This is a genomic window from Burkholderia sp. ABCPW 111 (assembly GCF_000773065.1).
GTDB classification, from domain to species: Bacteria; Pseudomonadota; Gammaproteobacteria; order Burkholderiales; family Burkholderiaceae; genus Burkholderia; species Burkholderia savannae.
In genome coordinates, this window is sequence record NZ_JPWT01000070.1 from 1 (window position 1) to 57,671 (window position 57,671).

Annotated in this window: 40 protein-coding genes (1 of these 40 running past the window's edge); 36 read left to right on the forward strand and 4 right to left on the reverse strand. The window is 67.9% G+C overall.

What is annotated here, in order from left to right:
- Positions 1-721: 721 nt before the first annotated feature.
- The 10 genes from hpnD (at position 722) to X946_RS15560 (ending at position 10,579) form a co-directional block, all read left to right on the forward strand.
- Complete coding sequence (hpnD, locus tag X946_RS15515; RefSeq protein ID WP_038748981.1) at positions 722-1,570, forward strand: presqualene diphosphate synthase HpnD; 849 nt, start codon at positions 722-724, stop codon at positions 1,568-1,570.
- A 4-nt stretch (positions 1,571-1,574) separates the two neighbouring features.
- Entirely contained in the window at positions 1,575-1,907 is a 333-nt protein-coding gene (locus X946_RS36275; RefSeq protein ID WP_052145103.1) for a hypothetical protein, read from the forward strand.
- An 11-nt stretch (positions 1,908-1,918) separates the two neighbouring features.
- A complete protein-coding gene (shc, locus tag X946_RS15525; RefSeq protein ID WP_038748984.1) occupies positions 1,919-3,916 on the forward strand; it encodes a squalene--hopene cyclase in 1,998 nt (665 codons plus the stop codon).
- Positions 3,917-3,922: 6 nt separating this feature from the next.
- The gene (locus X946_RS15530; RefSeq protein ID WP_038748987.1) at positions 3,923-4,630 is read left to right on the forward strand and encodes a phosphorylase; all 708 of its coding nucleotides are present in this window, start codon (positions 3,923-3,925) and stop codon (positions 4,628-4,630) included.
- Between the two features lie 723 nt (positions 4,631-5,353).
- A complete protein-coding gene (gene glnH, locus X946_RS15535; RefSeq protein ID WP_038748990.1) occupies positions 5,354-6,106 on the forward strand; it encodes a glutamine ABC transporter substrate-binding protein GlnH in 753 nt (250 codons plus the stop codon).
- Between the two features lie 64 nt (positions 6,107-6,170).
- Positions 6,171-6,827, forward strand: a complete 657-nt coding sequence (gene glnP / locus X946_RS15540) for a glutamine ABC transporter permease GlnP (RefSeq protein ID WP_038748993.1) — start codon at positions 6,171-6,173, stop codon at positions 6,825-6,827.
- Positions 6,824-7,552, forward strand: a complete 729-nt coding sequence (glnQ, locus tag X946_RS15545; protein WP_038748996.1) for a glutamine ABC transporter ATP-binding protein GlnQ — start codon at positions 6,824-6,826, stop codon at positions 7,550-7,552. Before glnP ends, glnQ begins: the two co-directional genes overlap by 4 nt.
- 12 nt (positions 7,553-7,564) lie before the next feature.
- On the forward strand, positions 7,565-8,635 hold the full coding sequence (locus X946_RS15550) for a C45 family autoproteolytic acyltransferase/hydolase (protein ID WP_038748998.1): 1,071 nt from the start codon (positions 7,565-7,567) through the stop codon (positions 8,633-8,635).
- Entirely contained in the window at positions 8,632-9,975 is a 1,344-nt protein-coding gene (locus X946_RS15555) for an aspartate aminotransferase family protein (protein ID WP_038749000.1), read from the forward strand. Before X946_RS15550 ends, X946_RS15555 begins: the two co-directional genes overlap by 4 nt.
- 40 nt (positions 9,976-10,015) lie before the next feature.
- The gene (locus tag X946_RS15560; protein WP_038749002.1) at positions 10,016-10,579 is read left to right on the forward strand and encodes a carboxymuconolactone decarboxylase family protein; all 564 of its coding nucleotides are present in this window, start codon (positions 10,016-10,018) and stop codon (positions 10,577-10,579) included.
- A 231-nt stretch (positions 10,580-10,810) separates the two neighbouring features.
- Here the strand turns inward: X946_RS15560 and X946_RS15565 are convergent, their stop codons facing one another.
- Positions 10,811-11,785, reverse strand: coding sequence for an MlaA family lipoprotein (locus tag X946_RS15565; protein WP_038749004.1), 975 nt, complete (start codon positions 11,783-11,785; stop codon positions 10,811-10,813).
- Between the two features lies 1 nt (position 11,786).
- Positions 11,787-14,420 carry an MMPL family transporter gene (locus X946_RS15570; protein ID WP_038749006.1) on the reverse strand — a complete coding sequence of 878 codons (2,634 nt, stop codon included), beginning with the start codon at positions 14,418-14,420 and terminating at the stop codon, positions 11,787-11,789.
- 590 nt (positions 14,421-15,010) lie between these two features.
- Here X946_RS15570 and X946_RS15575 point away from each other — a divergent pair.
- From X946_RS15575 to X946_RS15640, 14 genes are all read left to right on the forward strand, one after another.
- The gene (locus X946_RS15575) at positions 15,011-16,648 is read left to right on the forward strand and encodes an acyltransferase domain-containing protein (RefSeq protein ID WP_038749009.1); all 1,638 of its coding nucleotides are present in this window, start codon (positions 15,011-15,013) and stop codon (positions 16,646-16,648) included.
- A gap of 103 nt (positions 16,649-16,751) precedes the next feature.
- Entirely contained in the window at positions 16,752-23,519 is a 6,768-nt protein-coding gene (locus X946_RS15580; protein WP_038749012.1) for an SDR family oxidoreductase, read from the forward strand.
- On the forward strand, positions 23,516-27,643 hold the full coding sequence (locus X946_RS15585; protein WP_038749015.1) for a cytochrome P450: 4,128 nt from the start codon (positions 23,516-23,518) through the stop codon (positions 27,641-27,643). Before X946_RS15580 ends, X946_RS15585 begins: the two co-directional genes overlap by 4 nt.
- A gap of 32 nt (positions 27,644-27,675) precedes the next feature.
- On the forward strand, positions 27,676-29,136 hold the full coding sequence (locus X946_RS15590; protein ID WP_038749017.1) for a flavin-containing monooxygenase: 1,461 nt from the start codon (positions 27,676-27,678) through the stop codon (positions 29,134-29,136).
- The gene (locus tag X946_RS15595; protein WP_038749020.1) at positions 29,136-29,837 is read left to right on the forward strand and encodes an ABC transporter ATP-binding protein; all 702 of its coding nucleotides are present in this window, start codon (positions 29,136-29,138) and stop codon (positions 29,835-29,837) included. The genes X946_RS15590 and X946_RS15595 overlap by 1 nt, the downstream gene beginning before the upstream one ends.
- Positions 29,837-31,303 carry an ABC transporter permease gene (locus tag X946_RS15600; RefSeq protein WP_038749023.1) on the forward strand — a complete coding sequence of 489 codons (1,467 nt, stop codon included), beginning with the start codon at positions 29,837-29,839 and terminating at the stop codon, positions 31,301-31,303. The genes X946_RS15595 and X946_RS15600 overlap by 1 nt, the downstream gene beginning before the upstream one ends.
- Positions 31,304-31,359: 56 nt before the next feature.
- Positions 31,360-32,142, forward strand: a complete 783-nt coding sequence (locus tag X946_RS15605; RefSeq protein ID WP_038749099.1) for an outer membrane lipoprotein-sorting protein — start codon at positions 31,360-31,362, stop codon at positions 32,140-32,142.
- Positions 32,139-33,437, forward strand: a complete 1,299-nt coding sequence (locus X946_RS15610; protein WP_038749025.1) for a hypothetical protein — start codon at positions 32,139-32,141, stop codon at positions 33,435-33,437. The genes X946_RS15605 and X946_RS15610 overlap by 4 nt, the downstream gene beginning before the upstream one ends.
- Positions 33,438-33,481: 44 nt before the next feature.
- Positions 33,482-33,880 (forward strand): DUF4345 domain-containing protein, encoded by a 399-nt coding sequence (locus tag X946_RS15615; protein ID WP_038749028.1) that lies wholly within the window; start codon positions 33,482-33,484, stop codon positions 33,878-33,880.
- Positions 33,881-33,953: 73 nt separating this feature from the next.
- A complete protein-coding gene (locus X946_RS15620) occupies positions 33,954-34,718 on the forward strand; it encodes a 4'-phosphopantetheinyl transferase family protein (RefSeq protein ID WP_038749031.1) in 765 nt (254 codons plus the stop codon).
- Positions 34,719-34,805: 87 nt separating this feature from the next.
- Positions 34,806-35,909 (forward strand): esterase/lipase family protein, encoded by a 1,104-nt coding sequence (locus X946_RS15625; RefSeq protein ID WP_038749034.1) that lies wholly within the window; start codon positions 34,806-34,808, stop codon positions 35,907-35,909.
- 334 nt (positions 35,910-36,243) lie between these two features.
- Positions 36,244-38,667: a putative bifunctional diguanylate cyclase/phosphodiesterase gene (locus X946_RS15630; RefSeq protein ID WP_038749037.1), complete on the forward strand. Its 2,424-nt coding sequence runs from the start codon at positions 36,244-36,246 to the stop codon at positions 38,665-38,667.
- A 33-nt stretch (positions 38,668-38,700) separates the two neighbouring features.
- On the forward strand, positions 38,701-39,441 hold the full coding sequence (locus X946_RS15635) for a TenA family transcriptional regulator (RefSeq protein ID WP_038749040.1): 741 nt from the start codon (positions 38,701-38,703) through the stop codon (positions 39,439-39,441).
- A gap of 299 nt (positions 39,442-39,740) precedes the next feature.
- A complete protein-coding gene (locus X946_RS15640; protein ID WP_038749042.1) occupies positions 39,741-40,337 on the forward strand; it encodes an MlaC/ttg2D family ABC transporter substrate-binding protein in 597 nt (198 codons plus the stop codon).
- A 158-nt stretch (positions 40,338-40,495) separates the two neighbouring features.
- Here the strand turns inward: X946_RS15640 and X946_RS15645 are convergent, their stop codons facing one another.
- Positions 40,496-41,143 (reverse strand): response regulator, encoded by a 648-nt coding sequence (locus X946_RS15645; protein WP_038749045.1) that lies wholly within the window; start codon positions 41,141-41,143, stop codon positions 40,496-40,498.
- On the reverse strand, positions 41,140-42,540 hold the full coding sequence (locus X946_RS15650) for a cache domain-containing protein (RefSeq protein WP_038749102.1): 1,401 nt from the start codon (positions 42,538-42,540) through the stop codon (positions 41,140-41,142). The genes X946_RS15645 and X946_RS15650 overlap by 4 nt, the downstream gene beginning before the upstream one ends.
- A 1,209-nt stretch (positions 42,541-43,749) precedes the next feature.
- On the opposite strand from X946_RS15650, the gene X946_RS15655 reads away from it, so the two are divergent.
- The 12 genes from X946_RS15655 to X946_RS15710 all read left to right on the forward strand — a co-directional run.
- Positions 43,750-44,448 (forward strand): energy transducer TonB, encoded by a 699-nt coding sequence (locus tag X946_RS15655; protein WP_038749048.1) that lies wholly within the window; start codon positions 43,750-43,752, stop codon positions 44,446-44,448.
- Positions 44,449-44,520: 72 nt separating this feature from the next.
- On the forward strand, positions 44,521-45,417 hold the full coding sequence (locus tag X946_RS15660) for a MotA/TolQ/ExbB proton channel family protein (RefSeq protein ID WP_038749051.1): 897 nt from the start codon (positions 44,521-44,523) through the stop codon (positions 45,415-45,417).
- A 13-nt stretch (positions 45,418-45,430) separates the two neighbouring features.
- Entirely contained in the window at positions 45,431-45,853 is a 423-nt protein-coding gene (locus X946_RS15665; protein ID WP_038749054.1) for an ExbD/TolR family protein, read from the forward strand.
- 9 nt (positions 45,854-45,862) lie between these two features.
- Positions 45,863-46,288, forward strand: coding sequence for an ExbD/TolR family protein (locus X946_RS15670; RefSeq protein WP_038749057.1), 426 nt, complete (start codon positions 45,863-45,865; stop codon positions 46,286-46,288).
- Between the two features lie 17 nt (positions 46,289-46,305).
- A complete protein-coding gene (locus tag X946_RS15675) occupies positions 46,306-47,481 on the forward strand; it encodes a tetratricopeptide repeat protein (RefSeq protein WP_038749060.1) in 1,176 nt (391 codons plus the stop codon).
- A gap of 273 nt (positions 47,482-47,754) precedes the next feature.
- Complete coding sequence (locus X946_RS15680) at positions 47,755-48,330, forward strand: helix-turn-helix domain-containing protein (RefSeq protein WP_038749063.1); 576 nt, start codon at positions 47,755-47,757, stop codon at positions 48,328-48,330.
- A 314-nt stretch (positions 48,331-48,644) separates the two neighbouring features.
- Positions 48,645-51,470 carry a TonB-dependent receptor gene (locus X946_RS15685; protein WP_038749066.1) on the forward strand — a complete coding sequence of 942 codons (2,826 nt, stop codon included), beginning with the start codon at positions 48,645-48,647 and terminating at the stop codon, positions 51,468-51,470.
- Positions 51,471-51,687: 217 nt separating this feature from the next.
- Positions 51,688-53,604 carry an extracellular solute-binding protein gene (locus X946_RS15690; RefSeq protein ID WP_394335889.1) on the forward strand — a complete coding sequence of 639 codons (1,917 nt, stop codon included), beginning with the start codon at positions 51,688-51,690 and terminating at the stop codon, positions 53,602-53,604.
- 12 nt (positions 53,605-53,616) lie between these two features.
- On the forward strand, positions 53,617-54,669 hold the full coding sequence (locus X946_RS15695; protein ID WP_038749069.1) for a microcin C ABC transporter permease YejB: 1,053 nt from the start codon (positions 53,617-53,619) through the stop codon (positions 54,667-54,669).
- The gene (locus tag X946_RS15700) at positions 54,623-55,738 is read left to right on the forward strand and encodes an ABC transporter permease (RefSeq protein WP_038749072.1); all 1,116 of its coding nucleotides are present in this window, start codon (positions 54,623-54,625) and stop codon (positions 55,736-55,738) included. The genes X946_RS15695 and X946_RS15700 overlap by 47 nt, the downstream gene beginning before the upstream one ends.
- Complete coding sequence (locus X946_RS15705; protein WP_038749075.1) at positions 55,735-57,369, forward strand: ABC transporter ATP-binding protein; 1,635 nt, start codon at positions 55,735-55,737, stop codon at positions 57,367-57,369. The genes X946_RS15700 and X946_RS15705 overlap by 4 nt, the downstream gene beginning before the upstream one ends.
- On the forward strand, positions 57,362-57,671 hold the 5' portion of the coding sequence (locus tag X946_RS15710; RefSeq protein ID WP_038749078.1) for a TldD/PmbA family protein. It continues 1,124 nt past the right edge of the window; only the first 310 of its 1,434 coding nucleotides appear in the window; it begins with the start codon at positions 57,362-57,364; its stop codon lies beyond the right edge, outside the window. Before X946_RS15705 ends, X946_RS15710 begins: the two co-directional genes overlap by 8 nt.

Genomic DNA, 57,671 nt, shown 5'->3' on the forward strand with positions numbered 1-57,671 from the left:
GCCGAAGCCGAAGCCGAAGCCGAAGCCGAAGCCGAAGCCGAAGCCGAAGCCGAAGCCGAAGCCGAAGCCGAAGCCGAAGCCGAAGCCGAAGCCGACGCCGACGCCGACGCCGACGCCGACGCCGACGCCGAAGCCGACGCCCAAGCCCAAGCCCAAGCCCAAGCCCAAGCCCAAGCCCAAGCCCAAGCCCAAGCCCAAGCCCAAGCCCAAGCCCAAGTCAACGGCAACGGCAACGGCAACGGCGATCGAAATGCAACGGACGGCAGAAAGGCACGGATTCCGCCGAATAATGATGGGGGCGGACCATATCCGCCAAAGAGGGCGTCAACTAAATTCGAACAGCCATTAATCCATATCCAATCCGACGATTCGAGGCCGTCGGAAAACGAAATCCGCCGCCACCGCCCAGCCATCGTCGCGTTTGCGCCCCCTATTCCATCAAGCCATCCAGTTCCGCATCGTCAACGAAAACGAACCACTGGCCGCACTATTGACAAGAACCCGCCACGAACCCGCCGCACGTCGCCGCCCGCCCGTATTCGACAGCCGAACCGCGCGGCAGCGACCCTTAAAGATTGCTATACTCTCGCCCAATTCCGGTTTCCCGCCGGTAATTTGTGCCTGTCTGCGCCGATCGTTCGCGCATCTCGCACGCATTTACCATCCCAGCCGGGCATGGCTTCTTCAATCGCCCCGCAAGGGCGCCATAGCGGAGCTCGTCTTGGCCGTTTCCAATCCCGTCGTGGACGATAACGAAACCGACGCCGCTGCCGCCACATCGGGCAGCTCTTTCTATCTCGCGATGCGCATCCTGCCCGCGGAGCAGCGCGACGCGATGTTTCAGGTCTATGCGTTCTGCCGCGCGGTCGACGACATCGCCGACGAAGGCGGCCCGCGCGCCGAGCGCGCGGCGCAGCTCGACCGCTGGCGCGCCGACATCGACGACTGCTATGCGGGCAAGCCGCGCGCGTCGCTCGCACCGCTCGCGCGCGAGATCGGGAAGTTCGGTCTGCATCGCGAAGACTTCCACGCGATGATCGACGGCATGGCGATGGACGCCGCCGAGGACATCTGCGCGCCCGACGAACAGACGCTCGACCTGTATTGCGACCGCGTCGCGAGCTCGGCCGGCCGGCTATCGGTGAGGATTTTCGGGATGCCGGACGAGCCCGGCCGCGTGCTGTCGCACCACCTCGGCCGCGCGCTGCAATTGACGAACATCCTGCGCGACATCGACGACGACGCGGCGATCAACCGCTGCTACCTGCCGCGCGAGCTGCTCACGCGCGAAGGGATCGCGATCACCGATCCGCAGACGATCGCGCGCGATCCGAATCTGCCGCGCGTCTGCACGACGCTCGTCGAGCGCGCGCGGCGGCATTTCGCGCAGGCCGATGCGGTGATGGATATGTCGCGGCGCGCGCAGGTTCGCGCGCCGCGCATCATGTCGGGTGCGTATCGTCTGATTCTCGAAGCCGCGGTGGCGCGCGGCTTCGCGCCGCCGCGCGCGCCGCTGCGCAAGCCGCGCGCGCGGATGCTGCTGCTCGCGGCGCGCTACGCGCTGTTCTGATTCGATGCGGGACACCGTCGATGCGGGCCGCGCACGCCCGTCGGGCCGCATCGCGACGCTCGAACGGCGGCGCGCGCCGCGCACCGCATCGCCATTTGCCGCCGCACACGGGCGGCGCCGATCCGATCGCACACAGCGCATGACGATCGGATGCGGCGTGCGCATCGTGCCGACGGTTCGCCGCGCGGCTCCCGCGCGGCGGATGCAAACCCCCGGCACGCGTACGCGCGTGTCGAACCAGGTGCTCGCGGGCGCTTGGACGGCCGCAGGCCGGCCCGCGACGAACGGGCGCGCGCTTCGACCGGGCAAGATCGCCGGGCGCGCGCGCCGTCAATAAGAGAGGGACCGATGAACGACATGACCGAAATGCAGACGCTCGACGCAGCCGCCGCGCCGGCCGCCGCCGCGCCCGCCGTGGCGGAAGGCCTCGATGCCGCCGTCGCGCGCGCGACCGACGCGCTTCTTGCCGCGCAGAACGCGGACGGCCACTGGGTCTACGAGCTCGAAGCCGATTCGACGATCCCGGCCGAATACGTGCTGCTCGTCCACTATCTCGGCGAGGAGCCGAACGTCGAGCTGGAGCAGAAGATCGCGCGCTATCTGCGCCGCATCCAGCAGCCGGAGGGCGGCTGGCCGCTGTTCACCGACGGCGCGCCGAACATCAGCGCGAGCGTGAAGGCGTACTTCGCGCTGAAGGTGATCGGCGACGACGAAAACGCCGAGCACATGCAGCGCGCGCGCCGCGCGATCCACGCGATGGGCGGCGCGGAGATGTCGAACGTGTTCACGCGGATTCAGCTCGCGCTGTACGGCGTCGTGCCGTGGTACGCGGTGCCGATGATGCCGGTCGAAGTGATGCTGCTGCCGCAGTGGTTCCCGTTCCATCTGTCGAAGGTGTCGTACTGGGCGCGCACCGTGATCGTGCCGCTGCTCGTGCTGAACGCGAAACGCCCGGTCGCGAAGAACCCGCGCGGCGTGCGCATCGACGAGCTGTTCAAGAGCGCGCCCGTCAACACGGGCCTGCTGCCGAAGCAGCCTCACCAGAGAACCGGCTGGTTTGCGTTCTTTCGCGCCGTCGACGGCGTGCTGCGCCTCGTCGACGGCCTGTTCCCCCGCTACACGCGCGAGCGCGCGATCCGGCAGGCGGTCGCGTTCGTCGACGAGCGCCTGAACGGCGAGGACGGCCTCGGCGCGATCTATCCGGCGATGGCGAACGCGGTGATGATGTACGCGGCGCTCGGCTATCCCGAAGATCATCCGAACCGCGCGATCGCGCGCCAGTCGATCGAGAAGCTGCTCGTCGTCGGCGAAGAAGAGGCGTATTGCCAGCCGTGCCTGTCGCCCGTCTGGGACACGTCGCTCGCCGCGCACGCGCTCCTCGAAACGGGCGACGAGCGTGCGCGCGAAGCGGCCGTGCGCGGCCTCGACTGGCTCGTGCCGCGCCAGATTCTCGACGTGCGCGGCGACTGGATCTCGCGCCGTCCGCACGTGCGTCCGGGCGGCTGGGCGTTCCAGTACGCGAACCCGCACTATCCGGACGTCGACGACACGGCAGTCGTCGTGATGGCGATGGACCGCGTCGCGAAGCTCGATCAGACGGATGCGTATCGCGAGCAGATCGCGCGCGCGCGCGAATGGGTCGTCGGCATGCAGAGCAGCGACGGCGGCTGGGGCGCGTTCGAGCCGGAGAATACGCAGTACTACCTGAACAACATTCCGTTCTCGGATCACGGCGCGCTGCTCGATCCGCCGACCGCCGACGTGTCGGGCCGCTGCCTGTCGATGCTCGCGCAGCTCGGCGAGACGAACGCGTCGAGCGAGCCCGCGCGCCGCGCGTTCGACTACATCCTGAAGGAGCAGGAACCGGACGGCAGCTGGTACGGCCGCTGGGGGATGAACTATATCTACGGCACGTGGACCGCGCTGTGCGCGCTGAACGCGGCGGGCCTCGGCCATGACGACCCGCGCGTGAAGCGTGCGGCGCAATGGCTGCTGTCGATCCAGAATCAGGACGGCGGCTGGGGCGAGGACGGCGAAAGCTACAAGCTCAACTATCGCGGCTACGAGCGTGCGTCGAGCACGTCGTCGCAGACCGCGTGGGCGCTGCTCGGCCTGATGGCGGCGGGCGAAGCCGACAATCCGGCCGTCGCGCGCGGGATCGACCATCTGCTCGGCGCGCAGCGCGAGCACGGCTTGTGGGACGAGACGCGCTTCACCGCAACGGGTTTCCCGCGCGTGTTCTACCTGCGCTATCACGGCTACCGCAAGTTCTTCCCGCTGTGGGCGCTCGCCCGCTATCGCAACCTGAAGCGCGCGAACACGACGCGCGTGACGGTCGGGATGTAACGGACGATGGCAAGTTCCGGCCGGTCGGCCGCGCCCGTGATCGCCGTCGCCGGGATGGCGTTCGAAGCGCGCATCGCGCGCGGCGCGGGCGTCGAGGCGGCCTATGCGGCGCGCGCCGATCGGCTCGAGCGCGCGCTCGCCGAAGCGGCCGACGCGCACGGCTGCGCGGGCATCGTCAGCTTCGGAACGGCGGGCGGGCTCGCGCCCGATCTCGCGCCGGGCGCGCTGATCGTCGCCGATGCGGTCGACGGGCCGTTCGGCGTGCTCGACACCGATTCCGCGTGGAGCGCGCGCATCGTCGCCGCGCTCGCGGGCACGCCGGTCGCGTCGCGCACGCGGCGCGGCACGGTCGCGGCGGTCGGCGCGCCCGTCGTCGACGCGCGCGAGAAGGAAATGCTGCATCGGGCGAAGGGCGCGCTCGCGGTCGACATGGAATCGCACATCGCCGGCGCGTTCGCGGCGGCGCGCGGCGTGCCGTTCGCGGTGTGCCGCGCGATCGTCGACCCGGCATGGCGCACGCTGCCGAAAGCGGCGACGGCCGGGCTGCGCGACGACGGCAGCACGGCGATCCTGCCGATCCTGCGCGAGCTCGCGAAAGAGCCTTCGCAACTCGGCGCGCTGCTGCAGGTGGCGGGCGATGCGCGCGCGGCGCGCTCGACGCTCGTGCAAGCGCGGCGGGCGTTCGAGCGTGCGGGGGCGTGGCGGATCGGTTGAGGGCGGTGCGCGGCGGGCTTCGGTGCGTCGCGCAGCGGCTTGCGATGGGGCGCGTCTCTCGCGCGAGCGCGACGTGAATCGGTTCGCCGTTCGAAATGATTGCGGCGCGCCGTCTCGGCGTCGATTTCGCTTGGCACGGCGGCGATGTCGAGTTTAGGCTGCCGCTTTCCGCTTTCCGCTTTCCGCTTTCCGCTTTCCGCTTTCCGCTTTCCGCTTTCCGTCTTCCGTCTTCCGTCTCCCGTCTCCCGTCTCCCGTCTTCCGTCTCGCGCTTTTCGTCTTCCCATTCGATCTGAATTCCGAGGCCGCAACGAGCGATCCGTACCCTCATGGCCATCCGTCATCGTCGGCACGGCGGGCCGCCTCCGTGGCCTCATGTTCCATGTGCGGCTGCTCGTGCTTGCCGCGCCGTTGCGCCGCCTACGCTGAGCCAAATCGCTCCGACCCCGACCCCGACCCGAATCCCCCGGCCCCGCGCACGCATCGGCGGGCGCGCCCGGCCATCGGCCCGCTCTTCCTGCCGAGCCAGCCAGCCTCCCCGCAAACCTAGGGTTTCTCGCGACGCAAATTCCTGTTGCATTCTTTTTTGGCGGCTTAGCATCCGTCGTGACAACACATGTTGCACGATTTACAATCACGACATCGCGTGTTGCGGTGCGGCTGGTGTTCGTCGCCAATCCCCGATCGGATCGGGGCATCGCCACTCACTGCGGAGAAGAGAAATCATGGGACGCCGTTCGTTCATCAAGACAGTCGTCGCGGTTGCGCTTGCCGGCGCGAGCCTCGCGAGCGCGCATGCGAAGGAGCTCGTCGTCGGCACCGATACTTCGTTCATGCCGTTCGAGTTCAAGCAGGGCGACAAGTACGTCGGCTTCGACCTCGATCTGTGGGCCGAGATCGCGAAGGACGCGGGCTGGGCCTACAAGATCCAGCCGATGGACTTCGCCGGCCTGATCCCGGCGCTGCAGACGCAGAACATCGACGTCGCGCTGTCCGGAATGACGATCAAGGAGGAGCGCAAGAAGGCGATCGACTTCTCCGATCCGTACTATGACAGCGGCCTCGCCGCGATGGTCCAGACGGGCAACACGACGATCAAGTCGATCGACGATCTGAACGGCAAGGTGATCGCCGCGAAGACGGGCACCGCGACGATCGACTGGATCAAGGCGCACCTGAAGCCGAAGGAAATCCGCCAGTTCCCGAACATCGATCAGGCGTATCTCGCGCTGGAGGCGGGCCGCGTCGATGCCGCGATGCACGACACGCCGAACGTGCTGTTCTTCGTGAACAACGAGGGCAAGGGGCACGTGAAGGTCGCGGGCACGCCGGTGAGCGGCGACAAGTACGGGATCGGCTTCCCGAAGGGCAGCCCGCTCGTCGCGAAGGTCAACGCGGAGCTCGCGAAGATGAAGGCCGATGGCCGCTACGCGAAGATCTACAAGAAGTGGTTCGGCTCCGAGCCGCCGAAATCCTAAGCGATGAATCGCGCCGGCGCGGCGCGCCGCGCCGCGTCGATCGGAACTCAATCGGGAGCTGGATGTGCAATTCGACTGGTCAGCGATATGGGCTGCATTGCCGGACTTGATGGACGGCGTGCGGCTCACGGTTTTCATCGCGTTCTTCGGGCTGGCGGGCGGTTTTCTCGTCGGCATGATCGCGGGCATGTTTCGCGCGTACGGCCCCGCCGCGCTGAACGTGCTCGCGCAGGTATACATCGAACTGATCCGCGGCACGCCGATCGTCGTGCAGGTGATGTTCCTCTATTTCGCGCTGCCGCTGCTCGCGCACATTCGAATCGACGGGCTGACGGCCGCGGTCGTCGCGATCACGCTGAACTCCGGCGCGTATCTCGCCGAAGTCGTGCGCGGCGCACTGCTTTCTATTCCTAAAGGATTGACGGAAGCCGGGCTCGCGATGGGATTGCCGATGCCGCGCGTGCTCGTGAAGATCGTCGGGCCGCTCGCGTTCCGGCGGCTCATTCCGCCGCTCGGCAATCAGTGCATCGTCAGCCTGAAGGATACGTCGCTGTTCATCGTGATCGGTGTCGGCGAACTGACGCGCAAGGGGCAGGAGATCATCGCCGGCAACTTCCAGGCGGTCGAGATCTGGACCGCGGTCGCCGCGATCTATCTCGTGCTTACCGGCGTGATGACGCTCACGCTTCGCTTCGTCGAGAAAAGGATGCGTATCCTATGAGCATGGTCGAATTCCGCAGCGTGTCGAAAAGTTTCGGCCACGTGCCGGTGCTGAAGGACATCAACCTGCGCATCGACGCGGGCGAGGTCGTGGTCGTCGTCGGGCCGTCGGGCTCGGGCAAGTCGACGATGCTTCGCTGCATCAACGCGCTCGAGAAGATCACGGGCGGCGATCTGCTCGTCGACGGGCAGAGCGTGAAGGGCAAGGCCGCGGTGATCCACAACATCCGGCTCGAAGCCGGCATGGTGTTTCAGCAGTTCAATCTGTTTCCGCAGATGACCGCGCTCGAGAACGTGATGTTCGGGCCGATCCAGGTGCGCGGCGCGTCGCGCGCGCAGGCGCGCGATCAGGCGGTGGCGCTGCTCGCGAAAGTCGGCCTCGAGGCGCGCGCGAACCACTATCCGTCCGAGCTGTCGGGCGGCCAGCAGCAGCGCGTCGCGATCGCGCGCGCGCTCGCGATCAAGCCGAAGCTGATGCTGTTCGACGAGCCGACGTCGGCGCTCGATCCCGAGCTGCGCCACGAAGTGCTGAAGGTGATGCGCGATCTCGCGAACGAGGGCATGACGATGATCGTCGTCACGCACGAGATCGGCTTCGCGAAGCAGGTCGGCACGCGCCTGCTGTTCATGGACCAGGGCGGCATCGCCGAGGACGGCGATCCGAAGACGCTGATCGATCAACCGCCGACGCCGCGCCTGAGGGAATTTCTCAAACACGTTTCGTGATCAGGACAACCGATGAAGTTTCTCACGCCCGCCGTCGTGACGGGTTCGCCGCATGACATCGGCCGGCAGCTCGGCGAGCTCGCGCGGCCGGCGATGGACGCGTATTTCTCGCAGAGCAGCGCGTGGCGCGCAGTGGCGCGCTGGCGCGGCCATCCGTTCGTCGCCGAGCTGCGCCGTGCGGCCGAGGCGGCGTTTCCGGCGCTCGTCGCCGAACTCGACGGGATCGCGGCCGGGCTCGGCTGGCGTGCGGAAGACGTGTTCGTCTGGAACTGCCGCGGCGAGCTGATCCACAACGCGCCGGACGGCTGCACGACGCTCGCGGTGCGCACGCCGCGCGAGCGGATGATCGCGCACAACGAGGACGGCGATCCGCATCTGCGCGGCAAATGCAGGCTCGTCGACGTGCGGCCCGACGGCAAGCCGGGCTTCGTCAGCTTCTACTATCCGGGCTCGCTGCCGGGCCATACGTTCGCGGTGAATCGCGCGGGGCTCGTGCAGACGATCAACAACGTGCGCATCCGCCGCCCGGCGGCGGGCGTGCCGCGAATGATCCTCGCGCGCGCGGTGCTCGACGCGGTGTCGCTCGACGGCGCGCTGCGCGTGCTGCGCGATACGCCGCGCGCGAGCGGCTTCCATCACACGCTCGGCTGCGCGGGCGACGCGCGCGTCGTCAGCGTCGAGGCGAGCGTCGCGCGCACGTCGACGCTCGACGTCGACGGCGTGTACGGCCACGCGAACCATCTGATCCATCCGGGCTGCGACGGCGAAGCGCAGATCGTCACCGCGTCGTCCGCCGATCGGCAGGCGCGGCTCGCTCAGTTGCTGCCGCCGCTCGGCGGCGCGGCCGACGCGTCCGCGCTGTGGCGCGTGCTTGCCGATCGCGCGGGCGACGGCCTGCCGATCTATCGCGACGATCCACGCGATCCGGACGACGAGAACACGCTCGCGACCGCGCTGTTCTCGATCGGCGACGACGGCGTCGCGTTCGAGGTGCGCGAGCAAGGCTCGGTGCGCTTTCAGCAATTCGTGCCGCGGGACCCGCAGCATCCTTCGGCGCTTCGACACGGACAAGGACACGCATGACCACCGTATTTCATCGCGCGCCGCGCGCGAACCTGCCGGTCGCGATCGCGGGCGACGGCATCGAGATCATCGATTCGACGGGCAAGCGCTACATCGACGCATGCGGCGGCGCTGCCGTGTCGTGCCTCGGGCACGGCAACCAGCGCGTGATCGACGCGATCAAGCGGCAGGCGCAGCAACTGCCGTACGCACACACGTCGTTCTTCACGACGCAGCCGGCCGAGGAGCTCGCGGACAGGCTCGTCGCGGCCGCGCCCGCCGGGCTCGAGCATGTGTATTTCGTGTCGGGCGGGTCGGAGGCGATCGAAGCCGCGCTGAAGCTCGCGCGCCAGTACTTCGTCGAGCGGGGCGAGCCCGCGCGCCGGCACTTCATCGCGCGCCGGCAGAGCTATCACGGCAACACGCTCGGCGCGCTCGCAATAGGCGGCAACGCATGGCGGCGCGAGCCGTTCCTGCCGCTCTTGATCGAAGCGCATCACGTGAGCCCGTGCTACGCGTATCGCGAGCAGCGCGCGGACGAAACCGAAGAGGCATTCGCGCAGCGTCTCGCCGACGAGCTTGAAAGCAAGATTCTCGAACTCGGGCCGGACACGGTCGCGGCGTTCGTCGCGGAGACGGTCGTCGGCGCGACGGCGGGCGCGGTGCCGCCCGTGCGCGAATATTTCCGCAAGATCCGCGCGGTGTGCGACAAGTACGGTGTCCTGCTGATTCTCGACGAGATCATGTCGGGGATGGGGCGCACCGGCTACCTGTTCGCGTGCGAAGAGGACGGCGTCGCGCCGGACATCCTGACGATCGCGAAGGGGCTCGGCGCGGGCTATCAGCCGATCGGCGCGACGCTCGTGAGCGACGCGATCTACCGGACGATCGTCGACGGCTCGGGCTTCTTTCAGCACGGCCACACGTACATCGGCCACGCGAGCGCATGCGCGGCGGCGCTCGAAGTGCAACGCGTGATCGCCGAGGATCGCTTGCTCGACAACGTGAAGGCGCGCGGCGAGCAATTGCGCGCGCGGCTGCGCGAGCGCCAGGCCGATCATCCGCACATCGGCGACGTGCGCGGGCGCGGGCTGTTCGTCGGCGTCGAGCTCGTGCGCGAGCGCGACACCAAAGCGCCGTTCGATCCGAAGCTGAAGCTGCATGCGCTCGTGAAGCGCGAGGCGATGCAGCGCGGGCTGATGGTGTATCCGATGGGCGGCACCGTCGACGGCAATTTCGGCGATCATATCCTGCTCGCGCCGCCGTTCATCTGCACCGCGCCGCAGATCGACACGATCGTCGAGCGGCTCGGCGACGCGATCGACGCGGCGCTCGCGTCGATCGGTGCGGCGGCGCGCTGATGCGTGATTGCGTGCGTTTGCACGGTCCCAATGAACCGACATGACGAAAGCGAAGATGAGGCTTCCTGAATTCCACCGCGAGACTGCAACCGACGAGCAGAAGGCAGTGCTCGACGAAATCCTGAGCGGGCCGCGCGGCAACCTGAACGGGCCGTTTCTCGGCTGGATCGCGAGCCCCGAGCTCGCGCAGCACGCGCAGCGGCTGGGCGCGTTCTGCCGGTATCGAACGGGGCTGCCGCTGCGGCTGTCCGAGCTCGCGATCCTCGTGACGGCGGCGCGCTGGCGCTCGCAGGCGGAATGGCACATCCATCATCCGATCGCGCTCGAAGCAGGCGTGCCCGCCGCGGTTGCCGAAGCGATCCGCACCTGCACGGCTCCGGCGTTCGACGAAGCGGACGACGCATTGATCTTCCGCTTCGCGACCGAGCTATACGAGACGAAGCGCGTGTGCGATGCGACATACGACGAGGCGGTTGCGCGTTTCGGGCATCAGGTGGTCGTGAATCTCGTCGCGCTGCTCGGCTACTACGCGCTTGTCGCGATGACGCTGAACGTGTTCGCGATGCGCGCGGACGGGCAGACGGCGCTGCCGTTCGCGGAGTGAGCGGCGGGAAGAAGTGCCGATGAGGCGGACAATGCGCGCGCCGCGTTCGGTTCGTGTGACGGCCGAAGGCCGAAGATCGATGGGCGCACGGCGTTGCCGCTCGCCGGCTGATCGGCGGAAAGACGAAGCGCGAAGGACATGGTGCGGCGCGCGCGCGAGCCTGATCCGGATAAGACAACGGCGGCCGTTTCGGATTCGACGCGGCCGCCGTGTCGTTGCGCAGCGCGAGCGTCAGTTCGTCTTCGGCGAGGCGTTCGCGGCGGGCGCGGATGCAGGCTCCGCCGGCGCAGCCGCCGATGCGGGCGTGGGAGCCGTTGCGGATGCCGCAGCCGGCGCCGCGCCGCTTGCACCCGCGTCGCCCGGGTCCTGATACCGCGGCAGCCCGGCCGGCTCGCGTGCGCCGCCTTGCGCGCCGCCGGACGGCATGCCGCCCGCGCCCTCGCCCGGGTCCTCGTACTGCGGCAAGCCGCCCGGCGCGTTGCCGCCCGCGCCCTCGCCGCCCGGTTCGTTGTAGTTCGGCAGCGATTCTTCCTCGCTCTTGCCGTGATACGTGAGCGAGCGGCGCTGCTGCACGTACGCGTCGCGCACGAACGAGTATTTGTCGAGCGCCGCCTGCTGCAGCAGGTCGGTCGCGCCGAGCAGATCCGAGCGCGCGCTGATGAACTGCGCGATATACATCGGATTGCGCGCGGCGGGCTCGATGTAGTTGAGCAGATTGAAGCGGACGTCCACCGCGCGGCCGACGCCGTCGCGGATCGAGCTCGGCCCGAAGATCGGCAGCACGAGATACGGGCCCGCCGGCACGCCCCAGCGCGCGAGCGTAAGGCCGAAGTCCTGGTGATGCTTCGGCAGCCCGGCGAGCGTCGCGACGTCGATCAGCCCGGCGACGCCGAACAACGAGTTCATCGCGACGCGCATCACGTCCTCCGTTGCATCCGTGATCCGGAGCTGCAGCAGGTTGTTCGCGATGTTGCCGAGATCGCCGAGGTTCGAGAAGAAATTGCTGATCGCCGTGCGCAGCGGCGTGGGCGTCACTTCTTGATAGCCCTTCGCGATCGGCACGGCGATCGTCGAGTCGACCGCGTCGTTGAACTTGAAGACGGCGCGGTTCATCGGCTCGAGCGGATCGCCCGGGTGCCGGTTGGGGCCGGTCGCGCAGCCGCTTGCAAGCAGGCAGACGGCGAGCGCCGACGCGGTAATTCGCATTTTATTCATCGATTCCTTGCGATTGATTCGTCACACGCTTCGTGCGCGGCTTGCCCATCAGCACGGGCTGGAAGACGACGGCGCCGATCAGCGTGCACGACAGTGCGAGCGCGAGCAGCCGCCCCATGCTCGCCGTGCCCGGATGATGCGACAGCCACAGGCTGCCGAACGCGGTGGCCGTCGTCGCGGCGCTGAACAGCACCGCGTGCGTGAGGCTCGACTGCAGCAGGCCCGTCTGGCCCGCGCGCCACGCCATCACGAAATACACCTTGAACGCGACGCCGACGCCGAGCATCAGCGGCAGCGCGATGATGTTCGCGAAATTCAGCGGCATGCCGAACAGCACGCACAGCTCGAGCGTCACGACGCCCGACACGAGGAGCGGCACGAGCGTGCGCAGCACGTCGCCGAAGCGGCGCAGCGTGATCCACAGCAGCGCCGTGATCGATATGACGGACAGCGCGGCCGCCTGCAGGAATGCGCGGATGATCGTGTCCGCCGAATGCAGGATCGAGATCGGGCCGCCGATCGCGCCCGGCTCCGCCGCCTTCACGGCCTTCGCGAAACGGCGCAGCATCGCGTCGTCGCCGGGATCGACGCCCTTGGGCACCTTCGGCGAGATCTGCACGAGCGCGCGGCCGCCCGGCGCGATCCAGTCGCGCGCGATCTGCGGCGGCAGGTTCTCGCGCGTGATCTCCGACGGCTGCAAGAGCATCGCGAGCTGGTTCAGCGCGATCCGCAGCGGCGCGGAGAACGCGTGCTCCGCGCGGTCGCGCGTCGCGGCGTCGGCGGCGGCGAGCTTCGCGAGCGATTCGGACAGATGCTTCGCGGCCGCCGCGCCCGGGCCCGGGTAATCCTCGGACGCATATTCGAGCAGGTTCGACGCGCGCTTCAATGCCGCGACGCGCTGCGCGTCCGACGCGGGCGCCGCGGCCGGTTGCGTGAGCGCGGGCAGCAGGTCGCGCGCGGCCGCCGCGATCGTCGCGAGCTTTTGCGGCTGTGCGTCGGGGATGAACGTCGACAGCGTCGTCGTGCGGCCGACCTCGGGCAGCGCGTCGAGCCGCTTCGCGGCGGCGTCGGCGGCCGCGAGCGACGGCGCGAGCATCGACACGTCGTTGACCGACGCTTCCGGCGAATCCTTCAGTGCGAGCAGCGTCGCCATCGATTCGCTGCTCGGGTCCTTCAGATGCAGCGGGTTGAAATCGAAGCGCAGATGCGCGAGCAGCGGCAGCGCGCCGATCACGACGGCGAGCGTGCCGATCAGGATCGGCTTGCGATGGTGGTCGAGATAATCGTCGACGGGCGCGAGGCGCGGAAAGCCCGGCGGCTTGCGCTCGCCGGGCGGCGCGAACAGCCTGAGCAGCGCGGGCAGGAGCGTGAGCGTCGTGAAGAGCGCGACGAACATCCCGACGCCCGCGATCAGGCCGAGCTCCGACACGCCGCGATACGCGGTCGGCAGGAACGAGAAGAAGCTCGCGGCGACGGCCGCCGTCGCGAGCGTGAGCGGCATGCCCATCGCGTGCGCGGCGCCGACGAGCGCGTGATCGAGATTCGGATAGCGGTGGCGCTCCTCGCGATACTTGACGCCGTACTGGATCGCGAAATCGACGCCGAGGCCGACGAACAGCACCATGAACGCGACCGAGATCATGTTCAGCGAGCCGACCATCATCAGCCCGAGCGCGGCCGTGACGACGAGGCCGACGAACAGCGTGACGAACACCGCCGCGATCATTCGCTTCGAGCGCAGCGCGATCCACAGGATCACGAGCACGATCGCCAGCGTCGCGATGCCGTTGACGAGCGCGCCGTCCTGCACCGACGCGAATTCCTCGTCGGCGAGCGGCTGCTCGCCCGTCAGCCGCACGGCGGCGCCGAAGCGCTTGTCGAGCTCGAGCGCCCGCGCGGTCGCGCGGATCGTCCGCGACGCCTGCTCGCCCGCCTTCAGCGCGCCGTAGTTGACGACCGGCTGCACGGTGACGAACGCGCGCGCGGGTGCGCGGGCGGCGTCTGCGTCGACGAGCGCGCGCCACGAGAACGCGGCCGGCTTGCCGGCGAGCACGTCGTCGACCGTCGCCGCGCTGCGCGACAGCAGCTTCGCCATCCCCGAGAGCTTGACCTGGCCCGACTGCAGCGGCACGCCGAGCGTCGTCGACAGCGTCGTCGCGAGGCCCGCGATGCTCGGGTCCTTCGCGAGCACGTTGACGAGCGGCCGCGCGCTCGCGAGCTGCGAGGTCGTCGTCGCGACGTCCTGCTCGGGCAGGAACAGCAGCCCGTTGTGCTCGAAGAGCGGCCCGCCCGCGGGCTCCGACACCTGGCCGATGCGGCCCGCCTCGGTTTCGCGGCGCAGGCCCTCGGCGAGCGCATCGGCCGCGGCGGTCGCGAATTCGGGCGCGGGCGCCTCGACGACGGCGAGGATCGTCTGGCTGCGCTGCGGGAACGCATCGTCGATCGCGTTGCCGAGCGCGGCCCATTGCGGGTCGTTCTCGACGAGCTTGCTGATGTCAGTGTTGATCTTGAAATGGTGCGCGACGTACACGCCGCTGAGCGCGGCGGCGACAAGCGACAGCACGACGACCCAGATCGGGCGCCGCACCGACCAGGCGACGAGTCGGACGAGGACGGAAGTCAGCATGAGGCGGCGGGTTGGGGGCTGCGAAAAGGCAAAGTAGCCAAGTATACCGGCGCGCGGGTTTGAGAGTCGGCTAGGTTCGGGCGCGTGCGAATCCCGCCGGATTGTTGCGAACCGGGGTTGGAATGCGGCGGAAAAAAGGCGGGGACACATCGAACGCGGGCCGGGGCCGGAGCGCGATGCGAACGCGGGCAGAGGGAAACGCGGGAATTCCGCGCGTGCGCCCGCCCGCAATCGCACCGATTCGTTCGCGACGGCCGCCAATCTGGAGTGCCGCGCGCGAATATCGATTTTCAGTCGGTTAATTCAAGATTTTTAACAAATATTGTCGTGAATCTGACTTTAAGATCGGGCCCGCGCGACGCGGCGCCATGCATATTCGATGCGTAAATGGGCACAGAAGATGTGTAGTTTGGCGAACATAGGTGTGTAAGCACGTATGTTACTTTACGCCAATGCATTAATGGATTTAAGGATTGCATATCGCCCCGCGATGCGTAATCGAATAAATGGACGGCAGGAGGCTGGGGAGACAGATTCTCGACCGATCGACATCGGGCCGTTTGGCATTGGTGGTGGGTAAAGGCAATCACATGGCGCAAGTTGCATTTCTGTTTCCCGGGCAAGGCGCATTCTATGCGGGCGCGACGCGGGCGTTGAGCGGCGCGTACCCCGTGGTACAGCGGGCCATGCAAGCCATCGACGCCGTTTCCGTGCGGCGGCTGCGCCGCCCGCTGCTCGCGACCGTGTGGGACGAGCACATCGGCGTGGAGGATCTCCTGCAATACGCGCCGGACCTGCTGCAGCTCGCGATCTACGCGACGTCCGTTTCGTACTTCGAAGCGCTGCGCGCGCGCGGCGTGCGGCCCGACGTGCTCGTCGGGCACAGCTTCGGCGAGGTCGCCGCGCTCGCGTGCGCCGGCGCGTTCTCGTTCGAGCAGGGCGCGGACATCGTCTGCGACCGCATCGACGCGCTGCGCGAAGCGGCGCCCGCCGACGGCCGGATGGCGGCCGTCGGCGCATCGCCCGACGCGGTGCGCGCGCACCTCGCCGCGTGCTTTCGCGGCGCGCCGCAAGGGCGCCCGGGGCGCGTGCAGATCGCAGTCGAAAATCATTCGTCGCAGACGGTCGTGTCGGGTGCGCGCGAATATGTCGACGAATTCACGGCCTATTGCGCGCGACACAATATCTCCGCGCAAATATTAAATTCGCCTTACGCATTTCATCATGACGATCTGGAAAATGTGCGCATCGAATTTGGACGGCGTCTGAAAGCTTATAAAAATAAAGCGCTCGAATATCCGGTTTATTCGCCGATATTGAATCGCTATTACGCGGCGGCCGACGATCTCGGCGCGTGTCTCGCGCGCCACCTGGTGCTGCCGGTCCGGTTCGGAGATGGGGTCGCAAGACTGAAAGCCGCCGGCATCGGCGCGCTCGTCGAGTGCGGGGCGCTGAACGCGCTCAGCAGGATCGCGGTGCGCGCGCTGGGGCCCGGCGCCATCAAGACCTTTTCGGGCGCGTCGAGCGTGGGAGGCGAACTCGGCGGCCTGGAGAACGTTCTCGCATATTTCAATGGGGGTAGTGTCATGAACGACGACATTCGCGCAAGCAATCTGCAACTCGATTTCGACGAGTTCTGGCGCAACAGCGGTCCGGGGATCGTCGAGAAGATCAAGGGCGAGCTCAAGCGCTTCTTCGACGCGCGGGGGCTGCAGGCGACGCCCGCGCCGCACATCGTGACTGCTCGCGGCGCCGCGGCCGGTTTCGCGCCGGTTGCGTCGGCTGCGCCCGCTGTGCCCACTGCGCCTGCTGCGCCCGTTACGCAGGCCACGCCGGCTGTCGCACCCGCGGCGCCGGCCGCGCCCGTTGCGCATGCAGCGCATGCCGCGCCGGTCATGCAAGCGCCGGCCGCGCCCGGCGCGGGCGCCGAACCCGCCGACGCGCCGGCCGCGCGCGTGCCGCGCGATCGGCTCTTCGCCGAGCTCGTCGCGATCTATGCGGAGGCGATGGAATACCCGGTCGAAGTGTTTACCGAGACTGTCGAGCTCGAAGCGGAGCTCGGCATCGATTCGGTCAAGCAGACGGAGATCATTCAGCGGATCAGCGCCCGCTACGGGCTGCCGCCGCTGCCGGCGAATTTCCGCGCCGGCGATTTCAAGGCGATGGGCCAGATCGTCGATTTCGTCTACGAGCATCAGGGCCAGGCGGCGGCGCTCGTCACGAGCTGAAGCGCCGCACACGCACCGCGCGCCACGAGAAGAACGAGAGGAGAGGGCCGGATCAGACGGAGAGTCTCGTCCGAATGTTTGGTAATCCTGACCACTGCGATTTATGTCGAATTCCTATCTGTTGGGGAAACGGGTTCTGGTGACGGGCGGGGCAAAGAATGTCGGCAAGGCGATCTGCCGCCGCTTTGCCGAAGAAGGCGCGCACGTCATCGTCAATTTCTTTCATTCGCTCGACGCGTCGAAAGAGACCGCGGCCGAGCTGCGCGCGCTGGGCGCGACTGTCGACGTCGTGCGCGCGTCCGTCGCGCAGCCGGCGCAGGTCGAGCGGATGTTCGACGAAATCGAAGCGAAGTACGGCAAGCTCGACATTCTCGTCAACAACGCGGCGTCGGGCGCGCTGTTGCCCGTCGACGACATCGAGGCCGCGCACTTCGACCGTGCGCTCGACACCAATCTGAAGGGCGCGTTCTGGTGCGCGCGCCGCGCCGCGCGGCTGATGGCGCGCGCGGGCGGCGGCGCGATCGTCAACGTGTCGTCGGTCGGCTCGACGCTCGTGCCGGCGAACTATCTCGTCGTCGGCACGGCGAAGGCCGCGCTCGAATCGCTGACGCGCTATCTGGCGGTCGAGTACGCGAGCCTCGGCATTCGCGTGAACGGGGCGTCGTCGACGCTGATCGACGGCGACGTGGCCGCGCAGTTTCCCGACCCCGACAACACGAAGCGCTCGAGCATCGCGGCGACGCCGCTCGGCCGCCTCGCGACCGCCGAGGATCTCGCGGACGTCGTGCTGTTCCTCGCGTCGGATGCGGCGCGCTGGATCACGGGGCAGGTGATCGTCGCCGACGGTGGGCTGTCGCTGTGCAGCGAGGCGCTGTCGCCGCGGCGCGAATGGAGCGGCGCGGCGAACGGCGTGCAGGGTGGCGGGCAGGGTGGCGACGCCGCGCCGTCGGCGGCCGCGTTTGCGAGCCGGGCGAGCGCCGGTGCGGCGGCTGCGCCGGTTGCGTCGCACGTTGCGGATGTCGGCGTCGCGACGGCGGCGATGGCCGGCGTTGGCGCTGCCGGTGCGGCGGCGGCGTCGGCGATTGCGCGGAACGTCGCGAGCGAGCGTGCGAGCGCGCCGTCGAACGATTCCGCTTCGGCGCATGCGCCGGTCGAGCCGAGCGCATCGGCGTCCGGCGGGCGCGCCGACGTTTCGGCATCGTCGACGGGTTCCGCGTTGCCGCGGGTTTCGAGCCCGGCTTCGGCTCAGGCGGGCGCAGGCATCGCCGCGCCGTTGTCTTCCGCCGTCGCGGCATCGCACGCGTTTGCTGACGCGAACGTCGCGGACGCGAACGGCGTTCGTCCCGCGACGCCGGCCCGCGAGATCGACGCGCCGCATGCCGAACGCGCATCCGACGACACCGAAGCCGACGACACCGAAGCCGACGACACCGAAGCCGACGACATCGCCGTAGTCGGCATGGGCGTCGCGCTGCCCGGCGCGAGCGACCCGGAAGCATTCTGGCAGGCGCTGCTGAACGGCCCCGAGCTGTTCGGCAACGTGCCGCCCGATCGTTGGGATTACCGATCGTTCTATTCGCCGGACTCGTCGGCGGAAGACAAGAGCTACCAGTCGCGCTCGGTGTTCATCGAGCGCTTCGAGCCCGAGGCGCGCCTGCGCGCCGAAATCGAAGCGGCCGCCGCGCCCGACGAGCTGACGACGCTGTGGCTGCGCCATTCGCTGCGCCAGGCGCTCGACGGCGTGCGCGTGCGCGCGGGCGACCGAACCTCGTTCCTCGTCGGTTACACGGCCGACGGCAGCCAGCATCTCGAAGAAGGGATGGTGCTCGCGGCGATGCGCGCACGGCTGCGCGACGCGCTCGACGAAACCGGCGCGTCACCCGACGAGCGCGAGAGCCGCATCGCGCAGATCGACGCGGTGCTGCGCGCGCGCTATGCGCGCGGCACGGGCGAGTTGTCCGAGTATTTTCCGCATCGCGTCGGCCTGAACGCGATGCGCGGCGTGCTGCCCGACGACGCCGAGTACATGATGGTCGACACCGCGTGCTCGTCGTCGCTCTATTCGGTCGATCTCGGCATCAAGAGCCTGCTCGCCGGCAAGCACGACGTCGTCGCGTGCGGCGGCGCGTTCGCGCTCGCGCCGCGCGGCTCGATCCTGTTCTCGAAGCTGCACGGGCTGTCGAAGAGCGGCGAAGTGCGGCCGCTCGACAAGGCGTGCGACGGCGTGCTGTTCGCCGACGGCGCGGGCGTCGTGATCCTCAAGCGCCTGAAGCGCGCGCTCGCCGACGGCGACCGCGTGCTCGGCGTGCTGAAGGCGTTCGGTTCATCGTCGGACGGCAAGGGCAAGGCGATCTACGCGCCGAACTCGGCCGGTCAGAGCATCGCGATCGAGCGCGCGTATCGGCAGACCGACGTGCCGAAGGCCGCGGTCGACTGGGTCGTCGCGCACGCGACGGGCACGCCCGCGGGCGACCTCGCCGAATTCCAGAGCCTGCGCGACATGCTCAAGCGCGACCGTCCGGTGTACGTGACGTCGAACAAGTCGCTCGTCGGTCACACCGGCTGGGCGGCGGGCGTCGTGTCGCTGATCCAGGTGCTGCTTGCGCTCGAGCACGGCCGCATTCCGCCGCAGCATCGGTTCTCCGAGCCGCCGCGGGAATTCGACATCGGCGCGAGCGGCTTCACGATTCCGACGCGCGCGGTCGACTGGCCGCGCAAGGCCGATGCGGCGCGCGTCGCCGCCGTGTCGGGCTTCGGCTTCGGCGGCACGAACGGCCATCTGATCGTCTGCGAATACCGGCCAGACCTGGGCGCGTCCATGCCTGCCGCGCGCGTCAATCGCGAGCCGCTCGCGATCGTCGGCTGGTCCGCGAAATTTCCCGGGCTCGACGGCCGCGACGCGATCGCCGCGTGGCTGAACGGCGCGGGCGCGGCGCCCGGCGCGAGTTTCGGCCTCACCTATCCGCTGCCGAGTTTCGACCGCGTGCGGATGCCGCCCGCGGTGCTGCGCGCGCTCGATCGTTGCCAGCTGATGGCGCTCGACGCCGCGCACGACATGCGCGAGCAGCTGCGCGACTACTGGAGCGGGCATGCGAACACGATCGGCGTCGTGATGGGCCACATGGGGCCGACGCGCAACGCCGCGCTGTACGCGAGCCGCTGCTATCTCGACGACATCGCGACCGCCGTGCGCGCGAGCTTCGACGACGCATCGCGCGCGCCGCTTGACGATGCGCTCGCGCGCGTCGCGGAGCACACGAAGCGCCTCGTGCCGCCGACGACCGAGAATTCGTTTCCCGGCATGATGCCGAACGTGATTCCCGCGCGCGTCGCGAATTATCACGATCTGCACGGGATGAACATGACGGTCGACGCCGGGCACGCATCGACGCTCGCCGCGTTCGAGGTCGCGTCGCGCTTCCTGAGAAGCGGCGAGCTCGACATGGTGATCGTCGGCGGCATCAACGGCAATTCGGCCGACGAAGTGCAGCCGGCGTTCGACCGGCCGCTCGCCGAGGGGATCGTGCTGTTCGCGGTGACGACGAAGGCGCAGGCCGACGCAGCCGGGCTGCCGGCGCTCGCGTGGATCGAGAGCGGCCGCGAGTTCGCGGACGCCGCCGCAGCGGCGCTCGCGCCGCGCGATGCGCAAGGCCGCGCAGTCACGTACGCGGGCGCCGACGGCGCGCTCGCGGTGCTGCGCGCGCTCGTCGGCCGCGAGGACGCCGCGTCGATCGCGTTCGGCAACGATCGCGATCGGGTGCGCTTCGGCCTGCGCGTCGATCGCAACGCGCCGCCGGTGAGCGGCGACGGCGGACGCGCACGCGACGCTGCGGACGCGAGCGGCTTGTCGACTTCGGCGCCGGTGCCGGTGCCGACATCGACATCGACATCGACATCGACATCGACATCGACATCGACATCGACATCGACATCGACATCGCCGGCTCCCGTTTCTTCTCACCTTTCGGAACCGTCGTCGACGCCCGCCGTTGCGTCGGCGCCGCCGGCGCATCTCGTCGCGCCGCTCGCAACGACCGTGCACGCGGAGCCGCCGGTGGCCGTCGCGACGGCCGAGCCGATTGCCGGCGCGTCGGCCGACAAGCGCGTGCCGATTCCCTCGACGCTGAAGGCGACCGACGTCGCCGCCGACGGCGAGCCGCTCGGCGTCGCCCGCTATCGGATCGATCTGCAGGAGACGCCGTGGCACGCGGGCGCGGGCGCGATCGCGTATCTGCCCGCGGGCAGCGTTGTCGTGACCGACGCGCCCGAGCTGCTCGACGGCATCGGCATGCTGCCCGCCGATCTGCTCGTGCTGTCGACGCGCGCGACGGCGTTCGCGCGCGCGCGGCTCGTCGTCGTCGATACGCTCGGCGAAGCCGCGTTGCAAGGGCTGATTCCGGCGGGCACGCGCCACGTGCGGCTGCTGACGTCGCTGCGCGCGGGCGCGCTCGCGCCGGACCGCTCGTCCGCGCCTGCGCCCGAGCGGCTGAAGCTGCACGACCTCGCGTTCCTCGCGCTCAAGCAGTGCTACGACGGCGTCGCGCAGCAGGGCTCGTTCATCGCGCTGCTGCTCGACGCGGTGAAGGACGACGTGCTGCATCCGGACGCGGGCATGTTCACGGGCCTCGTGAAGGCGCTCGCGATCGAGCTGCCGCATGCGCGCTCGCTCGCCGTGCTGACGGACGACGCGGACATCCGGCACGGCGTCGCGCGCGCCGAGCGCGAGAGCGGCGCGCAGCATCTGCTGCCCGTCGTCGCGCTGTGCGGCGGCCGGCGCCTGACGCCGCGCGTGACGCGCGACGCGGGCGAGCTGCCCGCCGACGGTTTCGCGCGGCTCGGGCCCGACTCGGTCGTCGTTGCGTTCGGCGGCGCGCGCGGGATCACCGCGGAGCTGATGAAGGCGGTTGCCGAGCACTTCCAGCCGACGATCCATCTGATCGGCAGCAGCGCGCTCGACGCATACGGCCCCGACGTGTTCTCGGGCAGCGACGAGGCGTTCGCGCGCCGTCGCCCCGACTACATCCGCGAGCAGAAAGCGCGCCATCCGCATTTGCCGCTGCCCGCGATCATCAAGGCGTTCGAGCGCCAGGTCGAGGCGCGCGCCGCGCGCCGCAACATCGACGTGATGAAGTCGTACTGCGGCCCGAACAAGGTGTTCTACCTGCGCGCCGACGTGCTCGACGCAGGCAGCGTGCGCGAGGCGGTCGGCCGGATCGCGGCGGCGGGCCAGCCGATCGATCTCGTCGTCAACGCGGCGGGCCTGAACCGCTCCGCGTCGGTCAACGTGAAATCGTTCGACGATTTCGTCGCGGTGCGCGACATCAAGATTCGCGGCTACTGGAACGTGCGCGACGCGTTCGGCGCCGCGCAACCGCGCGCGTGGTGCAACTTCGGCTCGTTCATCGGCCTGACGGGCCAGGCGGGCGAGACCGATTACGCATCGGGCAACGATTTCCTCAACACGCAGGCCGCCTACCATCGCGCGGCGCTCGCGCGCGATGAGTTCACGATCGGCTGGACGCTGTGGCGCTCGGTCGGTCTCGGCGCGAATCCCGTCACGCGCGCGTTCCTCGAAAAGAGCGGGCTCTTCACGAGCATGCGGACCAACGAGGGCATTCATCACTTCCTGCGCGAGATCAATCTGACCGAGCGCGCGGCGAGCTCCGTGCATCTCGGCGCGGCCGAGCGGCGCGCGATCGAGACGCATCTGCCGACGTTCTTCGATGCGCCGCCCGCATCCGTGCGCGCCGCGTCAACGCAGCGGCCCGTGCAATCGGCGAGCGGCGCGGCCGACGCGCAAGCCGTCGTCGCCGCACATGCGGGGCACGCGGCTTGGCCGTCGCCGCAATCGCATCCGACGCCGCCGCCGCGCGAGCGCATCGCGCAGCCGCCGAGCCACGATTTCTATCTCGGCCGCGAAGTGCGCCGCACGAGCGACAGCGTGACGTTCGAGCGCATCTTCGATCTGCGCACCGACGCGTATTTGCAGCACCACGTCGTGAACCGCTTCGCGACGCTGCCCGGCACGTTCGTGCCCGAGCTCGCGGCCGAGGCGGCGATGAAGCTGCTGCCGGGCCTGCGCGTCGTCGGCTTCCGCGACGCCGCGTTCCGCCACTTCCTGCGCGTGTACGACGCGCAGCGGCCGAGCACGAAGCGCATCCACGCGCAGGTTGTCGGCCGCGAAGGCGACGCGGCGGTCGTGCAGGTGCGCATCACGGGCGACGTGCTCGCGCCGAACGGCCAGGTGCTCGTGCAGGACAAGCTGCACTTCGAGATCAAGGCGCTCGTCGCGCCGCGCCACGCGAGCGCGCCCGCCTGGCCGATGCGGCCGGACGAGCCGCGCACGCCGGTCGCCGATCCGTATCATTTCGAATCGGCGCCCGTGCGCCTGACGGGCATGTTCGTGTCGACCGCGGATACCGGCGTCACCGCGTCGGGCAAGGTCGCGCGCTACCAGCTGAACGTCGCCGCCGACGATCCGGTGTTCTCGCGTTTCATCGTCCCGAGCATCATGCTCGACGGCCTCGCGCGCGTCGCGGTGCTGAATTACGTGGCGGACGACTACATTCCGCTCGCCGCGCCGGTGTCGATCGGCAGGATCGAACTGTACGAAAGCGGCAACGACTGCGAGCTCGCGCGCCGCTACGAGCGGATCGATTTGTACGCGACGCCCCGCGCATTCGCGCTCGAGGGCGCGCACGGCGGCAACCGCTTCGCCGCGGTGCGGCCCGACGGCCGCATGCTGATGGAGATGAGCGACGTGTCAGGCGTCGTGATCGGCTATGTGCACCGGACGACGGGCGCGTACGCGACGAAGGGCGAGGTCGACGCGCTCGCCGCGCGCCTCGCAACCGAGCGGGAGACGGCATGAGCAAGCACCGCCAGGCGCCGGGGCCGCGCGGCAGCCTCGTGATGGGCAACCTCGCCGCGTACAAGCGCAATCCGATCACGATGCTGCTGCGCCTGCATCAGCAGTACGGCGACGTCGCGCGCAACCGGCTCGGACCGTTCGTCACGCATGCGCTCGCGCATCCGGACCACATCCAGTATGTGCTGCAGGAGAACCATCGCAACTACGTGCGCGGGCGTTTCTACGACAACTTCAAGATGTTTTTCGGCGACGGGCTGCTGACGACGGACGGCGAATTCTGGCGCCGCCATCGGCGCGCGGTGCAGCCGCTCTTCCACAAGAAGCAGGTCGATGCGCACACGGCCGCGGTCGGCGACGCCGCGCTCGCGCTCGCGAATCGCTGGAGCGCGCTGCCGCCCGGCAAGTCGGTCGACGTCGTCGAGGAGATGATGCATCTGAGCCTGAGGATGCTCGGGCTGATGGTGTTCAACACCGACGTGTCGTCGCACGCGGAGGCGGTCGGCCCGGCGGTGCGCTTCGGCATCGAAGCGATGATGCCGCAGGGCAACATGAACGACTTCGTCCCGCGCTGGGCGCCGACGCGCTTCAATCGTCGGATCGCGCACGCGCGCCGCGCGATCGACACGATCGTCGCGAAGATCATCGCCGATCACCGCGAAGAACGCTGCGAGCCGAGCGACGTGATCTCGCTGCTGCTGAACGCGCGCGATCCCGACACCGGCGCGCCGATGACGCAGCAGGAGGTGCACGACGAAGTGATGACCGTGTTCCTCGCGGGGCACGAGACGACGGGCGCGGGCCTGGCGTGGGCGCTGTACGCGCTCGCGCAGCATCCGGCCGTGCTGCGCCAGCTGCGCGACGAGCTCGACGCGCGCCTCGGCGGACGCGCGCCGACCATGCAGGACTTCGAACAATTGCCGTACCTGTCGCAGGTCGTCGACGAGGCACTGCGCGTCTATCCGCCGATCTGGGGCTTCACGCGCGATCTCGTCGAGGACGACGAGATCGGCGGCTACCGGATTCCGGCGCGCACGTCGGTGTTCATGTCGCCGTACGTCACGCATCGCCATCCGGCGTTCTGGCGCAATCCCGACGCGTTCGATCCGGAGAACTTCGCGAGCGACGCGCCGGCGCGCCATCGCTTCGTCTATTTCCCGTTCGGCGGCGGGATGCGCAAGTGCATCGGCTTTCAGACCGCGCTCTTGCAGATGCGCGTGCTCGTCGCGGTGGTCGCGCAGCACTTCGATCTGAACGTGCTGCCAGGCCATCCGATCGAACTCGGCGCGACGATCTCGCTGCGGCCGGTGCACGGCATTCGTCTGATCGTGAAGCCGCGCGAGCGGCAGCAGAGCCATCTCGCGCGCGTGCGCGAGCACGAATCGGCGCGCGCGCTGCGGCCGCTCGGCGATTCGGTCGAACCGACGGGCGCCGCGTGTCCGATGACGGCGGCGCACGAGATCGGCGCGAACGCGGCCGCCGCCGCGGCGGCGGAGGCGGGCGCGCTCGCCTGCGCGCCTGCGGGCGGCGCGGCCGTCGCCGCGGAGCATGAGCATGCGGCGGCCGGGCAGCCTGCCGATGCCGCGCGGCTGTCGCTGGCTATCGCGCCCGCGGCGGCGCCGCACGACGCGGCCGCCGACGCGAATGCGCGCGGCGTGCCCGCGTGGCGCTTCACGTGGAAGCCGGTGCCCGTCGATGCGGTGCCCGACGAGCCGTCGCCCGCGTTGAGCGGCAAGCGGATCGCGCTCGTCAACGGGCGCGGCGGCACGGTCGAGCGCGTCGCGGCCGCGCTCGCGCGGACCTGCGCGAAGGTATCGGTGTTCGCGCCCGCCGCGAGCGCCGATCACGCGGAAGCCGCGCGAACCTTCGTCAACGAAGCGGGGCCGCTCGACGGCATCGTCGATCTCGGGCTCGAAACGCCGTTCGCGCTCGACGACGCGAGCGCATGGGAAGCGCCGATGCGCCGCACGGTCGAGCTGCTGAAGGCATGCTACGGCGACTGGGCGGCGGAGGACGACACGTCGCGGCTCTTCTATGTCGCGCTCACGTGGATGGACGGGCAGATGGGCTACGGCGGCGACGCCGGCGCGCAGCCGCTCGGCGGCCTGTGGGCGGGGCTCGCGAAGACGCTGCCGCAGGAGCTGCCGAACTGCAACGTGCGCGTGCTCGACATCGCGCCCGACGAGACGGGCCGCGTCGACCGGCACGTCGTCAACGAGCTGTATCGCTGGGGCCTGTTCGAGGTCGGCTATCGCAACGGCGTGCGCTACACGTTGCACGCGAAGCGCAACGAACTGCCGCCGCTCGCCGTCGACGCGAAAACGGCGCTCGCGCCCGGCGACACCGTGCTGTTCTCGGGCGGCGCGCGCGGGATCGGCCTGCTGTGCGCGCGTGCGCTGGCCGAACGCCACGGCTGCGCGGTGATCGTCACGGGGCGCGAGGCGCCGCCCGACGGCAGCGAGCCATGGATGGCGCTCGACGACGAAGGCTTCAAGCGATACGGCCTCGAACAGCTGCGCGCGGCGACGCCCGACAATCCGCCGAAGTCGATCCGCGCGACGCTGCAGCGCCTGAAGCGGCGGCGCGAGCTGAAGGCGGCGCTCGACGAGATGGCCGCGCTCGGTCTGGCGGTGCATTACCGCGTATGCGACGTGACCGACCGCGCGGCCGTGCGCGCGCTGTGCGACGAGCTCGGCGATTCGCTGCGGATGGTGATCCACAACGCGGGCGTCGACCAGCCGGTGCGGCTGATCCAGAAGCGCGCCGACGATTTCGCGCACACGGTCCGCACCAAGGTGCTCGGCTTCGCGAATCTGTGCGATGCGGTCCGCGCGCGGCCGCGGCTCGTGCAGTTCTGCAACGTCGGCTCGCTGACGGGCCGCTGGGGCGGGATGACGGGCGAGACCGACTATGCGGCCGCGAACGAGGCGCTCGCGCGTCTGGGCCTGTGGGCGGCCAAGCACGCGCTTTCGCCCGCGTGCGGCGTGAAGACGCTCGTGTGGCCGACGTGGGAAGGCGTCGGGATGATCACGAACTTCGCGGTCACGCAGCGCTACATCACGCCGATGAACGTCGACGAGGGCGTGCGCCACTGGCTGCGCGAGCTCGCGTCGCCGGGCAGCGGCGAGGCGATGTTCATGGGCGCGGTCGGTCGCGCGCCGACGCCCGTGCAGATCAAGGGCTTCCAGCCGATTCGCGAGCTGCCGAACATCGGCGAGCTCGTCACGCGCCGGCATCACGTCGGCGAGCCGCTGCGCTTTCGGCCGTTCAAGCGTTTCGAGGGCCGCTACGCGATCGATCCCGCCGTCGCGCCGTACTCGCACGCGTTCCGCTTCAACGGCCGCGCGGTGCTGCCCGCGTCGCTCGTGCTCGAGCACGCGTGCGCGGTCGGCGACTGGGTGATGCCGCCGACGGGCGAGCCGCGCGACCTGAGCGAGATGACGAACGTCGTGTTGCGTCTCGACGCGCTGCCCGACGTGTCCGGCGGCGGCGAGCCCGTCGAGATCGGCAGCGAGGCGGCCGGCTACATGATCGGCGACGTCTGGTGTGTCGACGTGCGCTGCAGCGACGCGCGCACGCGCGCCGAGCTGCTCAGCATGACGCTCGTCTATCGGCCGCAGCCGGAGCAGATCGGCGCCGCGTATGCGCGCCCGCCCGGCACGACGCCGGAGCCCGCGCGGCTCACGAGCGCGCCGCATGCCGCGTGGAACGGCGAGCTGCTGCCGGCGGGCGACTGGAGCGTGCCCGACGACGCGTCGGCCGGCATCGTGCGGATCGGCCGCGTGCCGCCCGCCGCCGTGTTGAGCCTCTGGGCGCTGCCGTTTCCGCTCGAACTGCGCCTGCCCGTCAATCACGTCGAGCACGTGCTGCGCGTGCTGCTCGCCGAATGGGGCGCCGCGCAGCCCGACGCGCCGGCCGTGTGGCGGATCGGCGGCGCGAAGCTCGCGCGTCTGCCGGCGTCGTCGGCAGACAGCGTCGTCGAGTACGCGACCGGCCGCTTCGCGGTGCTCGACGCGCGCGGCTACGTGCTGCTGCGTGTCGACGACACGCGCGTCGGCGCCGATGCCGACGCCGCACATGCGACGCAGTCCGAAACAGGCGCGCTTGCCGATCCGTTGACGGCATGATGCGCGACCGTACAAGTGAAGGAACGACAACGATGACGACGACGAACACGACGACGGAACCGAGCGCGGCAGTGGCAGCGACGTCGGCGCACCGGGATTGCAGCGGCCGCTATTGCATCATCGGCGGCGGCGCGGCCGGCATCGCGACGGCGAAGAACCTGCGCGAACACGGCATCGCGTTCGATCTGATCGAGCGCGAGGACGACATCGGCGGCACCTGGTACTACGGCAAGCCGTGCAGCGCGATCTACAAATCGGTGCACATGATCAGCTCGCGCGAGTTCTCCGAATACACGGATTACCCGATGCCGGCCGATTACCCGACGTACGCGCGCGGCGATCAGGCGCTCGCGTATCTGCGCGACTACGCGCGCCGCTTCGGCGTCTACGAGCACGCGGAGTTCAACCGGACCGTGCTGGAAGTCGCGCCGCTCGCGGAAGGCGGCTTGTGGCGCGTCGAGCTCGACGGCCACGACGTGCGCCACTACAAAGGCGTATTCGTCTGCAACGGCCATCTGTCGAAGCCGCAGGTGCCGGATTATCCGGGCCGCTTCGACGGGCTGCAGCTGCATTCGGCGCTGTACAAGACGCCCGACGTGCTGAAGGACAAGCGCGTGCTCGTCGTCGGCGCGGGCAATTCGGGCTGCGACATCGCGGTCGAGGCGGCCCATCACGCGAGCGCGGTGTTTCACAGCACGCGGCGCGGCTACTTCTACTGGCCGAAATTCCTGTTTGGGATTCCTGCGGATCGCTGGGCCGAGTGGCCGCTGAAGCTGCGCCTGCCGCTGTGGGCGCGGCGCTTGTTCGGCGAACGGCTCTTGCGTCTGACGACGGCCGGCCAGCCGGAAGACTACGGGCTGCCGAAGCCGGACCACAAGCTGTTCGAGGCGCACTTCATCATCAATTCGACGCTGTTCTATCACCTCGGGCACGGCGATCTCGCCGCGAAGCCGGACGTCGTCGAGCTGAAGGGCGACCGCGTGGCGTTCTCGGACGGCAGCGAGGAACAGATCGACGCGATCGTCTACGCAACGGGCTTCCAGCTGAGCTTCCCGTTTCTCGACCAGTCGTATCTTCAATGGGACAAGATGCAGCCGCGCCTCTACCTGAACATCTTCGATCGCGCGCATCCGAACCTGTTCTTCATCGGCCTGTTCCAGACGTCGACCGGCAACTGGCCGCTGATGGATTATCAGGCGCAGCTCGTCGCGCGCTACCTGCGCGCGCGCGATGCGGCGCCGCGCAAAGCCGCGCGGATCGACCGGCTGACCGGCCGCGACCGCTCGAACTGGAACGGCGGAATTCATTTCAGCGCGACGCAGCGGCACGTGATCGAAGTCGAGCATTTCGCGTACCGGCTGCAACTGAAGCGGCTGATTCGCTCGCTGCCCGATTCGCGCGTCGCGTCGCGGCAGGCGCGGCCCGTGGCCGTCGCGGCTTCGGCTTCGCCTCCGGCGCAAGCCGCCGCGCGCGTGCAGGCGGGAGACGCGTGATGCCGATCGTGCGCGTCGAGAACGTCAGCAAGACCTACTTGCTCGACAGCGTGAAAGTGACCGGCCTCGCCGGCGTGTCGATCGACATCGACGCGAATCGCTTCACCGTGCTGAGCGGCCCGTCCGGCAGCGGCAAGACGACGCTGCTCAACATGATCGGCTGCATCGACCGGCCGGACGCGGGGCGCGTGAGCGTGGCGGGGCAGGACACCGCGACGTTGTCCGACGATGCGCTGTCGGATTTCCGCGCGAGACAGGTGGGCCACGTGTTCCAGTCGTTCAACCTGCTGCCGGTGCTGTCCGCGTACGAGAACGTCGAATATCCGCTGCTGATGGCGCGCACGCCTGCACGCGAGCGCGCGGAGCGCGTCGCGTATCTGCTCGATGCCGTCGGCTTGAGCGGCAAGGGCGCGCACCGGCCGAGCCAGCTGTCGGGCGGCCAGCGGCAGCGCGTCGCGATCGCGCGCGCGCTCGCGGCGGGGCCGTCGCTCGTGCTCGCCGACGAGCCGACCGCGAACCTCGACAGCGTCACGGGCCAGGCGATCATCGCGTTGATGCACAAGATGCAGCGCGAGAGCGGCGTGTCGTTCATCGTGTCGTCGCACGATCCGCAGGTGCTGGATGCGGCCGACGACGTCGTGCAGATTCGCGACGGGCGCATCGTCGATCGCCGCCGCGTCGCGCAGGAGGCGCAGAGCTGATGCATACCTTCATGTTGGCGCTGCGCAATCTGCAGCGAAACCGGCGGCGCTCGATCACGACGCTGCTCGCGATGATCGTCGGCGTCTGCGCGATCCTGCTGTTCGGCGGCTTCAGCAAGGACATCACGTTCGGATTGCAGACGGATTTCGTGCGGCGCAGCGGGCACTTGCAGATCCAGCGGCACGGCTATTTCCAGTACGGCAGCGGCAACCCGGTCGCGTACGGGATCGGCGGCTACGAGCGGCTGATCGCGCAGCTGCGCGACGATCCGGTGCTCGCGCCGATGATCGCGGTGATCACGCCGACGCTGCAGTTCGGCGGGATAGCCGGCAACTTCGAAGCGGGCGTGTCGCGCACGGTGCTCGCGCAGGGCGCGATCGCCGACGAGCAAGACCGGATGCAGCAGTGGAACGACTACGGCTTTCCATTGACGCCGAAGCCGTATCCGCTCGTCGGCACCGTGCCCGATGCGGCGATCGTCGGGCACGGCGTCGCGCGCGTGCTGCATCTATGCGGGCCGCTGCGCGTGCCCGATTGCGGCGACGGCGGCATCGCGAAGGGGGCCGCAACGGCCGCGTCCGGCGTGGCGACGCCCGACGCAGCGACGTCCGATGCATCCGCGCCCGCCGCGGCCGACGCGCCCGCCGACGTGCTCGCGCTCGCCGCGGCCGAGGCGGACGCGCAAAAGCGCGAGCGAAAGAGCGACGGCGCGGGCGCGACGCACATCGAGGTGCTCGCGGCGAACGCCTACGGCGCGCCGAACGTCGGCGGCTTCACGGTGGTCAAGGCCGAGCAGCAGGGCGTGAAGGAGCTCGACGACGTTTATCTCGCGATGCATCTGCCGCGCGCGCAGCGGCTCGTCTACGGCGGCGACGCGCCGCGCGTGACGGCGATCGAGATCCAGTTCAAGCACACCGCGCAACTGCCCGCCGCGCGCGCGCGGATCGACCAGCTGTTCGGCGGCCGCTTCGAAGGCCAGCCGCTCGACATGCTCGATTTCGCCGCGCTCAATCCGTTCTATGACCAGACGAACCGCATGTTCTCGATGATCTTCGGCTTCGTGTTCGTGCTGATCGGCGCGATCGTGCTGTTCGTCGTCAGCAACACGATGAGCACGGCGATCCTCGAGCGGACCGTCGAGATCGGCACGCTGCGCTCGATGGGCGTGCGCCGCGGCGGCATCCAGGCGCTGTTCGTCTGCGAAGGCGCGCTGCTCGGCATCGTCGGCGCGTCGGTCGGCGTGCTCGTCGCGCTCGGTCTCGCGGCAGCGGTGAATCACAGCGGGCTCGCGTGGACGCCGCCCGCGCGGATCGATTCGGTCGCGCTGACGGTGCGCGTGTGGGGCGAATGGCGCCTCATCGCGTTGACGTTCGTCGGGCTCGCGTTCGTCGCCGGGCTGTCCGCATGGCTGCCCGCGCGGCACGCGGCGCGGCTGTCGATCGTCGACGCGCTGCGCTACGTATGAGTTTCGTGAATTTTCAGTTTGAACAACGAAAGATCGAATCGATCGGGAGGTGGAGCGTGCGTCGCTTGTTTCGTACATGGTGGATCGGATTGAGTCTCGGCGCGGCGGCGCTCGCGCATGCGCAGACGCCGCCCGATCCGCAGAAGCTGCTCGCGGAAAGCGACGCGATCCGCACGCCGGCGAAGTCGTTCGTGCTCGCCGCGACGCTGACCGAATACCGGTCCGGCAAGCAGGTCGACGGCAACACGCTGTCGATCTATTCGAAGCCCGACGCGCCGGGCGGCGCGTTCCGCACGCTGGTGCGCTTCGTCGCGCCCGCGCGCGATGCGGGCAAGCTGATGCTGAAGAACGGCAACGACCTGTGGTTCTACGATCCGGCGAACCAGGCGAGCATCCGCATCTCGCCGGACCAGCGGCTGCTCGGGCAGGCGGCGAACGGCGACGTCGTGACCGTCAATCTCGCACACGATTATCAGGCGGAGCTCGAGGGCGCCGAGGACGTGATGGACGGCGACCGGCAGACGCGGCATTGTTACAAGCTGTCGCTGAAGGGCAATGCGCAGGGCCTCACGTACCATCGGATCGAGATGTGGCTCGACGCGTCGAACAGCCGGCCGGTGAAGGCGAAGTTCTATTCGGAAAGCGACCGGCTGCTGAAGAGCGCGTTCTATCGGCGCTATACGATGGAGCTCGGCGTGGAGCGTCCGACCGAGACGGTGATTATCGACGGCCTCGATCCGAACTGGGTGACGGTGATGCGCTTTTCCGGATACGCGTGGCGCGACATTCCGGACGCGTGGCTGCAGCGAGATTATCTGCCCCGCTTCCAGGCGCAATGACGCTCAGATCGTTGGCGGTCCTGATTTGCGCGGCGGCCGCGGCGATGCCGCTGCGCGCCGCGGCGGCAGGCGATGCTGACGCGCCGGGCGACGCGACGAACGCGGCGCTCGACCTGGCTGACGCAACGCCTGCCGCCGCGCCGGAAGCGGCGCGATCGTGGAAATTCAGCGTGCAGGATGCGGTGCGCTGGAGCGACGACCGTGACGCCGCTTCATCGTGGCGTAACCAGCTGTCGCTGGAATTCCAGTTCGAGCACGCGCTCACGCCGACGCTGAACGTGAACTTCGCGATGCGGTTCGATCGTTTCGATCCATTGTCGTCCGGCGCGGCGTCGCACCGTGACGTGATGCTCGTCAAGGAGGCGTATGCGAGCTGGAAGCCGTCGCCGCTGCTGGCGATCGACGCGGGCCGGATCAACGAACGCATCGGCGCGGCGATCGGCTACAACCCGACCGATTTCTTCAAGGCGGGCGCGGTGAGCCTCGACGTGCCGCCCGATCCGGACAGCCGCCACACGAACCGGCTCGGCAGCGTCGGCGTGCGCGCGCAGCGCGTCTGGGATTCGGGATCGATCGCGCTGATGCTGTCGCCGCGGCTCGCGAGCCGCAGCGTGCCGGGCGATCCGTTCGCGTCGTCGGACCTGCGGCGCACGAACGGCGTCGATCGCTGGATGCTCATCGGCAGCCAGCGGATCACGCCGGCGATCCAGCCGCAGTGGGTGCTGTACGGCGAGAGCGGGCAATCGCCGCAGTTCGGGCAGAATCTGAGCGTGCTGCTGGGCAACGCGGTGGTCGCGTACGCGGAATGGACGCTCGGCTGGCGGCCGTCGCTGATCGGCTCGGCGACGGGCGGCGGCAACGGCGACCGCGCGTTTCGCACGCGCTCGGCGGTCGGCTTTACGTGGACGCTACCGATCGACTTGTCGCTGACGGCGGAGCTGCAAGGCAACAGCGGCGGCGCGTCGGCATCGCAATGGCGCGCGCTGCAGGCGAGCGATCCTTACGCGTGGGGCCGCGCGGTTCGTACGTCGATCGCCGCGCAGGAGTTGCCGTCGCGGCACGGGCTGTTCCTGATGGCCGCATGGCGCAACGTGTTCGTGCGCCGCCTCGACCTGACGGGCTTCGCGCAACTCGATCTCGGCGCGGGGCGGCAGTATTGGGTCGAGCTGCGGCGGCGCTTCGACACGTTCGACGTCGCCGTGCAGTTCCTGCGGCAGACGGGACCGTCGTGGAGCCGCTTCGGCGCGATGCCCGAAGCGAGCAGCGTTCAGGTGCTGGGCATTTTTTATCAATGAGACGTCGTCAATCGTCGAATAACAAGGACAAGGGCCACTCTTCGATGAGCAAACGCATTCTGCAAATCGCCACCGCGATTCTCGCGGCCGTGCCGGTCGCAACCGGCGCGCTCGGCATGATGGGCATTCACGATCCGCTGTACGCATCGCTCGGCGTCGCGCTGCCCGCCGACGCGACGCTCGACAGCAACCTGCGCTTCTACGCGGGCGTCTGGTTCGGCCTCGGTCTCGGCGCGTTCTGGACGATCCCGAACATCGAGCGCAACGGCGTCCTGTTCCGCGCGCTGTGGACGATGATCTTCGTCGGCGGAATCGGGCGTCTCGTCTCACTCGTGTCGCTCGGCGCACCGTTCCCGCCGTTCATCGGCTTTACCGTACTCGAGATCGTCGGCGCGCCGCTGTTCGTCTGGTGGCAGCGCCGCGTCGCGGCGACGGCCGGCTGACGGGCGACGTCGAGCGCGCAGCGCGGCCGGCGCCGTCGGCGTGCGTTTGAAACACTTAGGTTGACTGACAAAAATGATGGCGGAAGGATTGCCGCGCGCGGCACCGCATGACGACGCGGCGGCGCTGCGGTTCTGCGTCGCGCGGCCGTCGGCGGCACTGACGGAGCGGTTGATGCGCGGCGAGGCGCACGTGTGGCGCGCACGCGCGGACGAAGCGGGTTCGTATCTGAAGCGCGATTGCTTGTCGCTGAGCGAATACGAGCGCGCCGCGCGGCTCAAGTTCGGCGCGCATCGCGAGTTGTTCGTGTTCGCGCGCGCGATGGTGCGCGTCGTGCTCGGCGAATACCTGAGCGCCGATCCGGCGCGGCTCGTGTTCGACGTCGAGCCGGGCGGAAAGCCGGTGCTGTTCGGCCGCGATCTCGAATTCAGCGTGAGCCATGCGTGCGGCGCGGTGCTGATGGCGGTCGCGAAAAAGCGGGTGGGCTGCGATCTCGAATCGCTCGGCCGAAAGCTCGACGTCGACGCGCTCGCGGCCGCGAGCCTCGGCGAACGCGAGCGCGACCTGTTCGAGCGCGCGCCGAAAAACGCGCGCGAGCGGCTGTTGCTGCAATTGTGGACGCGCAAGGAGGCGCTCTTGAAGGCGCACGGCGCGGGCCTGCGGCGCGATCCGCGGGAGCTGGAGATGCCGTGGCCCGTGTCGCCGGGCGCGCGGGACGAATGCGTGAGCGACGGCGTGCGGTGGGCGGTCGCCGACGTCGCGCTCGGCGCGCAGTGGCGCGCCGCGGTCGCGATGGAGGATCGCGGCGCGCACTTGCGCGGATTCTGTTTGGGGTGGTGAGCCGCCGTCCGGCGTCGCGATCGTGGCGATTGCGGCGAACGGGCGTGCGGCATCGTTCAAGTAACGCTACATGCAGGGGAATCGTTCATGGAGTCGATGTTCAAATGCGTCGCCGACGCGGCGCGGGCAGCAAGAAAAAGTCTGATGAATGCCTGGGCGACGGCGATCGTCGCCGCGATGTGCGCGATCGCCGCGCCGGCAGTGCACGCGGACACCGCGGCGGGCGCGGTCGACGATTACGCGGCGACGCGCTATCCGATCATCCTCGTCCACGGCCTGACGGGCACCGACGACTATTTCGGCATCGTGCCTTACTGGTACGGCATGCAATCCGATCTGCAGCGGCACGGCGCGACCGTGTTCGTCGCCGATCTGTCAGGATTCCAGAGCGACATCGGCCCGAACGGGCGCGGCGAGCAGCTGCTCGCGTACGTGAAGCAGGTGCTCGCCGTCACCGGCGCGCAGAAGGTCAACCTGATCGGCCACAGCCAGGGCGGGCTGACGTCGCGCTACGTCGCGGCGGTTGCGCCGGATCTCGTTGCCTCGGTGACGACGATCGCGACGCCGCATCGCGGCTCGCAGTTCGCCGACTTCGTGCTCGGCGCGCTGAGTCTCGATCCGACCGGCCTGTCGACGCCGATCTTCGGCGGACTGCTGAATATTTTCGGCATCCTGACAAGCCACACACACAACACGAATCAGGATGCAATCGCCGCGCTGAACGCGCTCAGCACGTCATACGCGACGCAATTCAACACGCTGTTCCCGAGCGCGGGCCTCGGCGCGGCCGGCGCGTGCGCGTCGGGCGTGCCGAGCGAGACGGTCGGCGGCAACGTGCACCTGCTGTATTCGTGGAGCGGCAGCGCGTACCAGCCGATCAAGGTGCTCGGCGTCACGACGGGCGCGATCGACACGAGCACCATTGCGCTCGTCGATCCGGCCAACGTGCTCGATCCGTCGACGCTCGTGTTCCTGACGGCCGGCAACATCATGGCGCTCAAGCAGGCGGGGCCGAACGACGGCTTCACGTCGACCTGCAGCTCGCTCTACGGAACGTCGATCTCGACGGATTACAAATGGAATCACTTCGACGAGATCAACCAACTGCTCGGCGTTCGCGGCGCGTATGCGCCCGATCCGGTCGCGGTGCTGCGCACGCATGCGAACCGGCTGAAATTACAGGGCGTTTGAAAGAAGGTTGAGCGGCGGCGCGCCGCGCGTCGTATGATTGTCCGACGAATGCGCCGCCGCTTGCGCGAGCGGCGGCGCACGCGCATTCATGCAGCGGACGCGTCATATGTAACGCGACGAGCAGACGAATGCGCGCAAGATGGCCAGTCTACGCACGACCTCCACGAGGATCTGCGAGACAGGCCACGCTTCGAGCATCTGGCGGCGGACCGGCAACGGGTCGCCGCCGGTTCGTTTCCGGCGTTAGCGCGCGCCGGGGGAATACGAGACCGCCGCGGTGAAGCGGCGCGGCGGCGGGGCTGAGGCAAGGTGGACGATGAACGGGACTTCCAGCATGCGCGAACAGGCGCTCGGCTTGAACGACGCAAGAGGCCAGGCGGCCGAACTGAGGCCGGCGCTCGACGTCTGGCCGATCCTGCTGATGGTGTCGGTGCTCGTGTGCGTCGTGATCGTGAGTCTGACGGTGGTGTCCTTCCTTAGGGTGTACATCGGCGGCGAGAGCACGTGGTCGAAGTCGCAGAAGGACGCGGTCATCTATCTGATCCGTTACGCGGAGACGGGCGACGAGCGCGCATACAAGCTCTACGAGGCCGCGATCGACAAACCCTATCGGCTGAGCCTCGCGCGCGCCGCGTTGCAGCGCAAGCCGCCCGATCGCGCGACCGCGCGCGAGGCGATCATCGCGAGCGGCATCGACCCTACCGACGCGGCGGCGGCCGCGCTGCTGCTGCCCGCGCTCAGCTGGGTCGCGAAGATCAACTACGCGCTGCAGTGCTGGATGCAGGCCGACGTCGAGCTCGCCGAGTTCCGCAGCGTCGCGAGCCAGCTGCACGCGCTCGTCAGCAGCGGCCATCGCGACGATCCGCGCGTGAAGGAGCTCGAATATCGCGCGTGGGACATCAACGAGCGCGTGTCCGGCCTGCCCGATCGCTTCTCGAAGGCGTTCAGCGACGAATTCCGCTCGAGCGTCGCGCTGCTGCTCGTCTGCTACTTCGTCGCGTCGATGTTCCTGATGTATCTCGCGCTCGTCTGGGCGCGCAAGGCCGCGTTGCAACGGTTGTCGATCCAGTACGCGCTCGACCGCAGCGAGGCGTTCGCCGAGGCGGCGCTGAGCTCGGTCGCGGAGGCCGTGATCACCGTGGGGCTCGCGAAGAACGTCGACTTCATCAACAACGCGGCCGAGCAGTTGCTCGGCTATTCGGCCGCGGCGTGCGTTGGCGCGCCGGTGTCGAGCGTGCTGATGCTGCTCGACAAGGAGACGGGGAACGCGGTCGACATCGTCGACGAACTCTGGGCGCGCGAGGAGCGTACGCCGATCAAGCGCGAGGTGCATCTGCTGCGCCGCGATCACTCGAAGATAGTTGTACAGACAACCATCTCGGAAATGGGCGACCGCGTGCATGGCCACATCGGCTACGTGCTGATCCTGCGCAACATGACGCGCGAGCAGCAGTTCCTCGAAAGCCTCGCATGGCAGGCGACGCACGACGTGCTGACGGGGCTCGTGAACCGCGTCGAGTTCGAGCGCCGTCTCGAAGTCGCGCTCGCCGACGCGACCTCCGGCAAGGCCCGCATCGATTCGATGCTGCTGATGCTCGACCTCGACCGCTTCAAGGAGATCAACGACACGTGCGGCCACGCGGCGGGCGACGCGATGCTGCGTGAAGTTACGCAGCGCTTCCAGAGCTGCCTCGACGACGAGGACGTGCTCGCGCGGCTCGGCGGCGACGAGTTCGGCGTGCTGCTGCCGCACGGCGCGGGCTCGTGGCCGTCGAAGAACAAGGCCGAGCGGCTGCGCCGCAGCCTCGAGGATTTCGTGTTCCTGTGGGAGGGCGAGCGCTTCACGGTCAGCGTCAGCATCGGCGTGCTCGAGCTCTGCAAGGCGCCGCGCAATCTCGAGATGGCCGTCAAGCTTGCCGACATCGCGTGCTACATCGCGAAGGAGCGCGGGCGCAACCGCATCCAGCTCGCCGACCCGAGCGACTTGCAGCAGGCGCGCCACGTCGGCGACGTGCAATGGAGCCGCCGGATCAAGACCGCGCTCGAAACCGACGGCTTCCGCCTGTACGTGCAGCCCATCGTCCACACGCGCCCGGATTCCGGCACGCCCGAGCGCGCGGAGGTGCTGCTGCGCATGACGGGCGGCGCGGGCCGCGACATCTCGCCCGCCGCGTTCCTGCCGGCCGCCGAGCGCTACGGGCTGATGGGGCTCATCGACCGCTGGGTGGTCCGCACCGTGTTCCACAAGTTGAGCGCGATGCCGGTACGCGAGTACCACGAATACAACGTGAACTTGTCGGGCGCGTCGATTTCCGACGAGCGCTTTCTCGAATTCGTGATCGCCGAGCTGTTGAGCTCCGGTCTCGAACCATCGGTGATCTGCTTCGAGATCACCGAAACGATCGCCGTGAAGAATCTCGAGCTTGCGTCGCGCTTCATGAGCGAGCTGCGCACGATAGGCTGCCGCTTCGCGCTGGACGATTTCGGCGCGGGCATGTCGTCGTTTCGCTATCTGCGCAACCTGCCGATCGATTACCTGAAGATCGACGGCGAATTCGTGTCGAACATGATGTCGGACCGGGTGAGTTTTGGCGTCGTCAGCGCGATCAACGCGGTCGCGCACTCGATGCGTTGCAGCACCGTCGCCGAGCATGTGGAATCCGACGCCGAGCTCGGCATGCTGCGCGAGCTCGGCATCGACTTCTGCCAGGGATATTTCTTTGCTCAGCCTTCGCCGTGGCGCGAGGGCGGCTATTGACGTGGTTGGGTGACTTTATCTAAGGAGAGGAAATTGCATATCCCTTTTGAACGCGAAGGCGACTTGATGGATATCGGGAGCTATCCACACTGGCTACAGGACGTGGTCGGCACGGTGCGGGCGGCGCGCGACCGCGTGCGCTTCCACGAGGTTTTCTCGCTGATGCGCGACGGCCGCCTCGCGCCGCGGCAGCTCGCCGCGTTCTTCGTGAACGGCTGGCCCGTCGTCGAGCAGTTTCCGAAGTACATGTCGATGAACCTGCTGAAGGCGAACGGCACGAGTTCGTCCGGCGACGAGAAGGCGCGCCGCTATCTGATTCGCAACATTCGCGTCGAGCTGAACCACGTCGAGCACTGGGTCAACTGGGCGGAGGCGAGCGGCTTGCCGCGCCGGCAGCTGATCGACGGCGACAGCCCGCCCGCCGCGCTCGCGCTCAGCCACTGGTGCTGGAAGAGCAGCAGCGCGGATTCGCTCGCGGCGAGCATCGCGGCGACCAACTACGCGATCGAAGGCGTGACGGGCGAATGGAGCGCGGACCTGTGCCGTTCGGACGTCTATGAAATGGGTTTTCCCGAGCATGTGCGCGGCCGTGCGATGCGCTGGCTGAAGCTGCATTCGAGCTATGACGACAAGCATCCGTGGGAGGCGCTCGACATCGTCGCGACGATCCTCGGCCAATCGCCGAGCACCGAGCAGGTGCGCGACGTCTCGGCCGGCATCGAGCGCAGCTTCCGTTATTTCGAGATGAGCCTTTCATGCTGCCTCGACGCGTGAGCTCCGCGCGTCGTCGTCTGGCGGCGGGCGAACGCAAGCCCGGCCGGCGACGGCGAGGCGAGCCCGCTTCGCGGGCGATCCGCGGTGGCGCGCGTCGATCGGTCGCGCATGCGTGTCCATGCGTGGCGGCGACGGAGAGGCGCACCGCTTCGCCGGCCGCGTCGTAAATATTTCGTCTATTCGGTAACAGACCGTCACGGCGCCGCGCGAGCGCGCCAAGCTCGGTATACTGTCCTGTCTGCGCCGGCGCCGTGTCGCGTCCGGCTTGTTCTCTTCCTAGTTCGATACACGCTACACGCATGAAACGTCATCTGTTTGCTTTTGTGGCCGCGGCCGTCGTGTCCGTTTCGGCAATCGCTCAAACCGCGCCCGTCGAGGTGGTCAGGAACGCCGTGGAGGGCACCGTCGGCGCGATGAAGGCGGACCCCGCCGCGCGCGGCGGCGACATGGCGAAGATCACGCAGATCGTCGAAGCGCGCTTTCTGCCCGCGACGAACTTCGAGCGCACGACGCGCATCGCGGTGGGCGATGCGTGGAAGCAGGCGAGCCCGCAGCAACAAGAGGAGCTGTACAAGCAATTCCGGATTCTGATGACGCGCACGTACGCGGCATCGCTCGCGCAGCTCGGCAGCCAGGACGCGAAGTTCAGTTTCAAGGCGGCGGGCGCGGGCGGCGCCGACGCGCTGGTGCGCTCGACGGTGACGACGCCGGGCGACAGCCAGTCGGTCGGCTACCGGCTCGGCAAGATCGGCAACGACTGGAAGATCTACGACATCGACATGTCGGGCGCGTGGCTGATCCAGGTCTACCAGGGCCAGTTCAAGGCGCAGCTCGCGCAGGGCGGCATCGACGGTCTGATCGCATTCCTGACGAAGCACAACGCGCGCGCGAACTGAGCGCGCCGGCCGATTCGTTCGGCATTCGTCATTCGTCATGCAAATGGGCGCTTCGGCGCCCTTTTTCATGTCGCGCGATGAAGATGCGGGGTGTGTCGAGCGCGCTGCGTGTGGCGTGTGGCGTGCGCTCGCCGCTGATGCTTGTGTCGCGCGTTCGCCTAGCGCCTGCGATGCTCGACCGCGAACTTGATCAGCTCCGCCTGGCCTTCGATATCGAGCTTGCGTTTCAGATTCAGCCGATGCGTTTCGACCGTGCGCACCGACAGGCCGTTGCGCTGCGCGATCTGCTTGCTCGACAACCCGTGCGCGAGCGCATCGAGGATGTCGCGTTCGCGCGGCGTGAGCCGGTCGAGCGGCGACGCTTCCGCGCTCGCGTGAATCATCCGTGCGGCGATGCCCTCGCTGAAGAACGTCTGACCGGCGAGCACCGCACCGATCGCGCGCACGATCTCGGTCGCGGGCGAATCCTTCAGCAGATAGCCGCTCGCGCCCGCGCGCACCGCCTGCGTCACGTATTCGACGTTGTCGTGCATCGACAGCATCAGCACGCGAATCGCAGGGAAGCGCTCGTGAAAGACGCCCGCGAGCGCGATTCCGTTCATGCCCTGCATGCCGATGTCCATCAGCGCAAGATCGGGCTCGAGCGATTCGGCGAGCGCGAGCGCTTCGTCCGCGTTGCCCGCTTCGCCGACGACGGCGAGGCCGGGCGCCGCTTCGAGGCGCATCTTGAGGCCGTCGCGCACGAGCGGATGGTCGTCGACGAGCAGGAGGCGCGCGGGGCGCGTCGTCGAGGAGGAAGTCGTCATCGCGTGGTTCCTGTTGAGTCGGCGCCGGACAGCGGCACGCGCGCGGCGACGACCGTGTGTCCGACCTGCGAGCTGATCGCGAGCGCGCCGCCGAGCGCGTCGAGCCGCTCGCGCATGTTGCGCAGGCCGACGCCGCCGCGCGCGTCCGCCTGCGCGCGTTCGGCGTCGAAGCCGCGGCCGTTGTCGGCGATCGTCAGCGCGGCTTCGCGCGACGACAGCTCGAGCGTAACGGCCGCGCGCGTTGCATGCGCATGGCGCAGGATGTTGGTCAGCGCCTCCTGCGCGATGCGAAAGAGCGCGGTTTTCACGGGTGCCGGCAACGACGGCGCGCCGCCGTGCTCGACCCGCGTGAAGCCGAGCTCGACGCCCGTCTCCACGCCGAGTTCGCGCACCAACTGGTCGAGCGCGGCTGCGAGGCCGAGGTCGTCGAGCATCGTGGGGCGCAGCGCGTGCGAGATGCGGCGCACTTCGCGCAGCGTGTCGCCGAGCCGCGCGATGCCTTTCGACAGCGCGGCTTCCGCGGCGGTCTCGCGCGTCGGCAGGCGCGCGAAGCGTTCGAGCGCCGATTCGAACATCAGCTTCGCCGACACCATCATCTGGCTGATGCCGTCGTGCAGCTCGCGCGCAAGGCGCGCGCGCTCCTGTTCCTGTGATTCGACGACTTGCTGCGCGAGGCGCTTGAGCTTCGCGTCCGCGCTGCGCGACTCGCTCACGTTCAGCACGAGCGCGCACAGCGCGATGACCGCGGCGCCCGCGAGCGCGATCGCGCTCAACCACGTCATCGTGCGCTCGATGTTCGCCGATGCGCGCGCGTCGATCCGCGCGAGCGCGGTGTCGACGTCGTCCAGATAGATGCCGGTGCCGACCATCCAGCCCCAGCGCGGCAGCGAAACGACGTAGCCGAGCTTCGGCGCGAGCTTGCCTGTCGACGGGCGCTGCCACACGTAGCGCACGTAGCCGCCGCCGCGCGACGCGGCCGCAATCAGCTGTTGAATCGCGAGCGAGCCCCGCGGGTCGCGCAGCGACCAGAAATTGTGACCGACCCGTTCGGGCTCGCGCGGATGCATCAGCGAATTGCCGTTCAGATCGTAGACGAAGAAGTAGCCGTCGGGGCCGAATTCCATCTTTTGCAGCATCGCGAGCGCTTGCTGGCGGAGCATCGCGTCGTCGCGCGCGTTGTCGCGGCCTGCCTCGTACAGCGGCGCGACGGCGCTCGTCGCGAGATCGACGTAGTGCTTGAGCTCGATTTCCTTGCTCGACAGGTACGCGGCCTCGATCGTCGCGTGCTGCGTGCGCGCGAGCAAGGTTGCTTGCTGGCGCACGCCCAGGCCGATCGCCGCGATCGTCACGAGGAAGGGCACGATCGCGAGCAGGAAGATCTTGAACTTCAGCCTCATCGCAATGGGCATCCGGCCGTGGGGGCGCGCGCCGCGCACGCGCGGCGGACCGCGCGCGGGGGCGCGCCGTCGATTGTCTGTCTGGTCGGCGGCGCGCCGCCTTCAATGATGTCGCGCGCGAGTCTCATCTGGGTTCCATCGCCGGGATTGGCACATGTCGGCGAGCGGCTTGTGGTTGTCGTTCGGCGCCGATCGTTCCGCCGAGCGCATTCTAGCGGAAGATTCGCGGCCTCGACTTGACGGCGCGCGGTATGCGCGCGGCGGATGCTCGAAGAAGCGGTCGGAAACGGGCGGCGTTCACCCGCGTCGTTTTGCGTGTATCGCTCGCGTGGCGACAAGCGCGTGCGGAGAGGGGGCCTTCCGGCGTCTCAAGCGCGAGTCGATCGGCACGACGGCGGCGCGGCGATCGAAGCCGCGACGCTCATGTCATGCCGGTCAGGCTGCAACCGCCTGCTTCGTATGCGAATCGACAAGTCGCGCCGAGCGTCATGCGATGCAGCCGGCATCCCGATTCGAACGCTCGCCGCCATGTGCGCGACGACTGCCCGGAAGGGCGATGCGGGCTCTCGCGGTTTCGTTTCTCGGCATGTTGATTAGATATGCGAAGTAATGAGGTGGGGGGGAATACGCCTGAAGAGATGCGGTCGAAGGAGGGTATTTTTGAGATACGAGGATGCGCCGTAAAAGAAGACTTGAAATTGCAGTGCACCAAATAAGAGAATTACGCGGCTTGGAAGATAATCGAATTGCCAACCCATACAAATCAATTACTTTGTCGACGATTTCAATTCAAATTCCTTACTAAATCGTTTTTCGAATAATTGCTCCAAATTTTGTGTGGGCACATCAAATAAAGTTTGACGGCAAAATTTTTTCCTTGCTATCTTCTGCTCCCAAGACACGCGCTACATACAGGCTGATCGAAGAAAGTGAATGAAGAACCGGCGTTTCGTCTGAAAAATGGGGTGCGGGCCTCAACCTGACGAATACCTGTCTGAAAAGCGTTGCTGCAACATTAAAACCGGCGAACCGGCCGCGGGGAATAAATCAATAGCGTCGTATCGATTGAATTCGCATCGTACACCGCGGCTAATAATTTGGATTCCAAAACAAATTGAAAGCTTGCGGGCCGATGGCGAATGAAGAGTCCAGCGCATCGCGTCGCAGCTGGACGGCTGGACGAATCGTGCTTTGGGGGTGAAAGTGGGTATGAAAGTCGACGAAGGCTTGGCTGTTTCAAACGACGGACTCGCTCGGCTCGGTCGTCCGCGCGAATTCGGCAAAAGGCAGCAGAACCCGGCTCGGCGCTTCGGCGGCCTCGCGATCGTGCTCGCGCTGCACATCGTGCTGGTTTATGCGCTCCTCAACGGCCTCGCGACAAAGGTCGTGCAAGTCATCCAGCATCCGATCGAGACGCGCATCATCGAACCGGTGAAGCCGCCGCCCCCGCCGCCGATGCCGACGGTCAAGCTCCCGCCGCCGAAGTTCGCGCCGCCGCCGCCTCCGTTCGTGCCGCCGCCGGAAGTGCCGGTGCAGGCGCCGACCCAGCCGACGATCACGCACCAAGCTGCGCCCGTGCAATCCGCGCCCGCCGTGCAGGCGCCGGTGGCCGCCGCGCCCGCGCCGGCGAAGGCGGTCAGCCATGAAGTGGGCGTCGTGTGTCCGAATTCCGACCAGATCCGCGCATCGATGCAGTATCCGAAGGAAGCCCAGGAGAACAACATCACGGGCGACGTGACGATCGAATTCGTCGTCGATGCGGAAGGGCGCATCACGAGCGAGCGCGTCGCGCAATCGGCCGATCCGGTGCTCGATCGTGCGGCGTTCAATGCGGTCAAGCAGTTCAAGTGCGTAGCGCAAGGGCAGTCGGTGCGCGTGCAGGTTCCGTTCTCGTTCAACCTGAACTGAGCCCGTACGCGGGCCGGACAGGATCGGGAGCGAACCCGGTTAATCAGTTCAACGAAAAATTTGGAGTGGGGTATGACCAAGCGTTCACTGGCCGCTCTGGCGGCAAGCATGTTGATCTCCGTCGCTGCGGTTGACGCGCTTGTCGCGCCGCAGCAGGCCTTTGCGCAGGCGAGCGACGCGGCGGTCGCGGTGTCCGCGGCCACGGCACCTCAGACGGCGAACACGGCGGCAGAACCCGCGCCGCCGCCCGCGCCCGCGGCGACCGAAGCTGTCGAGAATCCGTACGGCCTCGGCGCGTTGTGGAAGAACGGCGATTTCGTCGCTCGCTTCGTGCTGCTGTTGCTCGTCGTGATGTCGATGGGCAGCTGGTACATCATGATCACCAAGTTCCTCGATCAGCTGCGCGCGAACCGCCGTGCGAAGGTCGCCGACGAGCAGCTGTGGAGCGCGCCGTCGCTTGCCGAAGGCGCGAAGCGGCTCGACGAAGCGTCGCCGTTCCGCTTCATCGCCGAAACGGCGATCGAGGCGGGCGAGCATCACGACGAAGCGCTGCTCGAAGCGGTGGATCGCAATACGTGGATCGACGTGTCGGTCGAGCGGGCGATCACCAACGTGTCGAACCGCCTGCAGGACGGGCTCGCGTTCCTCGGCACGGTCGGCTCGACGGCGCCGTTCGTCGGCCTGTTCGGCACCGTGTGGGGCATCTATCACGCGCTGACGGCAATCGGCATCGCGGGCCAGGCGTCGATCGACAAGGTCGCGGGGCCGGTGGGCGAGGCGCTGATCATGACCGCGATCGGCCTCGCTGTCGCGGTGCCGGCGGTGCTCGGCTACAACTTCCTCGTGCGTCGCAACAAATCGGTGATGGAGCGCGTGCGCAACTTCGGCGCGCAACTGCACACGGTGCTGCTCGCGGGCGGAAAGCGGGCCTCGCGAGCGAACGTGCAGGCCGCGTCGCTCGTTCGCTGAAGCGGGGTGCGCCATGGGCATGAGCGTCGGGCAGGACGATAACGACGAGGTGATCTCCAACATCAACACGACGCCGCTCGTCGACGTGATGCTGGTGCTGCTGATCATCTTCCTGATCACGATTCCGGTCGTCACGCACACGATTCAGCTGCAACTGCCGAAGGAAACGATCCAGCCGCTGCAGACCACGCCGAAGAGCGTCGAGATCGCGGTCAATCGCGACGGCGATGTCTTCTGGAACGAGACGCTCGTCGACGCTTCAACGCTGCTGTCGAAGCTGAAGACCGTATCGGTGATGAATCCGCAGCCGGACGTGCACGTGCGCGGCGATCAGAGCACGCGCTACGAGTTCATCGGCCGCGTGATCACCGCATGCGAGCGGGCCGGCATCGCGAAAGTCTCGTTCATCACGGAACCGCCCGCGCGCGGCGGCTAGGAGGCGACGATGGGAATGAACGTATCTTCGGGCGGCGGCGAGCCGGACGTGATGGTCGACATCAACACGACGCCGCTCATCGACGTGATGCTGGTGCTGCTGATCATGCTGATCATCACGATTCCGATCCAGATGCACTCGATCAAGATGAATCTGCCGGTCGGTAATCCGCCGCCGCCCGCGACGCAGCCGGAAATCGTGCAGATCGACATCGATTTCGACGGCACGACGACGTGGAACGGCGCGCCCGTGCCGAACCGCGCGGCGCTCGAGGCGAAGCTCGCGCAGGTCGCGGCCGAGCCGGTGCAGGCGGAGATTCACCTGCGGCCGAACAAGCTCGTGCCGTACAGGGACGTCGCCGCGGTGCTCGCGTCCGCGCAGCGCATCGGCGCGACGAAGATCGGGCTGATCGGCAACGAGCAGTACATGCAATAACGAAGCGAGCGTGTCCCATGATCCAACGATGGTTGAAGTGCGCCGTGCTGGCGGCCGCGCTCGGGGGCTGCTGCGTCGTCGCCGCCGAAACGTTGCGCCCGGACGTCGCGCGGCCGCTCGGCGCCGCGCAGGACCTGTATCGAGCGCACAAGTACCGCGATGCGCTCGGCAAGATCGCGCAGGCCGCGGCGGTGCCGAACAAGACGCCGTACGAGACCTACATGGTCGAGGAGATGCGCGGCGCGGCGGCGATGGCGGCGGGCGATACCGGCGCGGCGATCCAGGCGTACGAGGCGGTGCTGGGTTCCGGCCGGCTGTCGAAGGACGACGAGCAGCGCACGACGGCGGCGCTCGCCAGCGTCTACTTCCAGCAGCGGAATTATCCGCAGGCGATCAAGATCGCGCAGCGCTATCTGAAGGCAGGGGGGGGCGATCCGGACATGCGCACGCTGCTGGTTCAGTCGTACTACCTGTCGAACGATTGCGCGGCGGTGATGGGCCAGCTCAAGCCGAGCGTCGACGCGCAGGCGCGCGCCGGACACGCGCCCGACGAGGCGCAGTTGCAGATGCTCGGCACATGCGCGCAGAAGATGAAGGATGGGGCGACTTATCGGGCGTCGCTCGAGAAGCTCGTCGCGTATCACCCGAACCCCGCGTACTGGGACGAACTGTTTCGTTCGATTCGCGACAAGCCCGGCTATCTGTCGTCGCTCGATCTCGACATGTATCGGCTGCGGCGCGCGACAGGCGCGCTGAACGGCGCCGACGCATACATGGAGATGACGCAGCTGGCGCTCGTCGCGGGTTCGGCGGCGGAAGCGAAGCAGGTGATCGATCAGGGCTTCGCGTCCGGCACGCTCGGGCGCGATGCCGGCGCGGATCGCGAGAAGCGGCTGCAGGCGCTCGCGGCGAAGCGCGCGCAGGCGCCGGCCGACAACGCGAATCCCGTCGCGCCGATCGACGCCGGGATGAATCTCGTGTTCGCCGGGCAGACGAAGCAGGGCATCGCGGCGATGGAGGCGGCGCTTGCGAAGGGCGGCATCGAGCATGTCGACGAAGCGCGGCTGCGGCTCGGCGAAGCGTACTACGTGGCGGGCGAGAAGGCGCGCGCGGTGCAGACCTTCCGCAGCGTGCAGGGCGGCGACGGCTCGGCGGATCTCGCAAGACTGTGGGCGCTCGTCGCGGCGAGATAGCGGCGCTCGCGCGCTTGGAGGGGCGGGAACGGCGGTTATCGGCGAAACACGGGGAAAGGAGCGGCTTTGCTGATCGGTGAAACGAACGGTGCCATCTTGCGCGGCGCATCCGGGCTCGGGACGTTCCCGGACAGCTTGCGCAAGGCGTGCACGTCGCCCGCGCGGCCCGCATCGCGTATGGCGGGTCGCCGCTTCGCGATGCGGGCTGCGCGGGCGCAGCGCAGCCGGCTTCTTCATCAAAAACGATTCTTGATCGCGGGATTGTGTGTTGCCATGGTTTTGCCACTCGACGAATCGGCGGTAGTCGCAGCCTCGATTGGAAACAAGATACGAGCGCTGCGCCAGCGGCTCAAGCTCACGCTCGACGAAGCAGCGGCGGCGGCCGGCATTTCGAAGCCGTTTCTGTCGCAGGTGGAGCGCGGACGCGCGACGCCGTCTATCACGTCGCTCGTCGGGATCGCGCGTGCGCTCGGCGTGACGATGCATTACTTCGTCGATGCGCCGACCGAAGCGCGTTCGGTATGCCGCAGCGAGGCGCTGCAGTATTTCAGCCTCGCGAACTCGACGAACGCGTTCGCGCGCCTGACGAACGTTGTCGACGGCCGGCAACTCGACGCGATTCTCGTGCGGATGCCGGCCGCGCAACCGCTTTCGGAAGTCACGACGCACGCGGGCGAGGAGTTTCTGTACGTGGTGAGCGGCCGCGTGGAACTGACGCTGGAGGACGTGACGTTCTCGCTGGCGGCGGGCGACACCGCGCATTACGAATCGACGACGCCGCATGCGTGGCGCAACGGCGGAGACAGCGAGGCGCTGGTCGTCTGGGTGGGGACGCCCAGGTTGTTCTGAGCAAGCCTGGCAACTCGGTTTGATCTTCGAATGTAAATGTAAGGAATCCTGATGTCATGAGGCGGTGAGATGCCGAAGCAGACGGGATGAAAAGAAACGAATAACAGGGCTCGCTTCGTAGAAATTTCGTGAACCTAACAAATTGAAAAGAAGCGAAGGGCCGTGAAGACGCGAGCGCGTCGATCGTTTGGCGGCGTCCGGCGGGCAGTCGGGCGGCAGCGGGGGCGGTACGCGAGTGCCGCGAGTCGGGCGCGGGGTTCACAAGATTGCCGCGCGCAACGGGTGGGGTCTTACTGACGAGTGAGAGGGGAAAGATGAAGCAAAGAGCATTGGCGTTGGCGATCAAGCGGATCGTCTGGGCCGAGTTGGCGTTGACGGCCACGCTGGCGGCGCCCGCGTTCGCGCAGAGCCAGCCGGCATCTGCCGGCGCGGCGGCATCGGCACAAGGCGCGAGCGTCGCGCTCGCGCAGGCGGATGCGGCGGCGAGCGCGACGGGCGCGGTTTCCGCGCCGGCCGCGGCGGCGCCCGCGGCCGCCTCGGGCGCCGCCGAAGCGGCGGGCGCGACGCCGGCTGCACCGGCTGCACCGGCCGCGAAGAACGGCGTCGCGCAGATCAAGCGCTTCGAGGTGACGGGCTCGCTGATTCGCAGTGCCGACAAGGTCGGCTTCCAGCAAGTGCAGACGGTCACCGCGAAGGACATCCAGGACAGCGGCTACACGAACGTCGCGGACTTCCTGCGCGGCGTGTCGGCGAACTCCGCGAGCAGCTGGAGCGAAGGGCAGACGAACGGCTTCGCCGCGGGCGGCGCGGGCATCGCGCTGCGCGGCCTGAGCGAGAAATACTCGCTCGTGATGGTCGACGGCCAGCGCGTCGCGCCGTACGCGTTCGCGTCGAACGGCACCGACACGTTCTTCGACCTCAACACGCTTCCCCTCAACATCATCGACCGCATCGAGATCGTGAAGACGGGCGCCGTGTCGCAGTACGGCTCGGACGCGATCGCGGGCGTCGTCAACATCATCACGAAGCACAACTATCAGGGGCTGCAGCTCGACGGCAGCTACTCGGGCGCGACGCAAGGCGGCGACGGCACGACGAAGTTCAGCATTCTCGGCGGCTTCGGCGATCTGAACTCGGACCGCTTCAACATCACGGCGGCCGCGAGCTACTACAAGGCGAACGGCTTCACGATCGCCGATCGCGACACGACGAAGAACCAGGATTTCACGAACCAGGCGGGCGGCCTCTCGCTGCTCGCGCCGTCGTTCTGGCAGACCAACGGCGGCGCGACCGCGCAGGCGCTCAGCGGCTGCCCGTTCGGCGGCGCCGTGCGCCCCGCCGCGAGCAACTATCTGAGCGCGGGCGCCGGCATGGGCGGCACCGTGTGCAGTTTCAATTCGGCGGAATCGACGTCGATCGCGCCGTGGACCGAGCGTCTGAGCGCGAAGGTGCATGCGGACTTCAAGATCGACGACAAGACGACAGCGTTCGCCGATCTGTGGGAAAGCAACAATACGACGGTGCAGAACAACGGCGTGCTGACGGTGGGCAGCCCGACGTCGCCGAGCCTCGTCCTCAATCCGGCGACCGGCAAGCTGAGCCAGTTCAATTCGGTCGTGCCCGCGAGCAATCCGTACAACCCGTTCGGCGTCGATACGCCGCTCGCCTATACGTTTCCGGCTGCGGCGTCCGACCGGACGAGCTCGAACTTCTGGCGCGCCGCGACGGGCGTCAAGGGTTCGTTCACGCTGCCGTACGGCGATTGGGACTGGTCGGCGGCCTACTCGCATTCGCAGAGCGTCGTGTCCAACACGTTCAATAACGTGCTGAACGCGTCCGTCGTCAACGACATCTATCAGAACGGCACGCTGAACTTCGCGAACCCGTCGGCGACGCCCAACGCGTTCAACGGGCTGTACATGTCGACGACCAACCTCGGCGTGTCGAAGCTCGACGCGGTCGATGCGACGCTGTCGACGCCGAACCTGTTCAAGCTGCCCACGGGCGACGTCGGCTTCGGCCTCGGCGCGCAGTTCCTGCACGAAAGCGAATTCATCGGGCAGGGCTCCGAGGCGCTGAGCGGGCAGGTGCTGAACCCGCTGACGCAATCGGTGAACGGCTCGCGCAACGTCGCGGCGGTCTACTATCAGTTCGATATCCCGATCATCAAGAACCTGACGTTCAGCCAATCGGGCCGCTACGACCATTACAGCGATTTCGGCGGCGCGTTCTCGCCCCGCTTTGCGCTGCGCTACCAGCCGATCAAGGAATTCACGATGTACGGTTCGTACAATCGCGGCTTCCGCGCGCCGACGTTCGTCGAGAACACGCCGTCGCAGAACATCGGCCTGCAAACGTTCGGCAACACGCTCGTCAACACGCTGCAGACCGGCAACACGAGCCTGCAGCCCGAACGCACGCGCAACATCAACCTCGGCTTCCAGGCTTCGCCGACGCGCTATACGGATTTCGGCTTCGACTTCTACAAGATCTTCATCGACAACGTGATCGGCCAGGCGAGCCTGAACTCGGTGATCGCGGCGAACAACCCGTCGCAGGTCGTGCGCGATCCGGCGACCGGGCAGATCACGTACGTCGTGCTGCCGTATCAGAACCTCGGCACGCTCGAAACCGACGGCTTCGAGATGACGTTCCGCCAGGCGCTGCCGACGAAGTACGGCACGTTCACGCTGTCGGCCGACTGGGCATACGTGCATCACTTCAACATCGGCTTCCCGGGCTCGGCGACCGTCGATTCGGCGGGCAACAACTTCGCGATCACGCAGCCTTTCGGCGCGAGCATCCCGCGCTGGAAGGGCAATACGTCGCTGAACTGGGCGTATCGCAAGTGGAACGCGACGCTGAGCTGGGAATTCACGGGCCCGTACGCACAGGCGCTCGGCGTGGCCGCGCCGACGCAGGCGGCGGACCACGTGGGCTCGTACAGCCAGTTCAACCTGTACGCGAGCTACACCGGCTTCAAGAACTGGACGCTGTACGGCGGGATCAACAACATCTTCGACCGTGCGCCGCCGTTCGATCCGGTCTGGCAGAACGCGCTCAACCAGAACGGCTACGACCAGTCGCTGTACATGTACTACGGGCGGGTGATCCAGGTCGGCGCGACTTATAAGTTCTGACGCCGTTTCGCATCGTCCTTCGGCATTCGACGGGCCGCTCCGCTTCCCTAACCACCCCTTTGGAGCGGCCTCTTTTTATCCGATGCCGGAGTACTGCGATGCAGCAGGCAAACAGCGACGAAACGGGACTGGACGCGCGTTGCCGTTCATGTCGCCGCGTCGCGCGAGAATTGACTCTGCGTCGGCACAGCGCCGATGCGATCGTACGCAGGTGACGATGAGACCAACGAAGTTGCGTTTGCCGTTCGACGCGAGCTGGGCGATGCGCGCTTGGGCGGCCGTGCGGATCGCGGCCATCGCGTGCGGGATGCTCGTCGCAAGCGCCGCCGCGCCGTCGCACGCGCTCGCCGCCACGGCGCTCGCGCAATACGGCGAGCCGAAGTATCCGCCGACCTTCACGCATTTCGATTATGCGGACCCCGACGCGCCGAACGACGGCCCGTTGAATTTCGAAAACTACAACGAGGCGCAGAGCTACGATTCGTTGAATCCGTTCCTCGTGCGCGGCTCGCCCGCGCCGGACATCCAGAACCTGATGTTCGACACGCTGATGCAGCGCAGCTGGGACGAGCTCGCCTCCGAATATCCGCTGATCGCGGACAACGTCGACGTCGCGCCCGACGGCGGCTCGGCGACGTTCCACATCAATCCGGCCGCGCGCTTCTCGAACGGCGAGGCGATCACCGCGGCCGACGTCAAGTATTCGTTCGACATGCTGACGAGCCCGCAGGCGTCGCCGCTCGTCAACGCGCAGTTCGCGGTCATCAAGCGCGCGACGGTTGTCGACCGGCTGACGGTGCGCTTCGACTTCAAGCGCCCCGAACGCGCGGCTCCGCTGATCGCGGGCGACCTGCCGGTGTTCTCGCCGAAATGGGGGATGCGGGCGGACGGCACGCGGCCGCCGTTCGACCAGATCGTGAGCGAGCCGCCGATCGCGAGCGGCGCGTACCTGATCGAGCAGCGCAAGAACGACAAGCAGATCGCCTACGTGCGCAATCCGCGTTACTGGGCGGCCGATCTGCCGACGCGGCGCGGGATGTTCCGCTTCGCGCGCGTGTCGTTCAAGCTGTATCTCGATCAATACACGATGCTCGAAGCGTTCAAGGCGGGCGATGTCGACGTGCGGATGGAATACAGCTCGACGCAATGGGCGCGCCGCTACGTCGGCAAGAACTTCCGAAACGGCATGCTGAAGAAGGGTGAGTTCCCGGACGGCCCCGCGCAGATGCAGGGCTTCCTCATCAACATGCGCGAACCGAAGTTCCGCGACGCTCGCGTGCGTCATGCGCTTGCGCTCGCGTTCGATTACGACTGGATGAACCGGATGATGTTCTACGGGCAATATCGCCGCACGAACAGCTTCTGGGAGGCGAGCCCGTTCGGCGCGTCCGGAATGCCGAGCAGCGAGGAGCTCGCGCTGCTCGAACCGTTTCGCGCGGAACTGCCGCCCGAAGTGTTCGGCCCGATGGTCAAGCAGCCGTCGACGGTGCCGCCCGGCTCGCTGCGCGCGAACCTGAAAGAGGCGCGCGACCTGCTCGCGCAGGCCGGCTGGCACTATCGCGACGGCGCGCTGCGCGACGCGAGCGGCACGGCGATGACGATCGAGATCATGGACGACGAGCCGGGCATGGACCGGCTGATCCTGCCGTACATCCAGGCGCTCGGGATGCTCGGCATCCATGCGCACATGCACGAGATCGACAGCGCGCTGTATCAGAAGCGCCTCGACAACTTCCAGTACGACATGACGACGCTCATCTATCCGCCCGTCACGATTCCCGGCGCCGAGCTCGTGCGCCGCTTCGGCAGCGCGGCGGCGTCGGAAGTCGGTTCGGAGAACTACCCGGGCGTGCGCTCGAAGGCGGTCGACGCGCTGATCCGAGCGGCGCTCGCGGCGAACACGCTCGACGAGCTGAAGACGGCGACGCACGCGCTCGACCGCGTGCTGATCAACCTGTACATCCTCGTGCCGCAGTATTACCTGCCGAACGCGCGGATCGCCTACAAGACGACGTATGGGCATCCGCCGGTCATTCCGGCATCCTATCAATACGAGGACTGGATCATCGATTACTGGTTCAGGAAGAAGCCGGCGGCCGGCGCGGTTGCGCAAGAGCCGGAACCGGCCGCCTAGCGGGGAGCGACGATGCTTGCATACATTCTCAGACGATTGCTGCTGATGGTGCCGACGCTCGTCGGCGTCGTGACGATCACGTTCGTCGTCACGCAGTTCGTGCCGGGCGGCCCGGTCGAGCAGGTGCTGACGCAACTGCGCCACGGCACCGCGCGCGGCGGCGAGGCGGGCGGCGGCGGGGGCGGCTATCACGGCAGCCAGGGCGTCGATCCGCAGCAGATCGAGCAGATCAAGAAGCAGTTCGGCTTCGACAAGCCGCCGCTCACGCGTTACGTGATGATGCTGAAGAGCTACGCGACGTTCGATCTCGGGCAGTCGTACTACGCGCACGAGAGCGTGTGGGGCGTGATCCGCTCGAAGCTGCCGGTATCGATCACGCTCGGGCTTTGGACCGTGATCCTCACGTATCTGATCTCGGTGCCGCTCGGCATCGCGAAGGCCGTGCGCAACGGCTCGCGCTTCGACACCGTGACGAGCGTGCTCGTGCTCGCCGGCTACGCGATTCCCGGCTTCGTGCTCGGCGTGCTGCTGCTGATGCTGTTCGGCGGCGGCACGTTCTGGCAGGTGTTCCCGATGCGCGGCCTCACGTCGGACAACTTCGACGAGCTCACCGCGCTCGGCAAGGCGCTCGATTATCTGTGGCACGTCGTGCTGCCCGTCACCGCATCGGTCGTCGGCAACTTCGCGATCGTCACGATCCTGACGAAGAACACGTTTCTCGAAGAGATCGGCCGGCAATACGTGCTGACCGCGCGCGCGAAGGGCGCGCCCGAGCGCGACGTGCTGTGGAAGCACGTGCTGCGCAACGCGGCGATTCCGCTCGTCACCGGCCTGCCCGCCGCGTTCGTCGGCGCGTTCCTGAACGGCAACCTGCTGATCGAGACGCTGTTCTCGCTCGACGGCATGGGGCAACTGTCGTACGACTCGGTGATCCGCCGCGACTATCCGGTCGTGCTCGGCTCGCTGTTCCTGTTCACGCTGATCGGTCTCGTCACTAAACTCATCGCTGACGTCTGCTATGTCCTCGTCGACCCCCGCATCCAATTCCACCGCGTGGACCACTGATCCCGCGTGCGTCGCGTGCGCGGCGTCGCCGTCGCCGTGGCGGCGCACGTGGCTGCGCTTTCGCAGCCAGCGGCTCGGCTACTGGAGCCTCGTGATCTTCGCCGCGCTGTTCGCGATCAGCCTGTTCGCCGACGTGCTGTCAAACGACCGGCCGCTCGTCGTCCGCTACGAAGGGCATTATTATTTTCCGATCCTGAAGGATTATCCGGAGGCGCAGTTCGGCGGCGATTTTCCGGCGAAGACGAATTATCTCGATCCGTACATCCGCTCGAAGATCGAAGCGAACGGCAACTTCGCGATCTACCCGCTGAACCGCTATCGCTACGACACGATCGACTATTTCGCGTCGCGCCCGTATCCGGCGCCGCCGTCCGCGAGCAACTGGCTCGGCACCGACCAGTTCGGCCGCGACGTGCTGTCGCGTCTTCTGTACGGCTTCCGGCTGTCGGTGCTGATGGCGATCGCGCTGACGGTGTCGGGCGTCACGATCGGCGTGCTCACGGGCGCGTTGCAGGGCTTCTACGGCGGCCGCGCCGATCTGATCGGGCAGCGCCTGATCGAGATCTGGAGCGCGCTGCCCGACCTGTACCTGCTGATCATCTTCGCGGCGATCTTCGAGCCGACGCTGTGGCTGCTGTTCGTCCTGCTGTCGATGTTCGGCTGGCTCGTGCTGTCCGACTACGTGCGCGCGGAGTTCCTGCGCAACCGCGCGCTCGACTACGTGAAGGCCGCGCGCACGATGGGGCTCACGAACTGGCAGATCATCTGGCGGCACGTGCTGCCGAACAGCCTCACGCCCGTCATCACGTTCCTGCCGTTCCGGATGAGCGCGGCGATCCTGTCGCTGACGAGCCTCGATTTTCTCGGTCTCGGCGTGCCGCCGCCGACGCCGAGCCTGGGCGAGCTGTTGCAGGAAGGGAAGAACAATCTCGACGCGTGGTGGATCTCGATGTCGGCGTTCGCGGCGCTCGTCGTCACGCTGCTGCTGCTCACGTTCATGGGCGATGCGCTGCGCAACGCGCTCGATACGCGCACGCGCGGCTCGGCGTTCGGAGGAGGTCCGCGATGAACCGGCCGCTTCTCGAAATCGACGGCTTCTCCGCGGCGTTCGGCGAGAAGATCGCGGTGCGCGAACTGAGCCTGTCGATCGCGCGCGGCGAGCGCGTCGCGCTCGTCGGCGAATCCGGCTCGGGCAAGAGTGTCACCGCGCTGTCGATCCTGCGGCTCGTGCAGCACGCGACGCTGTCCGGACGGATGCTGTTCGACGGCGAAGACCTGTTGACGAAGACCGAGCAGCAGATGCGCGGCATCCGCGGCGCGGACATCGCGATGGTGTTCCAGGAGCCGATGACGGCGCTCAACCCGCTTTACACGATCGGCAAGCAGATCGCCGAAAGCCTGCGGCTGCACGAAGGGTTGCGGCCGGGCGAGGCGCGCGCGCGCGGAATCGAGCTGCTGCGGCGGACCGGCATTCCGGAGCCCGAACGCAGGATCGACAGCTTCGCGCATCAACTGTCGGGCGGCCAGCGGCAGCGCGCGATGATCGCGATGGCGCTCGCGTGCCGGCCGCGCCTGCTGCTGGCCGACGAGCCGACGACCGCGCTCGACGTGACGGTGCGCGAGCAGATCGTCGATCTGCTGATCGAGCTGCAGGAGCAGGAGGCGGCGGCGCGCGGGATGGCGGTGCTGCTGATCACGCACGATCTGAATCTCGTGCGGCGCTTCGCGCAGCGCGTCGCGGTGATGGAGCACGGCGAGCTCGTCGAGACGGGCGACACCGATGCGCTGTTCGCGAATCCGCAGCATCCGTATACGCAGCGCCTGCTCGACAGCGAGCCGCAGCGCGCGATCGAAACCGTCGCGCCGTCCGCGCGGACGATCCTCGACGTCAAGTCGCTCGCGGTCGATTACCGGATCGCGCCGAAAGGCTGGCGCGCGCTGTTCGGCAAGACGACGTTTCGCGCGGTGCACGACGCGCAGTTTGCGCTGCGGCGCGGCGAGACGATCGGCATCGTCGGCGAATCGGGGTCGGGCAAATCGACGCTCGCGTCCGCCGTGCTCGGGCTGCAGCGGCCGGCGGCGGGCGGAATCGAGATCGACGGGCTGCCGCTCGAAGCGCTGCGCTCGGCGCGCGGCCGGCGCGGCCTGTACCGGCGCATGCAGGTCGTGTTCCAGGACCCGTTCGGCTCGCTGTCGCCGCGGATGACGATCGAGCAGATCGTCGGCGAGGGGCTTTCCGTGCATCGGCCGGAAGTCACCGGCGACGCGAGGCGTGCGCGGATCGCCGGGCTGTTGCAGGAAGTCGGCCTGCCTGCCGAGGCGATGCTGCGCTATCCGCACGAGTTTTCCGGCGGCCAGCGGCAGCGGATCGCGATCGCGCGCGCGCTCGCGGTCGAGCCGGAACTGCTCGTGCTCGACGAGCCGACGAGCGCGCTCGACGTGTCGATCCAGAAACAGGTGTTGAACCTGCTGACGAATCTCCAAAAAAAGTACAAACTCAGCTACTTGTTCATCACGCACGACCTGGCGGTGATGCGGGCGATGGCCCATCGGGTGCTCGTGATGAAGGAAGGGCGCGTGGTCGAGGCGGGCGACACGCTGGACGTGTTGGGCGCGCCGTCGCACCCGTATACGCGGTCGCTGCTGGCGTCGTCGATGCTGACGCCGCGGCGCAGTGTGCGAGAGAGGGCGGATGATTGACGAACGCTGGGCGCAAGCCGCCCGACAATTGCGCAGCGACGCCGATTTCTGGTCGCTGCGCGTCGTCGACGAACGGATCGACGAACACGCGGTGCGCAACGACGTCGCGCAGCCGCTCGCGAGCGTGCGCGACCGCGGCGCGATGCTGATTGCGTGGTCGGGCGCGGGCGCCGGCTACGCGGCGACAGCCGATCTGTCGGCGGCCGGCCTGCAGGCGGCGCTCGATGCGGCCGCCGCGCGCGCGAAGGCGAGCGCGGCGCTGTCGCTGATCGACCATCGCGCGGTTGCGCGGCCGGACGCGA

Excerpts from the sequence above, each read along its gene's own strand:
- X946_RS36275 (WP_052145103.1), top strand. The coding sequence starts at position 1,575 with ATGCGGGACACCGTCGATGCGGGCCGCGCACGCCCGTCGGGCCGCATC.
- shc (WP_038748984.1), top strand. The coding sequence starts at position 1,919 with ATGAACGACATGACCGAAATGCAGACGCTCGACGCAGCCGCCGCGCCG.
- X946_RS15530 (WP_038748987.1), top strand. The coding sequence starts at position 3,923 with ATGGCAAGTTCCGGCCGGTCGGCCGCGCCCGTGATCGCCGTCGCCGGG.
- glnH (WP_038748990.1), top strand. The coding sequence starts at position 5,354 with ATGGGACGCCGTTCGTTCATCAAGACAGTCGTCGCGGTTGCGCTTGCC.
- glnQ (WP_038748996.1), top strand. The coding sequence starts at position 6,824 with ATGAGCATGGTCGAATTCCGCAGCGTGTCGAAAAGTTTCGGCCACGTG.
- X946_RS15550 (WP_038748998.1), top strand. The coding sequence starts at position 7,565 with ATGAAGTTTCTCACGCCCGCCGTCGTGACGGGTTCGCCGCATGACATC.
- X946_RS15555 (WP_038749000.1), top strand. The coding sequence starts at position 8,632 with ATGACCACCGTATTTCATCGCGCGCCGCGCGCGAACCTGCCGGTCGCG.
- X946_RS15560 (WP_038749002.1), top strand. The coding sequence starts at position 10,016 with ATGACGAAAGCGAAGATGAGGCTTCCTGAATTCCACCGCGAGACTGCA.
- X946_RS15565 (WP_038749004.1), bottom strand. The coding sequence starts at position 11,785 with ATGCGAATTACCGCGTCGGCGCTCGCCGTCTGCCTGCTTGCAAGCGGC.
- X946_RS15570 (WP_038749006.1), bottom strand. The coding sequence starts at position 14,420 with ATGCTGACTTCCGTCCTCGTCCGACTCGTCGCCTGGTCGGTGCGGCGC.
- X946_RS15575 (WP_038749009.1), top strand. The coding sequence starts at position 15,011 with ATGGCGCAAGTTGCATTTCTGTTTCCCGGGCAAGGCGCATTCTATGCG.
- X946_RS15580 (WP_038749012.1), top strand. The coding sequence starts at position 16,752 with ATGTCGAATTCCTATCTGTTGGGGAAACGGGTTCTGGTGACGGGCGGG.
- X946_RS15585 (WP_038749015.1), top strand. The coding sequence starts at position 23,516 with ATGAGCAAGCACCGCCAGGCGCCGGGGCCGCGCGGCAGCCTCGTGATG.
- X946_RS15590 (WP_038749017.1), top strand. The coding sequence starts at position 27,676 with ATGACGACGACGAACACGACGACGGAACCGAGCGCGGCAGTGGCAGCG.
- X946_RS15595 (WP_038749020.1), top strand. The coding sequence starts at position 29,136 with ATGCCGATCGTGCGCGTCGAGAACGTCAGCAAGACCTACTTGCTCGAC.
- X946_RS15600 (WP_038749023.1), top strand. The coding sequence starts at position 29,837 with ATGCATACCTTCATGTTGGCGCTGCGCAATCTGCAGCGAAACCGGCGG.
- X946_RS15610 (WP_038749025.1), top strand. The coding sequence starts at position 32,139 with ATGACGCTCAGATCGTTGGCGGTCCTGATTTGCGCGGCGGCCGCGGCG.
- X946_RS15615 (WP_038749028.1), top strand. The coding sequence starts at position 33,482 with ATGAGCAAACGCATTCTGCAAATCGCCACCGCGATTCTCGCGGCCGTG.
- X946_RS15620 (WP_038749031.1), top strand. The coding sequence starts at position 33,954 with ATGATGGCGGAAGGATTGCCGCGCGCGGCACCGCATGACGACGCGGCG.
- X946_RS15625 (WP_038749034.1), top strand. The coding sequence starts at position 34,806 with ATGGAGTCGATGTTCAAATGCGTCGCCGACGCGGCGCGGGCAGCAAGA.
- X946_RS15630 (WP_038749037.1), top strand. The coding sequence starts at position 36,244 with ATGCGCGAACAGGCGCTCGGCTTGAACGACGCAAGAGGCCAGGCGGCC.
- X946_RS15640 (WP_038749042.1), top strand. The coding sequence starts at position 39,741 with ATGAAACGTCATCTGTTTGCTTTTGTGGCCGCGGCCGTCGTGTCCGTT.
- X946_RS15645 (WP_038749045.1), bottom strand. The coding sequence starts at position 41,143 with ATGACGACTTCCTCCTCGACGACGCGCCCCGCGCGCCTCCTGCTCGTC.
- X946_RS15650 (WP_038749102.1), bottom strand. The coding sequence starts at position 42,540 with ATGAGGCTGAAGTTCAAGATCTTCCTGCTCGCGATCGTGCCCTTCCTC.
- X946_RS15655 (WP_038749048.1), top strand. The coding sequence starts at position 43,750 with ATGAAAGTCGACGAAGGCTTGGCTGTTTCAAACGACGGACTCGCTCGG.
- X946_RS15660 (WP_038749051.1), top strand. The coding sequence starts at position 44,521 with ATGACCAAGCGTTCACTGGCCGCTCTGGCGGCAAGCATGTTGATCTCC.
- X946_RS15665 (WP_038749054.1), top strand. The coding sequence starts at position 45,431 with ATGGGCATGAGCGTCGGGCAGGACGATAACGACGAGGTGATCTCCAAC.
- X946_RS15670 (WP_038749057.1), top strand. The coding sequence starts at position 45,863 with ATGGGAATGAACGTATCTTCGGGCGGCGGCGAGCCGGACGTGATGGTC.
- X946_RS15675 (WP_038749060.1), top strand. The coding sequence starts at position 46,306 with ATGATCCAACGATGGTTGAAGTGCGCCGTGCTGGCGGCCGCGCTCGGG.
- X946_RS15680 (WP_038749063.1), top strand. The coding sequence starts at position 47,755 with ATGGTTTTGCCACTCGACGAATCGGCGGTAGTCGCAGCCTCGATTGGA.
- X946_RS15685 (WP_038749066.1), top strand. The coding sequence starts at position 48,645 with ATGAAGCAAAGAGCATTGGCGTTGGCGATCAAGCGGATCGTCTGGGCC.
- X946_RS15690 (WP_394335889.1), top strand. The coding sequence starts at position 51,688 with ATGAGACCAACGAAGTTGCGTTTGCCGTTCGACGCGAGCTGGGCGATG.
- X946_RS15695 (WP_038749069.1), top strand. The coding sequence starts at position 53,617 with ATGCTTGCATACATTCTCAGACGATTGCTGCTGATGGTGCCGACGCTC.
- X946_RS15700 (WP_038749072.1), top strand. The coding sequence starts at position 54,623 with ATGTCCTCGTCGACCCCCGCATCCAATTCCACCGCGTGGACCACTGAT.
- X946_RS15705 (WP_038749075.1), top strand. The coding sequence starts at position 55,735 with ATGAACCGGCCGCTTCTCGAAATCGACGGCTTCTCCGCGGCGTTCGGC.